This is a genomic window from Chryseobacterium sp. 2VB, from assembly GCF_005503635.1.
Classification (GTDB): Bacteria; Bacteroidota; Bacteroidia; order Flavobacteriales; family Weeksellaceae; genus Chryseobacterium; species Chryseobacterium cupriresistens.
The window spans coordinates 1-53,323 of sequence record NZ_SCNC01000032.1 but is presented as its reverse complement, the minus strand read 5'-3'; the positions used below and the strand labels follow the sequence as shown (position 1 = coordinate 53,323).

The 53,323-nt window shown below is 36.4% G+C and carries 53 protein-coding genes and 1 riboswitch; of the genes, 11 read left to right on the top strand and 42 right to left on the bottom strand.

Features of this window, described 5'->3' with window-relative positions; genetic code table 11:
- Positions 1-121 precede the first annotated feature (121 nt).
- The 6 genes from FFS26_RS20580 to FFS26_RS20555 form a co-directional block, all read right to left on the bottom strand.
- Positions 122-1,903 (bottom strand): GEVED domain-containing protein, encoded by a 1,782-nt coding sequence (locus FFS26_RS20580; protein WP_137906008.1) that lies wholly within the window; start codon positions 1,901-1,903, stop codon positions 122-124.
- 61 nt (positions 1,904-1,964) lie between these two features.
- Positions 1,965-2,576, bottom strand: a complete 612-nt coding sequence (locus FFS26_RS20575) for a class I SAM-dependent methyltransferase (protein WP_110008189.1) — start codon at positions 2,574-2,576, stop codon at positions 1,965-1,967.
- Positions 2,573-3,166: a hypothetical protein gene (locus FFS26_RS20570; protein ID WP_110008188.1), complete on the bottom strand. Its 594-nt coding sequence runs from the start codon at positions 3,164-3,166 to the stop codon at positions 2,573-2,575. The genes FFS26_RS20575 and FFS26_RS20570 overlap by 4 nt, the downstream gene beginning before the upstream one ends.
- Entirely contained in the window at positions 3,156-3,626 is a 471-nt protein-coding gene (locus FFS26_RS20565; RefSeq protein ID WP_137906007.1) for an RNA polymerase sigma factor, read from the bottom strand. The genes FFS26_RS20570 and FFS26_RS20565 overlap by 11 nt, the downstream gene beginning before the upstream one ends.
- Positions 3,626-4,477 carry an alpha/beta fold hydrolase gene (locus tag FFS26_RS20560; RefSeq protein WP_137906006.1) on the bottom strand — a complete coding sequence of 284 codons (852 nt, stop codon included), beginning with the start codon at positions 4,475-4,477 and terminating at the stop codon, positions 3,626-3,628. Before FFS26_RS20560 ends, FFS26_RS20565 begins: the two co-directional genes overlap by 1 nt.
- 200 nt (positions 4,478-4,677) lie before the next feature.
- Entirely contained in the window at positions 4,678-5,352 is a 675-nt protein-coding gene (locus tag FFS26_RS20555; protein WP_137906005.1) for a DUF4919 domain-containing protein, read from the bottom strand.
- A 218-nt stretch (positions 5,353-5,570) separates the two neighbouring features.
- Between FFS26_RS20555 and FFS26_RS20550 the strand changes: the two genes are divergently transcribed.
- Positions 5,571-5,789, top strand: a complete 219-nt coding sequence (locus FFS26_RS20550) for a hypothetical protein (RefSeq protein WP_110008184.1) — start codon at positions 5,571-5,573, stop codon at positions 5,787-5,789.
- A 58-nt stretch (positions 5,790-5,847) separates the two neighbouring features.
- Here FFS26_RS20550 and FFS26_RS20545 read toward each other — a convergent pair whose 3' ends face one another.
- The gene (locus tag FFS26_RS20545) at positions 5,848-7,140 is read right to left on the bottom strand and encodes an MFS transporter (protein ID WP_137906004.1); all 1,293 of its coding nucleotides are present in this window, start codon (positions 7,138-7,140) and stop codon (positions 5,848-5,850) included.
- A 110-nt stretch (positions 7,141-7,250) separates the two neighbouring features.
- A complete protein-coding gene (locus FFS26_RS20540) occupies positions 7,251-8,003 on the bottom strand; it encodes a DUF3575 domain-containing protein (protein ID WP_228449470.1) in 753 nt (250 codons plus the stop codon).
- A 164-nt stretch (positions 8,004-8,167) separates the two neighbouring features.
- Here FFS26_RS20540 and FFS26_RS20535 point away from each other — a divergent pair, with 164 nt between their 5' ends.
- On the top strand, positions 8,168-10,252 hold the full coding sequence (locus FFS26_RS20535; RefSeq protein ID WP_137906002.1) for an outer membrane beta-barrel protein: 2,085 nt from the start codon (positions 8,168-8,170) through the stop codon (positions 10,250-10,252).
- A gap of 62 nt (positions 10,253-10,314) precedes the next feature.
- Here the strand turns inward: FFS26_RS20535 and FFS26_RS20530 are convergent, their stop codons facing one another.
- The 16 genes from FFS26_RS20530 to FFS26_RS20455 form a co-directional block, all read right to left on the bottom strand.
- Complete coding sequence (locus FFS26_RS20530) at positions 10,315-11,313, bottom strand: T9SS type A sorting domain-containing protein (protein ID WP_137906001.1); 999 nt, start codon at positions 11,311-11,313, stop codon at positions 10,315-10,317.
- Between the two features lie 135 nt (positions 11,314-11,448).
- Positions 11,449-12,096 (bottom strand): 3,4-dihydroxy-2-butanone-4-phosphate synthase, encoded by a 648-nt coding sequence (gene ribB / locus FFS26_RS20525; protein ID WP_137906000.1) that lies wholly within the window; start codon positions 12,094-12,096, stop codon positions 11,449-11,451.
- A gap of 92 nt (positions 12,097-12,188) precedes the next feature.
- A riboswitch (FMN riboswitch) is annotated at positions 12,189-12,314 on the bottom strand.
- A 145-nt stretch (positions 12,315-12,459) separates the two neighbouring features.
- Entirely contained in the window at positions 12,460-12,813 is a 354-nt protein-coding gene (locus FFS26_RS20520) for a DUF2200 domain-containing protein (protein ID WP_110008178.1), read from the bottom strand.
- A gap of 9 nt (positions 12,814-12,822) precedes the next feature.
- The gene (locus tag FFS26_RS20515; protein ID WP_137905999.1) at positions 12,823-13,599 is read right to left on the bottom strand and encodes an alpha/beta fold hydrolase; all 777 of its coding nucleotides are present in this window, start codon (positions 13,597-13,599) and stop codon (positions 12,823-12,825) included.
- 110 nt (positions 13,600-13,709) lie between these two features.
- Positions 13,710-14,543, bottom strand: a complete 834-nt coding sequence (locus FFS26_RS20510) for a hypothetical protein (RefSeq protein WP_137905998.1) — start codon at positions 14,541-14,543, stop codon at positions 13,710-13,712.
- A 634-nt stretch (positions 14,544-15,177) separates the two neighbouring features.
- On the bottom strand, positions 15,178-15,681 hold the full coding sequence (locus FFS26_RS20505) for a DinB family protein (protein WP_110008175.1): 504 nt from the start codon (positions 15,679-15,681) through the stop codon (positions 15,178-15,180).
- A gap of 36 nt (positions 15,682-15,717) precedes the next feature.
- The gene (locus FFS26_RS20500) at positions 15,718-16,101 is read right to left on the bottom strand and encodes a 5-carboxymethyl-2-hydroxymuconate Delta-isomerase (RefSeq protein WP_110008174.1); all 384 of its coding nucleotides are present in this window, start codon (positions 16,099-16,101) and stop codon (positions 15,718-15,720) included.
- A gap of 131 nt (positions 16,102-16,232) precedes the next feature.
- Positions 16,233-17,843 carry a serine hydrolase gene (locus FFS26_RS20495; RefSeq protein WP_137905997.1) on the bottom strand — a complete coding sequence of 537 codons (1,611 nt, stop codon included), beginning with the start codon at positions 17,841-17,843 and terminating at the stop codon, positions 16,233-16,235.
- 86 nt (positions 17,844-17,929) lie between these two features.
- Entirely contained in the window at positions 17,930-18,364 is a 435-nt protein-coding gene (locus tag FFS26_RS20490; RefSeq protein ID WP_137905996.1) for a hypothetical protein, read from the bottom strand.
- Positions 18,361-18,870: a hypothetical protein gene (locus tag FFS26_RS20485; RefSeq protein ID WP_137905995.1), complete on the bottom strand. Its 510-nt coding sequence runs from the start codon at positions 18,868-18,870 to the stop codon at positions 18,361-18,363. Before FFS26_RS20485 ends, FFS26_RS20490 begins: the two co-directional genes overlap by 4 nt.
- A complete protein-coding gene (locus tag FFS26_RS20480; protein ID WP_137905994.1) occupies positions 18,871-19,839 on the bottom strand; it encodes a hypothetical protein in 969 nt (322 codons plus the stop codon).
- A gap of 28 nt (positions 19,840-19,867) precedes the next feature.
- Entirely contained in the window at positions 19,868-20,527 is a 660-nt protein-coding gene (locus FFS26_RS20475; protein ID WP_137905993.1) for a DUF2461 domain-containing protein, read from the bottom strand.
- 7 nt (positions 20,528-20,534) lie between these two features.
- Positions 20,535-21,080, bottom strand: coding sequence for a hypothetical protein (locus FFS26_RS20470; protein ID WP_137905992.1), 546 nt, complete (start codon positions 21,078-21,080; stop codon positions 20,535-20,537).
- 105 nt (positions 21,081-21,185) lie between these two features.
- On the bottom strand, positions 21,186-21,695 hold the full coding sequence (locus FFS26_RS20465) for a YegJ family protein (RefSeq protein ID WP_137905991.1): 510 nt from the start codon (positions 21,693-21,695) through the stop codon (positions 21,186-21,188).
- A 37-nt stretch (positions 21,696-21,732) separates the two neighbouring features.
- Positions 21,733-22,428 (bottom strand): hypothetical protein, encoded by a 696-nt coding sequence (locus FFS26_RS20460; protein ID WP_137905990.1) that lies wholly within the window; start codon positions 22,426-22,428, stop codon positions 21,733-21,735.
- A gap of 59 nt (positions 22,429-22,487) precedes the next feature.
- On the bottom strand, positions 22,488-23,672 hold the full coding sequence (locus FFS26_RS20455; RefSeq protein WP_137905989.1) for a T9SS C-terminal target domain-containing protein: 1,185 nt from the start codon (positions 23,670-23,672) through the stop codon (positions 22,488-22,490).
- Between the two features lie 677 nt (positions 23,673-24,349).
- Between FFS26_RS20455 and FFS26_RS20450 the strand changes: the two genes are divergently transcribed.
- On the top strand, positions 24,350-24,778 hold the full coding sequence (locus FFS26_RS20450) for a CBS domain-containing protein (RefSeq protein WP_137905988.1): 429 nt from the start codon (positions 24,350-24,352) through the stop codon (positions 24,776-24,778).
- A 164-nt stretch (positions 24,779-24,942) separates the two neighbouring features.
- On the opposite strand, the gene FFS26_RS20445 is transcribed toward FFS26_RS20450, so the two are convergent.
- Positions 24,943-25,566, bottom strand: coding sequence for a GIY-YIG nuclease family protein (locus tag FFS26_RS20445; protein WP_137905987.1), 624 nt, complete (start codon positions 25,564-25,566; stop codon positions 24,943-24,945).
- A gap of 196 nt (positions 25,567-25,762) precedes the next feature.
- Positions 25,763-26,488 carry a hypothetical protein gene (locus FFS26_RS20440; protein WP_137905986.1) on the bottom strand — a complete coding sequence of 242 codons (726 nt, stop codon included), beginning with the start codon at positions 26,486-26,488 and terminating at the stop codon, positions 25,763-25,765.
- Between the two features lie 309 nt (positions 26,489-26,797).
- Here FFS26_RS20440 and FFS26_RS20435 point away from each other — a divergent pair, with 309 nt between their 5' ends.
- Complete coding sequence (locus FFS26_RS20435; protein WP_137905985.1) at positions 26,798-27,055, top strand: XRE family transcriptional regulator; 258 nt, start codon at positions 26,798-26,800, stop codon at positions 27,053-27,055.
- Between the two features lie 135 nt (positions 27,056-27,190).
- Here FFS26_RS20435 and FFS26_RS20430 read toward each other — a convergent pair whose 3' ends face one another.
- From FFS26_RS20430 to FFS26_RS20390, 9 genes are all read right to left on the bottom strand, one after another.
- Positions 27,191-28,405, bottom strand: a complete 1,215-nt coding sequence (locus tag FFS26_RS20430) for a DNA-methyltransferase (RefSeq protein WP_137905984.1) — start codon at positions 28,403-28,405, stop codon at positions 27,191-27,193.
- Complete coding sequence (locus FFS26_RS20425; protein WP_137905983.1) at positions 28,395-29,030, bottom strand: ApaLI family restriction endonuclease; 636 nt, start codon at positions 29,028-29,030, stop codon at positions 28,395-28,397. The genes FFS26_RS20430 and FFS26_RS20425 overlap by 11 nt, the downstream gene beginning before the upstream one ends.
- Positions 29,031-29,253: 223 nt before the next feature.
- Positions 29,254-30,879: a chaperonin GroEL gene (gene groL / locus FFS26_RS20420; RefSeq protein WP_062675889.1), complete on the bottom strand. Its 1,626-nt coding sequence runs from the start codon at positions 30,877-30,879 to the stop codon at positions 29,254-29,256.
- A gap of 69 nt (positions 30,880-30,948) precedes the next feature.
- A complete protein-coding gene (locus FFS26_RS20415) occupies positions 30,949-31,305 on the bottom strand; it encodes a four helix bundle protein (protein WP_110008151.1) in 357 nt (118 codons plus the stop codon).
- Positions 31,306-31,360: 55 nt separating this feature from the next.
- A complete protein-coding gene (groES, locus tag FFS26_RS20410) occupies positions 31,361-31,639 on the bottom strand; it encodes a co-chaperone GroES (RefSeq protein WP_002976538.1) in 279 nt (92 codons plus the stop codon).
- A gap of 116 nt (positions 31,640-31,755) precedes the next feature.
- Positions 31,756-32,547, bottom strand: coding sequence for a TerC family protein (locus tag FFS26_RS20405; RefSeq protein WP_137905982.1), 792 nt, complete (start codon positions 32,545-32,547; stop codon positions 31,756-31,758).
- On the bottom strand, positions 32,534-33,745 hold the full coding sequence (locus FFS26_RS20400) for a cation:dicarboxylate symporter family transporter (protein WP_228449469.1): 1,212 nt from the start codon (positions 33,743-33,745) through the stop codon (positions 32,534-32,536). The genes FFS26_RS20405 and FFS26_RS20400 overlap by 14 nt, the downstream gene beginning before the upstream one ends.
- A gap of 46 nt (positions 33,746-33,791) precedes the next feature.
- Positions 33,792-35,078, bottom strand: coding sequence for a CitMHS family transporter (locus FFS26_RS20395; RefSeq protein WP_110008149.1), 1,287 nt, complete (start codon positions 35,076-35,078; stop codon positions 33,792-33,794).
- Positions 35,079-35,102: 24 nt separating this feature from the next.
- A complete protein-coding gene (locus FFS26_RS20390; protein ID WP_110008148.1) occupies positions 35,103-35,795 on the bottom strand; it encodes a DUF2490 domain-containing protein in 693 nt (230 codons plus the stop codon).
- Positions 35,796-36,091: 296 nt separating this feature from the next.
- Between FFS26_RS20390 and FFS26_RS20385 the strand changes: the two genes are divergently transcribed.
- Together FFS26_RS20385 and FFS26_RS20380 are read left to right on the top strand one after the other, a co-directional pair.
- Positions 36,092-37,060, top strand: coding sequence for a sensor histidine kinase (locus FFS26_RS20385; RefSeq protein ID WP_228449468.1), 969 nt, complete (start codon positions 36,092-36,094; stop codon positions 37,058-37,060).
- Positions 37,053-37,751, top strand: a complete 699-nt coding sequence (locus FFS26_RS20380) for a LytR/AlgR family response regulator transcription factor (protein WP_137905981.1) — start codon at positions 37,053-37,055, stop codon at positions 37,749-37,751. The genes FFS26_RS20385 and FFS26_RS20380 overlap by 8 nt, the downstream gene beginning before the upstream one ends.
- Before the next feature lie 55 nt (positions 37,752-37,806).
- On the opposite strand, the gene FFS26_RS22915 is transcribed toward FFS26_RS20380, so the two are convergent.
- The 4 genes from FFS26_RS22915 to FFS26_RS20370 form a co-directional block, all read right to left on the bottom strand.
- A complete protein-coding gene (locus FFS26_RS22915; protein WP_262484577.1) occupies positions 37,807-37,941 on the bottom strand; it encodes a hypothetical protein in 135 nt (44 codons plus the stop codon).
- Positions 37,942-38,190: 249 nt separating this feature from the next.
- On the bottom strand, positions 38,191-38,328 hold the full coding sequence (locus FFS26_RS22665; RefSeq protein ID WP_167348788.1) for a hypothetical protein: 138 nt from the start codon (positions 38,326-38,328) through the stop codon (positions 38,191-38,193).
- A 282-nt stretch (positions 38,329-38,610) separates the two neighbouring features.
- Positions 38,611-40,998 carry a M1 family metallopeptidase gene (locus FFS26_RS20375; RefSeq protein WP_137905980.1) on the bottom strand — a complete coding sequence of 796 codons (2,388 nt, stop codon included), beginning with the start codon at positions 40,996-40,998 and terminating at the stop codon, positions 38,611-38,613.
- Between the two features lie 67 nt (positions 40,999-41,065).
- Positions 41,066-41,644, bottom strand: a complete 579-nt coding sequence (locus FFS26_RS20370; RefSeq protein ID WP_137905979.1) for a HupE/UreJ family protein — start codon at positions 41,642-41,644, stop codon at positions 41,066-41,068.
- A gap of 151 nt (positions 41,645-41,795) precedes the next feature.
- Between FFS26_RS20370 and FFS26_RS20365 the strand changes: the two genes are divergently transcribed.
- Positions 41,796-45,014, top strand: a complete 3,219-nt coding sequence (locus FFS26_RS20365; RefSeq protein ID WP_137905978.1) for a S8/S53 family peptidase — start codon at positions 41,796-41,798, stop codon at positions 45,012-45,014.
- A gap of 77 nt (positions 45,015-45,091) precedes the next feature.
- Positions 45,092-45,607, top strand: coding sequence for a DUF6702 family protein (locus FFS26_RS20360; protein ID WP_137905977.1), 516 nt, complete (start codon positions 45,092-45,094; stop codon positions 45,605-45,607).
- Positions 45,608-45,612: 5 nt separating this feature from the next.
- On the opposite strand, the gene FFS26_RS20355 is transcribed toward FFS26_RS20360, so the two are convergent.
- Positions 45,613-46,206 carry an ACP phosphodiesterase gene (locus FFS26_RS20355; RefSeq protein WP_137905976.1) on the bottom strand — a complete coding sequence of 198 codons (594 nt, stop codon included), beginning with the start codon at positions 46,204-46,206 and terminating at the stop codon, positions 45,613-45,615.
- A gap of 122 nt (positions 46,207-46,328) precedes the next feature.
- On the bottom strand, positions 46,329-47,678 hold the full coding sequence (gene radA, locus FFS26_RS20350) for a DNA repair protein RadA (protein WP_110008141.1): 1,350 nt from the start codon (positions 47,676-47,678) through the stop codon (positions 46,329-46,331).
- Between the two features lie 139 nt (positions 47,679-47,817).
- Here radA and FFS26_RS20345 point away from each other — a divergent pair, with 139 nt between their 5' ends.
- The 3 genes from FFS26_RS20345 (at position 47,818) to yidC (ending at position 52,198) form a co-directional block, all read left to right on the top strand.
- Positions 47,818-48,387, top strand: a complete 570-nt coding sequence (locus tag FFS26_RS20345) for a YceI family protein (RefSeq protein ID WP_137905975.1) — start codon at positions 47,818-47,820, stop codon at positions 48,385-48,387.
- 225 nt (positions 48,388-48,612) lie between these two features.
- The gene (locus tag FFS26_RS20340; protein WP_110008139.1) at positions 48,613-50,220 is read left to right on the top strand and encodes a CTP synthase; all 1,608 of its coding nucleotides are present in this window, start codon (positions 48,613-48,615) and stop codon (positions 50,218-50,220) included.
- Between the two features lie 178 nt (positions 50,221-50,398).
- Positions 50,399-52,198 (top strand): membrane protein insertase YidC, encoded by a 1,800-nt coding sequence (gene yidC / locus FFS26_RS20335; RefSeq protein ID WP_137905974.1) that lies wholly within the window; start codon positions 50,399-50,401, stop codon positions 52,196-52,198.
- 133 nt (positions 52,199-52,331) lie between these two features.
- Here the strand turns inward: yidC and FFS26_RS20330 are convergent, their stop codons facing one another.
- Positions 52,332-52,916, bottom strand: coding sequence for a ribonuclease HII (locus FFS26_RS20330; RefSeq protein WP_137905973.1), 585 nt, complete (start codon positions 52,914-52,916; stop codon positions 52,332-52,334).
- Positions 52,917-53,323 lie beyond the last annotated feature (407 nt).

The following is a 53,323-nucleotide window of genomic DNA, read 5'->3' as shown; positions in this document are numbered from 1 at the left end:
CAAATTAAAATGAAAACCTATAAAAACAAAAACCAAAGCAATAGTAAAATTACTCTGGTTTAATTATTTATTTTTGTACTATAATCTGTATCAGTTTTTCAGGACTAGTCAATTGAAATAATTAAAATTTTAATTTCTTCGTAATTACTTTTCCGTCTTCCAGTACTGCTGTAGCCGTGATGATTATATTTTTCTGGTCAACAGGATATTTGAATTCTGAAGATTTAATATCATTTTTTCTCATCAGTAATCTTCCTGCAGCATCATAAATATGTACCGAGGAGATTTTCACATTACTTCTTACAGATACTGAATTTTCATCTTTAAAAATAACAGGTGCATTTTTCAATCCTGCATTTTCTATTGCTAATACATTCTGAGGTTCAATGATGACGGAGTAATCTTCCACCTGTCCGTACTTTGGAGTAAAGCATGCCGTTACTGCTGTTCCGTTGTATTCTCCAATGACCCTCATTCTTAAAGGAGTATTGGTTATTGCACCTGCAGGAGGAGTTACCTGTGCTGTAGCCAATGAACCATTGCTTATTCCACTTTGATTAAGAACCAGCTCTGTAGATTCATCGAATTGACCGTCATTATTATAATCAATATATGCTTTGATAATGTGAGGGTTGTTTGTTCCCGGAGCTACAGTAAGTGTGGTGGCGGCATTTTGTGGAATATTGGTTTTTGAAATCCCCAAACAGTAAGTACCGGTAAAGTTTTCATAAAAATTATTGGTTGCCTGCTTATAATTAGTTGAATAATTATTAATACTTCCAAACTTTACCAAAGTAATTCCTACATTGTAATTACCCGGATTTGTAATGGTTGCGGGAGCACATGCATTGGTTAATGTTACATTGTTATTAATAGTAGTTGGAAATCCAACCGGTGAGTTGATCAGCGATTGTCTGTATTGTAAAAGCTGTGCTGTAGCTCTGTTGGTCTGTCCTTGTGTAAATAAATCTCTGAAACAGTAGGTATAAGCCATCACATTTCTCTCACCACCATTGTATAATTGGGTGGTACAAGGATTGATCTGTCCGGTTTGACATGTGTGAGGAACTGACGAATGATAAAGACTTTTCATAGGCTCAGTATCACAAACAAGATCTCCTTCTAAAGTACAGTCATTGTTGACAGGGCAGTCTCCTGTAGTTTCATTGTATCCCTCATGCGTATGTCGGAGTCCCAAAGCGTGTCCGAATTCATGCCCTAAAGTCTGAGCATTAACAGCGGATGCACTTGCTGCCATAAAAGCATAATCTTTGCTTCCTCCCGGATAATAAGCGAAGCCATTTAATCCTCCGGAGTTGGATGTTAATTTTTTAACAACATAGATATTATAATATTTAGAAGTATCCCACATTCCCATTGCAGTAATCTCAGAAGCAGTTACGGCATTGGTTGTATTGTCATTATTTACACCGCCGCTTACATATTTGGGAAGACCTGAAGCATTGATTCTATTGATCCCGTTAGTTACATTACAGTTTGGATCCTTGGTTGCAAAAACAAATTTGACAGGCAGTATTGCACTTGTTCCTGACATTCCGCTGGTGGAACTTCCTGCAAAAACACCATTGGTATAGTTTATCCATGCAATGATGTCTGCGTCAGACTTATTATTAGCAGTTCCTATAGCACTTCCGTCTCCTACAACGTGTACAACAATAGGGATTTCGTATACCTGATTGTTGAGCTTAGACGTAAATTTGCCACTTTTGATCATTTTTGACAATTCCAGGTTGAAAGCATCGTCACGCGCTTTCTCTTCAGGATACCTTTCATAATATTTTTTCATTAATTCATCGGTTCCGCATTCCTGAAATTCCAAATGTTGTGAATAAAAATTTGAGCAGAATGTGCCTGAAATAAGCAGAAATAATAATTTTTTCATAGTATTTTTATTTAAATGGTTGGGAATTTAAAAATAAATAAAAAATACATACAATTCATTACTACTTTTTAAAACTGCAGAATACAAAATTTTGAATGGTGTCAAAAGGAGTGGTGTGATCTTCAGTAATACAGTCTACTTTTTTAAAACTTTTTTCAAATTTTTCGGATAATGATTCTTCATCATACTGCTGAATATCCAATCCGCTGCATTTCGTAGGACCGTTTTTCGAAAAAGTTCCGACAATCATAAAATGGTTCACCTTCTTTTCTGCAATATCAATATATTTTGAAACCTGTTCCGGGGTGGTCAGGAAATGAAAGGCTGCTCTGTCATGCCAGATATCATAGGTTTCCATAGGTTCGAAAGCCGTAATGTCGCTAGTGATCCATTTTACTTTGTCTGCTGCTGCTCCAAGTCGTTTCTGTGCCTTTTCCAAAGCTTTGGCAGAAATATCAAGAACTGTAATATTTTCATAACCTTCTTCAAGAAGAAAATCAACAAGGTTGCTGTCTCCACCACCAATGTCTATGATGCTGGCCTCTTTTCCCAATCCGGAAGAATGTATAAAATCAAGGGAAGTCTGAGGTTTTTTCTGGGTCCAGCTTACCTGATCCGGATTTTTGGTTTCATATACATTTTCCCAGTGATTTTTGTTGTCAGACGATATCATGATTCTTTTAATTGATTATTGATCTCTTCAAATTTATTAATTAATTCGTCAAGTTTACCTTGCTGTTTTTTTATTGTTCGCGGTCTCAGATAAAACCAGTTGAAAGCAATCCAGACAGATGTTAAAGCATAGGCCAGAATACCTGAGCTAAGGGTCATTCTTGAAGTATATTCGTACATATACAGGCATATTCCCAGAAAGAGCATGACAAAATATAAGTTAAGTATGGTGGTCTGCATAAATTTCTGCTTACTCTTTACTACATATAAACTCTGGAGATACTCGTTGTTTGACTGCGTCTGATCAATCTTGTAAAATATCATAAACATTTTGTTGTAGGCAAGAAGAAAAATAACCATTCCCAGCACGACAAGTACAATCCCGATTTTTGTAGTGATCATTTCAGGCTGGTAACGGTACCAGATAAAAAGAATCAATAAGGAGGTAGCGATTAATCCAATATTAGCAAAGATCAGTCTGCGCAGATTTTGATTTCTGAATTTTTTCAGCTTACCGAGAAGCGCATCCAGATCAGGTTTGCCGGAAGTCTGCTGCTTCCATATATTTTTAAAATCCATATTAGAATCCATTTTCTTTAAACTTTTGTGTTAATTTTTCTTTTATCCTGTGAATCTTTACCCTTATATTGGATTCTGAAAGTCCTACGATATGGGCGATCTCAGCCTGTTTCACTTCCTCCAGTTCCAATGAAATAATAATTCTGTCCGTTTCAGGCAGTTCCGAAATAAACTGGTAGAGCATCTGGATCTGAGGTTCTATAGATTCCTGTTTTTTCTCTTCCAGATTGATGGGGAGATCGGTTTTGCTGAATTTCTTTTCCTTTTCAATCTGCCAGAGGCAGTTATTGGATGCAATTCTGAAAATCCACGTCCCTATACTGGATTCATTCCTGAATTTCGGAAGCTGCTGCCAGACGATGATAAAGGTTTCCTGGGCAAGATCCTGAGCAAGTTCGGCATCATTCACATATCCCATACATAAACGGAATATCCTTTGCCAGTAGAGTTCATATATCTCTTCAAAAACCATTATTTCGCAGATAAAAAGTGAGTAAGCTGATTAAAATACCAATCCTTATCATCGTACATGATAAAATGCAAACCTTTTGAAGCATACTGCATATTGGCATTTTTTAAATTTTTGTACTGGTTTTCAATCGTTGGCTTTAGAGTGACAAAATAAGATTCCAGAAGAATAAGAGAAGGACATTGGATGTTTTTTATTTTCTCTCTGAGATCGGTATTATAAAAATCACAGTATATTTTAGCAAATGTTTTTCGGTCCGATTTCATACTCCAGTTAATTACCGTTTCCTGCATAGAAGCATCTGCCAGAAGACGGGGCATCGCCTGTGCCTGCATTTTCCGGAACTGCTCATCGTTCATAGCTGTCAATTGAGCAATCGCAGGCGAACAGTTATTATTTTCTTTCGATGTAAAATGGGGATCAGATAGTGCTGCCAGGCAGGGAAGCGTGTCTACGATGATAATTTTACCTGCAAGCTCCGGATAATCTGCCGCTATGGCCAAGGCAAGGCCGCCTCCCATACTGTGTCCGATAAGAATGGGCTTCTCAATTTTATTGTCTTTGATATAAGTGGCAATTCCTCTTTCCCAATCTGTAAAACTGGCATCTGTCTGAGGTTTTGTTCCGGCAAAGCCAGCCATTGTTAAAGTATAGCAGGTGAAATCTTTTTCAAACTTTGCGGTGGTTTCATTCCAGACGTCACCTGAAGAGGCAAATCCGGGAATGAAAATTAATGCCTGATCTCCTTTTCCTGTTTTCTGTACTTCAAACGGATAGGCTTTTTGCTGACCGAATATATTGCATACTGCTAAAAAAAATAACATGATAATTAAAAGGAATGTAAATTTTTTCATGATTTCTAAAGTTTTAAAGTGTATTTGTCTTTTAGAGACGAACCTTTAAAAAATGTTACACACTATTTGATTTTTTTTGAAAAAAAATATTTCTCCTCCTTCTCAACCCTTTTGTTCAGGGCAAAATCATATGAAATTTATTTTAGCTATTTTTTGTTAAATGGTTCAAATATTAAATTGATGAGTAGTTCCCGGGATGATTAATCCAATATTTTTCCATAGAACCTGCTGATGTCAAAATAAAATCCGGGAACTTTATATTGGTCCTTTTCAAACTCCTGATAATCGCATTTTCCCTTCAGACTTTGAGATTTTGTTTCCATTTGAAATCTGTTTAAAAGAACATATTCATCTGTTACAGAAATCACATGAAAACCTGTTTCACATGTCAGACCATCACCGGAAGTAAGAATGGCATTTAATAATCCGTGGAAATTTCCTGCAATTTTTTCGGCGGTAGCATCATCTTTATTCAAATGATACAAGTAAGCGAGATAATTCATAGCCCGCAAGTCCAGTGGATTTTCCTCCAACGCACCCAAAAACAACTGGATCCCCTTTGAGAGATCTTTTTGTGAAATCCCTTCGCCTCGGTAATATTTGGCTACTTCCTCAGCTTTCTTTCCTATTTTATAAGGCTGATATTCTTTTTGAAATGTATATCCGAAATAAAGATGGCGGTACTGATTGCTGGTAAGGAGCGTATCATTCTGTTTTAATCTTTTTAAAAGCTTTGGATAATAGAATTCTGAATTTTTATCCTCAATACTTTTTTGAATAGCAGCATAATCCGGTGCTTTGAATTCCATTTTTTGAGCATGCAGAAAAGTCAGCAGTGTTAGAAAGAATAAAGAGAAAAATGCTTTGATACTCATAGTTTGTATAAGGTTGTTACAATTTTTTGTGAGATTAAAAATACGAAATATGCATCAATCGGATAATATCAACTTACTATTTGTAAGAAAAATAATAAAATATTGCCAAACTGCTACTTTGTGTCAATAAATTTAGTAACTTTATTCGGAATTTGAGATGTTACCCCTGACATTTGAAGGGGTAGAAGGAATTTTTAACTAAAAAACTAAAAATATTAATGAGCAGTAGTAGTATACAAGATGAATTTAAAGTCTTCAAAGACGAATTAAGAAAGTTGAATATCGAAGTACAGAAAGTTGTGAAAGTAGGAAACGGCAGCATGGATTTCCATGAAGTTTTCTACAAATCGCCGAGGTATGAAGAGGTAAAAAGTATCTATGTCCAGCGTCATAATCTGGATCATATGATTGAAAAATTTAAACAGGCCTATCATTAAAAATAGAATATGCGCCGCAGATTTTCTGTGGCGCATGTTTTTTGTAAAATTTGTAATATTAATCTTTATCCAGTGTAGAGGTATTTTTGGTGTCTTTCATCCCGATGTAAACGAGCAGGGAAAAAAGAATACAGCCTGTTATATACCAATAAAAATATTCTTCTGACCCTATTTTTTTAAACCAAAGCGCAATATATTCTGCTGTTCCGCCAAATACAGCAACAGTAATAGCATAAGGTAAACCTACACCAAGCGCCCTGATTTCAGAAGGGAAAAGTTCTGCTTTTACTACCGCATTGATCGAAGTGTAGCCGCTTACAATAATTAAAGCTGCCATAATCAGGAAAAATGCACCCCATATTGAAGTGGTAGTACTGAGAGCCGTAAGGAGCGGAACGGTACATAAAGTTCCTAAAATACCAAAACCTAAAAGAAGCGGCCTTCTTCCGATTTTATCTGATAATCCTCCAAATACAGGCTGAAGACAGGCAAATATAAAGAGTGAAACAAAGGAGACTAATGTAGATTCTTCCTTTGTAAGGTGTACGGTATTCACCAGAAATTTTTGCATATAAGTGGTGTAGGTATAAAATGCCAGCGTTCCTCCTAAAGTCAGCCCCACAACGGTAAGTAATGCTTTTGGATGTTTCAGAAGTTCTTTTACGGTTCCTTTTTTCTTTTCGCTGACTTCCTTTTTATTTTCAAAAGCTTCGGTTTCATGAAGATTAGCCCTAAGATATAAGGCAATAATAGAAAGCATAGCTCCGATCACAAAAGGAATTCTCCATCCCCATTCTTCAAGCTGTGCCTCAGTGAGTAATAATTTTTGTAAAATAAGCTGGATACCTAAAGCTATAAGCTGTCCGCCAATCAAAGTGACATATTGAAAACTTGAATAAAATCCTCTTCTGTCCTGGGTGGCCATTTCGCTGAGGTAAGTGGCGGAAACTCCATATTCACCACCCACACTTAGCCCCTGAAGCAATCTTGCCAGTAAAAGTAATAAAGGAGCCAGAATACCAATAGACTGATAAGTGGGAGTAAGGGCAATCAGCAGAGATCCAAAAGACATCAGCAGGACGGAGAGCGTCATTGCTTTTTTCCTTCCGATCTTATCTGCAATGCTTCCGAACATCCAGCCGCCGATAGGGCGCATGAGAAAACCTACGGCAAAGATCCCTGCAGTATTCATCAATTGGGCATTCAGATCAGAATCAGGAAAAAATGAATGGGAGAAATAAATGGCGAAGGCAGCGTAAGCATACCAGTCATACCATTCGACGAGATTACCGATAGATCCGCCAATGATGGCTTTGATTCTTTGACCTGTGGTGATTGAGGATGAGTCCATAGATGTTGTTTCCAGAAAGTTTTTTTATAATGACATCCAAGATACAAAATTCAGAAAAAAATAAACCGTTCCTAAAAAGAACGGTTGAATACTATATTAAGAATGATTTCTTAAAACCGATATCCAATGGAAAGCCCGCTTCTGAAGCCTGCCCACGGCCCGTCTACTTTTATTCTGGCACCATTGGCATTGGTTTCTACGGTATACTTAACAAATGGAATGTCCAGATTTTCAATTTCCTTTTTAAGCTGAGCCTGCATATCAGGCGTCAGTACATAATCCGAGGTCATGGTAAAATCACCTTTTCCGCTTCCGTAATGGGCTCCAGCGATCCAGAAATCAAGGACAAGATTCTGGCTTCTGGTCAAAAAGAATTGTACACCAACCATTAACCCACTGCTGTTTCCATTGGTGTCCCCCTGTCCTTTGAGTGGAATTGGATAGGTAACTCCATTCGGACCCTTATAATCATAATAAAAATCAAAAGTATTGGAAGTAACACTTGAGTACCGGTAATAAGGAGCAAAATAAAATCCTTTTCCATAGCCTTTACCGATATAAAATCTTGGTTCAATGGTGAAATTGGTTGCTTTTACTCTAAGATTCTGGAATCTTTTTTCATCTTCATCTTTCAGAAAAGCATTAATGAAAGGTACTTTTCCTTCGGGCATTGTTCCGAAACCGATATTCACAGAAAGCCATTGGCTGATAGCTCTTTCATAAGACAGATTGATATTTCTGAACGCATAAGCCGTGACATTGGTCTTGATGATATTCATTTTCTCTGCCGGGCTGTTCTGAATTTCCTGAGCTCCCAGGGCAGAAAACAGGAAGCACGGAATTACTATGAATGCTTTTTTCATGACTCTATATTTTGTGATGTAAAAAAATACCAGCAAAAAACGGGCTGAATTTAACATAATAAATGGAAATTAAAAAAAACATGTTGATTTTTTAATTGTTTGCTATTATTAATGTAATAGTCATCAGCCATTGATTGTCCTACTAGTATAATTCATCTTCAGACATGAAAAAAACTATATATACCATCTTCTTTCTTTGCAGTGCTTTTATGTTTTCACAGGAGAAGAAAAATGATACGGCTGATGTAGGGACAACCAAAGAAATTCAGGAAGTTATTTTAAAATCACAGCGTAAAAAACAGTTTGCAGACAAAGCTGTTTATACTTTTGATAAAGAAGCGCTTGCCAGAGCACGGTATGCAAAAGATTTACTCAGCACACTTCCGGAGTTACAACTGAATCCCGTAGAAAATACCATTACCAGTACGAAAGGTGGAACCACACTATTTCTTATCAACGGGATTGAAGCTACAGATATGCAGATCCGAAGTGTTGCGCCCGGTGAAGTGGTGAAAGTAGAATATTATGATATTCCGCCAGCAAGATGGGCTACGAGAGCAGATACGGTAGTTAATATTCTGACAAGATCCATAGAAACAGGGTATGTTTTCGGGGCTGATGTATCTACGGCTTTGAATACCGGATTTGTGAACGGTTCTGCCTACGCCAATTATACTAAAGGGAAAAATAATTTCGGACTGGAATATTCCCTGAATCTTAGGGATTATAATGACAGAAGAGTAAACAGCATCTATGATTATCAGCTGAACGGGAAGCATTACCGGTCTGATGAAAACCGCAAAGATCATTTTGGATATACCTTCCAGAGTATAGCTTTGCGCTATACGAGACTTGTTCCCGACGACTATGCTTTTCAGGCTAAACTGAATATGGATATTTTCAGCAGGTTTTCGAAAGGAACAGGACAGAGCGTCTTTACCGAAGATCATCTGAAAGAAGAACACAATATGTTTAAAAATAATGGCTCGGATTATGTGATTCCTAAGCTGGATCTCTATTATTCTAAAAAGATCGGTGAAAAAGATGAGTTGAGTATTAATGTAGTAGGTTCTCATTACACCACCAATACAACAGAAACGGCCAAAGAATGGATTGTTGGTTCGGGATTGTCTGTATATGACAATGATATGGTATTGAAAGCAAAGCAAACGAGTTTCGTTGGGGAACTTGCGCATATACATGATTTCAAGTCAGGAAAACTTTCGTCCGGATACCGGATTTCAAGGTCTTCTATTTCCAATGATCTGAATAATCTTGCCGGATACTCTCAATATAATGTTACTTATCTGGAACAGTATTTTTACAGTGAATTTGCAGGAAAAGCAGATCAATTCAGTTATCGTATCGGAGCAGGGCTTACCAATATTCACAATAATAGTGCAGAAAATACTTTTGATGAATGGACTTTTACTCCAAAGGTTATTTTAGCTTATCAGCTTAAAGGAAATCAGAACCTACGTTTTACAGCAAGTTATAATCCGGTAAGTCCATGGAGTAATGCTTTGAGTAGCAATGTCGTGCAGCTGGCTCCTAATATTGTTCAGAGGGGAAATCCTTTTTTACAATCTCAGCAGGTTTTTTCTAATAACCTGACTTATTCTTTTAATAATAAGTATTTTGATTTTAATGCAGGCTTATTTTACCGGTATACCAACAGAGTAATCAATCAGTACTACGTTCACGATGATGTATTGAATGGGTATGCCCTGACTTATGAAAATGGGAAGAATGCTCAGAGATATGGAGTTCAGTTAACAGGATCTTATAAACCTTTCGGGAATACTCTTTTGGTTATAAAAGCTGTAATCACACCAACTTCTGAAACAGTAAGAACTAGTAAAGGTGCTCTGATAAAAAATGATTATTTAGGAAATTACTTTTCGCTTTCTTCAGAATATAAATCTTTCTCCGTTCAGTACCAGTTCAATATTCCGGTATACAGCCTTAATGGAGCATTTCTTAATACGAATGAAAACCAGAATAATATTTTCGCGAGCTATAAACATAAGAACTGGACATTTTCTACAGGAATGTACTGGATAGGAATGCCTTCGGAATATAAAACGAAAAGCTTACCGGAAAGTCTCGTAGATTATAAAGTTCATACACAGATTATGAACAACAAATCCATGTTTGTATTAGGACTGAGCTATGATTTCTCGAAAGGGAAAAAGACAGAAATTCAGCGAAAGCTTAATAATGATACTGCACCTGCAGCTACCTTTTAGATGCTAATTTGAATGTTAATAAGAAATCCCCGCTCATTTGTAGGAGCGGGGATTTTGTTTTATTATTTCTTAATGAATTTTGTGTTCTTTGTATCTGCAGCATTTTTTCCGCTGATCTGAATAAAATAAGATGCAGGAGGAAGATCTGAAATCTGGATGTTTCCGGACTTTACATCTGAAGTTTTAACCAGTTTACCATCCAGACTGTAAATATCTGCTTTGGAATAGTTATCCGTATTTCCTTTGAAACCGATAAAATCCTGTGCAGGATTAGGATAAACCACTAAGTTCTCTTTTTTTACTGCACTGTTTACGCCCAGGAATGTTTCACTTAATGCAAATGTAGTTTTTACATTCTGGTTGATGCTCAACAGTGGAATACTGATATTTCCGCTTGTAGAATTAAGCAGGGCATATCTGTGAGAAGCATCGTAATAAGAATAGGCTGTATTGGTTATTGCTCCGATAGGGTTAGAATAAGTAACATCCAGAGATGAATACAGATTGAAATTCTGTGTGAATTTTACTCTAAGAACATTACTATATGTTTGATTGCCTATAATTAAAGTTCCATATGCATCAGCAATGGCAGTCATTGTACCACTGAATAATCCGCTGGCAGAAGATGAGGAAAAAGTACCTTTGGCGGTGTCGTTCTGTGTCGGTCCGTACGTTGTTGGATAATTAATATGAGTACCGTTATCCACACTAAAGTTTAAAGTGGCCTGTGTATTTACAATTCCTGTAATTTCCAGTTTAGAAGTTGAAGCTTTGTAATAAACGGTTGTTGCTCCGTCTACCATTTTAAGAGTAGAACCCGGGAAAGTTGCTATTTCAGTAGAACTAGGAGTTGAATACGTTGTTTGTGATGCTGCTCCCATCGTAAGCCCGCCATTGGAAAATGTTGCGTTAGGACCTGTTGCAGAGTTGTTTACGGTGCCGGCTGTGTTGTTGTAATTAACAATATTTCCGGAAATAGGGTCATTGGCTGCTTTTGTAAGCGTGATCTGCGCAGACATCATGGCAGATGCTCCTAGTAAAAGGAGTAGAGATTTTTTCATAGTCAGAATTTTTTTGTTAAAAATAATTAAAAAATAGTATTCAAATGTTAATTTTTTTTCTTTTTAATTATATTTTTAATAAAAATGCCTGCTGATCGGATCAACAGGCGGTCTGTGCGTTAAAAATGCTTGGGTTTAATTGCTTATTACCATTTTACGGTAAGCATAAATATCTTCAATGGTTACGACACTCATATCTTTTTTGATGGCAAAGTCTACAATTTCAGGGAGCCTTGCCATGGAACCGTCTTCATTCGTCAGTTCACAAAGTACGGCATCTTCACCAAGATTGGCCATTTTTACAAGATCTACACTGCCTTCGGTATGTCCGCGTCTTTCAAATACACCATCTTTTCTTGCAATCAGAGGAAAAACATGACCCGGACTTGCAATATGTTCTGCCTGGGCATTTGCTGCTACAGCAGTTCTGATTGTTGTCACGCGGTCTTTGGCAGAAACTCCCGATTCCACCCCTTCTCTTGCCTCAATGGAAATCGTAAATGCGGTCTGGTTTTTTGAATTGTTGTTTTCCACCATCGGACGAAGATTAAGATGGCGGCTTTTTTCCTCGGAAATACAAAGGCAGACGATACCGCTGCATTCGCGGATCAGAAGTGCCATATCCTGTTCTGTAATAGTGGAGGCGGGAAAGATGATATCGCCCTCATTTTCGCGGTTTTCATCATCTACCAGTAGAATACCTTTTCCCTGTTGTAATGTCTGAAGTGCTTTTTCTACACGTTCTTTGGAGTTTGCTCCGAATTGTTCTAATAATTTTTCCATGTTATTTTACTTTTAAAAGTTAAAATACACTTCGGCACATGGAAATGAAATACAACGCAACAAGAGTCCATAAGGAATCTTATTGGTCATCTCATTTTCTTCTCCCATCCAGACTTTAACTGTCGGTTCCGGAATTTCACCAGATCAGTCCCTTCCGAAGAAAGGAGTCGCGGACTGTAACCGCCGGTAGGGAATTTCACCCTGCCCCGAAGAAAACTTATACTAAGTTTTGCTGTATGTTGTAATTAAATTTTTATTTCATTAATAGTATTTAACGCACAGACCGCTAATTTCGTGAAGTTTTTTGAATTGGAGAAGCTTTTTAATCATATTTAAGCAGTGAATCTTTTTGAAATTAAATTTTCAGGCTGTTCTTAGAATTTTTTCCATCTTCTTTCCTTTGGCCAGTTCATCAATCAATTTGTCCAGGTACCGGATGTTTCTCATCAGTTCATCTTCAATTTCTTCCACACGATATCCGCAGATGACTCCTTTGATCAATGAAACATTTGGATTGAGTTGAGGTGCCTGTTCAAAGAAAGTTTTAAAGTCGGTTTTGTTGTTAAGGATGTTCTGCAGATCACTTTCATCATATCCCGTCAGCCAGAATATGATTTCATGCACTTCTTCTCTGCTGCGTCCCTTTTTCTCAGCTTTTTGAATGTAATGTGGATAAACACTGGCAAAAGCAGTTGTGAAAATTCTGGTATTCTGCATGGGAATATATTAGATTAATTTTTTGATGACTCCATCCAAAAGGGTATTAAATTCTTCAGGTTTCTCCAGCATAGGATAATGTCCGACACCTTCAATGGTTACATAATCATAATTTTTCAAATATTTTCTGTTGTTTTCCGGATGTGTAGGAGAAGCATCGGAATTAATGGCTATAACGGGAACTTGAATCTGTTTTGCAACCGTTTTGAAATCTGTTGCATACAGAGGCCGGAGAGCATTGATTGCCAGTTCGGATTCATGTTGAAGGAATTCATGCTGTACTCTTTCTCTTACAGAAGGAGGTGTTCCTTCTGCAAATAAAAATTGCGGCAGAAAGTTTTCTACAGTGTGTTTGAAATCCTTTCTGTACTGAGAAAGCACTTGTTCAGTTTGTTCCCTGGTAAAAGATTCGTCCAGATTTTTTAGAGTGTCTATCAGAATGATGGCTTTTACCTCAGGAATTTTTAAAGAAGCTTCCAGGACATAAGCCCCGGACATCGAATGTCCTACAAGAATTATTTCCTGCGTGTTAACAGCATCAGCCACTGATTTAATATCATCAGCATATCTTTCGCTTGTCCATTCCTGCCTTGAAGCATCTGATTTTCCATGTCCGGCAAGATCCATCAAAACAATATGATATTGGTCTTTGAAATATTCTTTCTGGCTTTCCCACCATTCGGTATTGCCAAGCCATCCATGGACGAAGATCAGCGCAGGATTTCCATTTCCGGATTCTTTATAATGAATTTTCTGACCGTCTGATGATATTGCGTATTTTTCCATTTCAATAAGAGTAATTAAGTATATTATATTTAAACCAAATTTACAAAAGACTGCCGGAAATCTGATGATCAGAATGTAAAAAGGCCAGCATTAAATGATAACTCCGGAATTTATTTTTTATCTTTTGATCTCAGGTTGACGATAATGATCGCATACAGTGTTCCCAGGAGATCTTTTATTTCACATTTGAAAAAGATGAGGTCTTTTAAAAACTTCTGATGGGATATTTCAATCCGGTATTTTATTCCTGTAGGCATTGCTTTGCTAGCAAAACCCTCCAGGTTGTCTACCTCATAAGTATTTGTACTGCCCATGAAGTTGAAAATTTCTCTTAATGTACAATTCATAATGAAAACGGAAGGAACAATAGGATAATTTTCAAAATGACCTTTGCATTGATTGGGAGTAAAAGGGTTAAGCAAAACTGTAAACCGATGCGCATCTTCTATAGTTATGTCGCCTTCAGGAAGATTTTCGTCATGATATTCTACCGCAGCATCATTGAAATAATCTTTGTAAAACAACTTAAAGGTATCTTTAGCAATAATGTGATAATCAAGCTCGAAAGAATAGAGCGCTTCTCCTGAATGGTTGTCTCTCATAAGAAGTGACGATTTTCCTTTTCTTTTGGATTCTAAAAAACTTTCACAGGTAATAGAAGCTGAATCTGATTTTTTATAAGAAAGCTGTCTTATTCTCACCTTTTCACCCATAAAATAAATCTGCTCTGTGGATTTGGTGTTTAAAAGTCTGTATAAATTACAGCTTCCCAGGGAAGATAATACCTTGATGAGTTTCGAAAAATTTTCTTTGGTGAAGTTATAATTGGAAATTTCAGCTTCCATTCTGTTTCCGTTGAAAATAGTGTTTTCAGGAATAGAAATATAAGGAGCTGTTTCTCCAAGGTAAGGAATGATGTTTTTTTTGATGTCGGTTGTTGTCATCTGGATGAGGGATTATTGGGTTATTAAACTTTTTCGGTTGTGGATAACTTTTCATCATTGTGTAAAACATCATCTGTGCTGATTATGGTTTATATTCTTAAACCGCTTTATTCAGGAATCAGAAAAAACAATTGTTAATCATTGTTATTCTGATAGTATTTTTTTATAAATATATTTTTAATTAATTGAATATAAATATTTTGTGGTATGTATTTCTTTACTTGGTGATTTGTTTTTAATGCAATTTATAAAAAATATTCATAAAGATTTATGAATAAATAGATTAAATTTAAATTATTACTTTGAATAAATAAAAGAGTAAAGCTGAAAAAGTGGGGATAATTTTATCCACAAAAATTATCCACATGATTTTTCATTGTGGAAAATCCATAAAAAAATGTATCCATTATAAAATAATGATTTATAGATATTTGTAAGGGATGTTTTAAATGACTTAAAAACTTATCCATAGTTTATCCACAATGGTAAAAAGAGATCATAGAAAGTTATCCACAAATAGTTGAAAATGTGGATAACTGCCTGTTTTGATTTAAAATATTTAAAATCAATATTTTAATTGGATTCGATCGGTGTCCGGAAATTCTATTTCAGACTTATCCACAAAATTGGGCTTTTATTGCTGATCTTTATAAATATTCCAGAAATTAAAATCGGTCATAGGAGCATCAGTAATTCCGATGTTTCTTCCCATCGTTACGATTTGTCCTCTGTGATACGTGCTGTGAAGAATAGCATGCTGGATGTATTCGTATTTGGAAAAATCACACTGAAACCATTGAGATTCTATCTTTACATTCTTTGAAAGATCTTCTTCAGATAAACTTTCCACATAATCTACCAGTTTCTGCGAGTTGTTTTTTATGGCATTGAAAACATCTTCTTTGCTGGTAGTCTCTGCTGTTTTTACAAAATCAAAATCATCCTTTTCAGAAATATGACTCCACCAATATTCCTGGGTTTGCCAGATATGGTGTAATGTCTTTAAAATAGTCGGAAAACTCGAAATGGTTTCCTGATTCAGCTGTTCGTCAGACTTTGTGGATAGCCAGTCGATGTATTTATTGACCACCCAGTTGTTGTACTGTGCACTTTTGCTGACTAATGTTTTTAAGCTCATATTATTAATGTTTAGTTGTGTGTGTAAAGTTGAATGTTATAAACCAAAATGCCTGTCCTGGTCAGAATTTTCAGGATTGATGAGCGCTTTGTTGCTGTAGGTCGCTGCTTCAAAATCACTGATGTTTACAGAAAGAAAAGAAATATCCGGCAGCAATTTTGAAAGCCTGATGCTGATCTGTTTTGAAAGACCGGCTTTTTGATCTGTCGTACGGCCCTGCATGATATAACCGAATACGTGTAAAAAGTATTTCTTACCTGTACCTAGCCTGTAATACTGATAAGGCTGAAGTCTTACTTTGATGTCATTGGGAGCAAACAGTCCTGTTCCGTCTGCCGCTTCATAAACTGCATCCATCAATTCATCGGGTGTTCTCTGCTGAAGAATATCCTGTGAACAATCTATTATAAAATGGGGCATAGATTCTATTTTGTGTTTGATTTTGTGTGAGATAAAAATAATAAAAAATAGTAATGGAAATTAAAAATAAAAACCGTTTTGAAAACAAAACGGCTTTAAAATATGTATTTTTTACTTTGTGAATACTGGTTTTATAGATTTGATTTTTTAATGCTGTATTGTGGTTGTACAGCGTTGGTCATGTCGAGGACAATATCATAAATTCCATCTTCAGAGATGGGAAAGTCATAGGCATCAAAGGCAATACTTTGATTATCATTATTCAGTCCAAGGCTGTACCCCCAGTCATTATTAACCCTGAATTTTAGATTACCTTTTTTTAACGTATAATTTTTCAGAAAATAGATATTCGGATTTTTAGGATCTGTTTGTAGTGGTATATCTTTTCCTTCCCAACCGTTCGGCGTTGCGTTTCCGATAATTCCCCACGTAAGAGTATTGGCCTTTCTTTTTGCTGTTTTTACAGTTCCATCCCAGAAATGAATGACCAGAGTATTTATTTTTCCGTCTTGATCCCGTTGGAATGTACAGGTGAATTTTTCATCCAGCTGAAATGATGTTTTGCTTTTCGGTAATAAAGCGTTTCTTGGATAGCTGCCTTCTTTGAAAACAAGGTGTCCATCGTTACTGGTGATGTAAAAATTTGAATCTTCTGTGGAATAAACACCTTCCAGCTTTTTTAAATCCTCGGCACTCACTTTTGCAATGGCCGGAATGCTATATGGTTTATTGTACAGTATTTTTTCTACTTGAGGAAAGATAAAATCCGTGTGTGAAAGTTCTGAATTTGATATGACAATCACACAAATATCATCCTCCGGAATTCTGTAATATCTGCTTCTGTAACCTGGTCCGCCGCCATCATGCCCCACCTGTTTTTTGTCAAAAACAGTCGAAATCTGGAAGCCTAATCCATAATGATCCTTGAGATAGGGAGTAAAAGCTTTATCTGTGGTTTCCTTTTTCAGAAGGGTGTGATTCTTTAATGCTTCGTTAAACTTGAAAAGATCTTCTACCGTAGAATACATGGCTCCGGCCCCAAAAGGATGGTCGGTTTTGAAACGTAATGCTTCATTAGACTTATTGTTGGATAGAAATTCATAACCTAATGCTTTATTCTCCTCCGTAACATTGTTGAAGTTGAATCCGCTATGGTTCATTTTAAGGGGCTTCAGGATATTATTCTCTATCACTTTATCATAATCTGAACCTGTTATTTTTTTAATAATGTAACCCAGAATATAATATCCGGAATTGGAGTAATCCCAATCTTTGCCCGGGGGAAAATTCAAGGGTTTTGCAGAAATATATTTTAAAAATGTTTCTTCATCTACAGTATCCTCAGAGTTGGTATGATTTTGAATTCCTGATGTATGGGAAAGCAGATGAGCTAAAGTAATGCTGTCACCCTTCGGAAAATCAGGATAATATTTGGAGAGTTTGTCATCCAGAGATAATTTTCCCTGTTCTTCCAACTGAAAAATAACGGTTGCTGTGAACATTTTTGTGGTGGAGAAAACTCTATAAAGACTGTTATTGGTATTTTTTTCTTTTTTAGGAGCATTTCTGTAGCCGTAGCTATTTTCAAAAATAATTTTTCCTTTTTCGGCAATCAAAACAGAACCACTGAACAATCCTGCTTTTTCATACGTTGAAAATAACTGTTCCAGTTTTTGGGATTTCTGCGAAAGAAGAGGATGCATCGCAAACATTAAAACGATACAGGTGAGAATAGATTTCATGTAATTTTTTTTTAAATAAGACACTTTTGAGTGTGATAATATTACATGGAGTTATAAAAATGTTTTTATTGAAGAAGAGTAGAGGATTATTTAATTTGAATTAAAGTTTTAACACCATTGACCATAACCATTGACGCTTTTCCAGTTTCAATAAAATATTTTAAGATTTTTCCATTTTCCAGAATGATTTTTCCAAAAGTAAACTTCTCATTTCCATGTCCTTTAAAATTTCCATACAATCCATTTTCTGCATGTATAATGAGCCCGGATTCTAAAACTCCTTTTTCTGATGTGATCAATTTCTGAGTCGTCAGAATACTGTAATTATCTAAGTCAATAATAGTAGAACAGATCAGAAGTTCTTCTGCATTTAATTGGATTGAGATGCCAGGATATGCATCATAAAAAGAATAATTGTCTTCATAAAATTTTGTCCATTGAAAAGCATCGTAAGGTTTAATAGTAGTTCTTTTTATCTTTGAAATACAGATACGGTGTTTTGATTGATCGTTTTTTTTCATTTTAATACCACTTGTTTTTTTATTTCATTCACTATTTCACAGGCTTTGGTTTCTGTAATCCAGTCTATAAGTCTTATTTCATTGCCATTATGTACAAAAACAACAGAGTAGGTTGAGCCATTCAGAGAAAAGTGATAACGAACACCCAACTTATATCTTTCTACCTGAAAATCTTTTATTTCAATCTGATTAATATCTTTTTTCAGGTAAGTTTTAGGGCTGGCAAACAATTTATTTTTATACTCAATTTTTATGGTTTCGGGATCAATGGTCAGAACCGTTTTTCCAAAGGTATTCCATAGCCAGATATACAGGAATAGTATAAAAAAAACTGTAAATGGAGCGGTAAATGAAATATAATGTAAAATAAAAAAGGAACTTTCCTCCTGAAGGCTTGAAAGAGGAATAATAATGAGAATAATAAAAGAGAGTATGAGTAACCCTAACCCTAATATAATGGTCAATAGCCAATTGGTCTTGTTTTTTATTTTAATGATGGTGGACATTTATTCAATATCGTTGTAAGAATTAACCTTATAAAGCAGTTGAAACTTAACGGTATTTTTTTTAGAATTAGGATATGTTTCTTTATTCACCTGTTTTTCAAATTCTTTCATTATTTCCAGATCCGGATTATCTTTAACTGCAAACTGAATGTCGTTTTTCTTTTTTCCTAATTCAAATTGAATCATTATTTTTCCTTCACTTTTAGAATCTTTAAACAAATTCTCAAAAATTCTGTTGGTTTTTTCAATAACTGATTTAATATCTTCAAAAGAAGAATTGGCCTTTAATTCTGAATCACCGGACAAGAATATGACCTTTTCAAGTTTAGTTTCTTTGTTGCCTTTATCGGTAGCATATACCTCATTGCCATTTTTATACGTTTTAATGGTTCCATCCGTTCTATAGATTCCGTTGTCAATAGGATTGCTGTAAGAATTTTTATATGGGAACTCATCCAGCCAGAATAATTTTAGCTTTTCCTTCAGAAAGTTGACAATATAATAGTGGTTCTCGGTCTGAATGATGAACAAGGGTTCCTGAATATCAAATGAGATGGTAGACCAGTAATATTTTAATTCATCTTCATTGGCTTTTCTTATCTGGTAATTCCCGGAAACTTCTTTTTTAAATTCATTCCATATTTTTTTGGAGTCATCCAGTTTTTTGGCCATTTTCCCTTCAATTTCCACATCATCGATATGGAAAATCAAACTATCAGGAATACTTTTTAAGCTTTCAATATTTTTAAACCTTTTCCAGAGTGTTGGTCCGATAATTAAATTTTTTCCCAACAGATCATCATTGGCTGTATTCGTAAGGCTCTCCGTTAGCAGTTTTTTTGCTTTTTCGTTGATTTTATCATCTGCATAATGATAAACTACGCCATTGGGAATGGTTATTTTCTCGGTGATTTGTGCTTTGACAGCATTGACGATGAATAAAAGAAGAAGAAGAATTTTTATTTTCATGGGTTGTTTTACTTTGTAAAGTATAAATTTAGTACAAAAGCTCTCCATTGAGATCCGTTGTCAGCACTTCACTCATATAATCAAAAAAAGGACGCATTGCCAGCAAGGTCTGGATGGCTTCCTTCTGAAAGCTGTCTGACAGAACCTCCTTATCTGTAAATTTCCGCATCACCAGGAATTGTTTTTTCCTGATCAGATCAATAGCCGGATGATTTTTATCAAAACCCCGCGGTGCTGTTTTTACAGCGTCTCCTTTAAGTTCTCCGAAATATTGTATAAAAGTTTTATCAGCGATAATTTTTTCAATTTCTTTGCTGCTGATTTCAAATTCTTTACGGATGCGAAGTAAATCTTTGGCTTCAGGCCCCCAGAATCCACCACCTACAAAACTGTTGCCCGGTTCCAGCTGAATATAATATCCACCTCTCAGCATGGGCTTCGAACGGGAATATCCCACTCCAAAATTGGTTTTATAGGGTGTTTTGTTTTTGGAAAAACGGACGTCATTATAAATCCTGAAAATATGCATTCCTTTAAGCTGATCATGCTCCTGAAGTTCATTGTAGATCTGGGTAAATACAACTTTATTTTCCTTCACAATGGTATCATATTCAGATTTATGCTTTGCGAACCATTCCCGGTTGTTATTTTCTTTTAAATGGGTGAGAAACTCAAATGCTTTTTTCATATTCAGATCAGGATTTTCCTTCGTTGATATATTCTTGATAATCTTCTTCTAATTTGTTAATTTCCTCTATCAGGAAATCATAAATATTTCCTTCAAATACTTCGTAATCTTCCTCGTCATATTTGTCATATTCAATTTTTATGATTCCATTGTCGGTATAAGCTCTGTACAGATTTCCGCTGCGTTTGAAAAATAATTGGCCCAGAGGCTTTTCTTTATATTCAAGAGCTTCGGCATGTTTCTCTTCAAAACCCATCCATGAAGGCATTTCTTTATCCTGTGAAAGGCCATATACAAAAAAGCCGTACCCGAATTTCCAGGCTGGAAGAACATCAAATTCTTCGGGCCGCTTCCATACTTCTTCTCTAACTTCAAGAAGCAAGGATCCAAATGTTGTCAGGAAATCCTTAACATCTTCACTGAATGTAAAACCTGTACTTTCTTCATACTTTGTAATCTGTTCTTCGGTGGCCGGATTTGCCAGGGAACTCATTACGAAAAAATCATCATTTAATTTCTTTTTCCTGTCCCAGAAGTCTTCTTTTGTTGTCATATTTTTTGTTTGGTTTGTGCCGTCATCATTGATCAGACCGTTATTGAAACAAATATAAGGGAAAGTTGGAGGGATAAAAAATGAAGGAAGGGAAAATGATGAGGCTTACTCATTTTCAAATGTAAAACCATTTTCTTTGTCCATTTGTTCACGTTCTTTTTGTGACATTCTTTTTCTTAAAACTCTGGTAGTATAACCTCCTTTCACAATATTTTTATCGATATACATCCAATCTGTAATATTGTGTGGATTAATTTCAATAGTATCTCCCAGTTTTACTTCTGTTGTTGATATGGGATCTCCATCTACAATTCCATAGAATTTATCATCAGAATATTGAACTTCACTTATCCAGATATGCTCGCCTCCGGAACCTGCGGTGTTAAATCTTTCTTTCAGTGCAAAATTGTAGTAATCCGGATTGCGGCTTTCTATTGCTTCTTTGAACTTATATAATGATTTTTGGGCATTTTCTATCGCAGTATTCATTTCGGTGTCTTCTCCCTGCAGAATATGAATATCGGGCTCATGATCTCTTTTTACAACTTGATCTTTTCTTTGGCAGCTTAATACGATAAGGCTTAGAAGTAGATAGATTGGATATTTGCAGCGCATAATTTAATCTGATGATATTAATTCAAGTTTCTAATTGTCACTTATTAATCTTATAATCTTCTAATTTCTGCTTCAGTTCTTCAGAAACCAGGTTATTTTCTATCAGGTAGCGGCTCATTATTTTCAGGAAATACCTGCATTCCTTTAAGTAATCTTTATCAGGTAAAGAATGATCTTTTAAATAAGTGCTTGCTCGGTCGACAAATACTCCGGAGCCTTCAAAATCTTTGCTTATGAATAGAGTTCCGATTAAAGATAGATAAGAAAGAAATTCATATTCATCATGATTTCCTTTTAAATAGTGAGAAGGCGTCTTTTTGTTCATCTCCTGAAAATAGGATATGATTCCGATGTCTTTCAGGTATTTCTCCTTTTCGATAACAAACCAGTCGTCCACTATTTCGCCATCAAAATCCATTTCAAGATCATAATACCCGATGGGTTCCAGGTTTTTAAGATAGATTTCGTTTTCCACACAAAGACTTATTCTTGCCCGGATAACAGGTTCCCGGTATTGCTGTTCAATCAGATATTGGTATCCCTCAAATACAAAAGTAATTTCGTGGCGGGCAAAGCCTCCTATCAATTCTTCAGGATTTTCCGAGAGTATTTTGTGGAGCGTGTGAAATGCTTCATTTTTGAGATGAAATTTTTCAGCTCTTTCGGTGAGTAATGTTTGAAGTTCCTGAGCAGTCATAGTATGGTTATTGGTTTTCAAATCCTGTAAATCCATCAAAGCTGTTTTAATGGATTATGGTGCTAATGCAAATATCTAATAAATAACACTTACTATCATCTTACAATTTTAATCTTCTGTAAAACCCCTTTCTCATCTTTAAAACTAAAGATATAAGTTCCTCTTTGTACTTTGGATAAATCTATATTTCTGTTATAGTAGGCAAAGCCCCTGTTGATCACTTCTCCATCTAAAGAGTAGACGGTAAATTCAAACTGATTGCTGTTATTTTTATTGCTGATGATAAAACCGTCTCTGGATGCATTGGTATAGACTCTTGTTTTGGTCTCACGGTCTTCATTGGCTGTATTGGAAGAGAGGGCACTTTCAGAAATATCAGCCGCCTGTGTACTTTTAATAGCTGATTTGGTTACAGACGTAGTACTTCCGCCGATGATGTATAATTTATCATTGTATACTTCTGCTGCAGCGTGTCTTCTGGGAATCATATTGGATGACAGCTGATGGAATTTATGGGTTGCGGTATCGAAATAGGCCAGAAACGTCTGATTATTATAACCTCCTGCAATGAAAATCTTATCACCGGATACCGCTAATGAATGTCCTGATATCCCGGCTGGCATCGTAATCTGATCGGTCCAGCGATTGGTATTGATGTCATAGATATTGATCAGGCGGGATGAGGTACCGTTGAAACCGCCAATGACATACAATTTATCATTTACAATTTTGCCCTTTGCTTCTCTGGCGGTGGGCATATCCGGTAATGGATGCCATGTGTTGGAAGCAATATCATAGTATTGGAACCTGTTGGAAAAGGCAGTGGTTGCAGCGCCGTTGAGTCCGCTGCCGCCGAACACATATATTTTTCCGTTATGGATGGCAGAACCAGCATTTCCTGTATAGGAGCGGTTAACAGCTCCCTTTGTTACTTTCAGGGTTGCAAGATCTACAATTTCAAGATGGCTGTTTCCCCAACCGTTAAAAATATACATTTTATTATTATACGTCTCCGCATTAGCAAATTTTTTAGGGCTGATAGTTGCATTGAGAACACTCCATTTGTTGTCTGTAATATTGTATTTTTCAATATAATTGGCCATACCTCCGCTTTCCTGATATCCGTTGCTCACATAGATATTATCATCTACGATGACACTGGATAGGGCTCCTCTGCCTGCAGACATATTGGCGAGCGTTTTAAATTGAAGTGTTTGTGCATGGGCGAGCAGTGGGCCCAAAAATGAAAGGAATAATAATTTTGTTTTCAATGGTATCATGGTTTAAAGATAGGAAAAAGTTGAAGAGAATTTTAAAATTACTTTATTCAGACAAGCATGAGGTTATTTTTTAAAAAATGGTCGATTTCAATCACACTTTATATTTCATCAGGTATCGCTACCCCCTTACCGAAGGGGATAGAGGGGGTTCATGAAGGGGGTATAGCCCCTTATCCAAGAGGGTAAAGGGGCTTATGGAAGGGGATAGAGGGGCTTTATGAAGTGGTTATAGGGGGTTGCATAAGGGGGTAGAGGCCGTTCCGAAGGGGAGATACTTCCTTACCCAAGGGGCTGTAAGGACTTATGGAAGGGGCTGGAGATACTTCATGAAGTGGCTGGAGGAACCTATACCAGAGGCTGAAGGATTTATAGAAGAGGGTAGAGGTGCTTTATTTTTTACGCAAAGTCGGGAGACTTTGCGGAGCGGGATACGAAGAACCGATTGTTTTTTTTGGGGGTAAAGTCCTGAAAATTATGTATTAAATTTAAAAAAATCTTTAAAAATTTCCCAAAATGAACCCATGATATTTTATATATCATACAGCGGGAAAAATTGATAAATATCAGCTGCAATGGTATGATGAGGCAGATGTTTCTTCGCTAACTTTGAGTATGAAAAAGGGATTTAAGGTTCGTTTTTCATTGTAAATTTTCACAATAATCTAAACAAAAATGCTATGAAACAAAGAGTTCCAATTTCCCAAATTATGACTAAAGACCTGATTACACTCAATCTTACACAATCATTGTATGAGGCTGAAAATTTATTTAAAAAAAATAAAATCAGGCATATTCCGGTTGTGGAAAATCAAAAGTTATTAGGTGTATTAAGTTATAGTGATTTATTAAAAATCAGCTATGCAGATGTAGAACAATCGGATGATGCGGAAGATGTTCCTGTATCAGCAGTGGTATACGACGTATTTACTATTTCGCAGGTGATGACAAAAGCTCCTCTCACTGTAAATCCTGATACTACCATAAAGGAAGTGGCAGAGATTTTATCCGAACACAGTTTTCATTCTGTTCCGGTGGTAGAAAATGGTGACCTAAAAGGTATTGTAACTACTACAGATATTTTAAAGTATTTATTGCAGCAGTATTAAACGGCCCAGTATTCACTTTAAATGCCCATTTATACTGAATACCTTACATTTTCCAAATTCAGAGTCATTGGAGATTATATACGTATAAGAAATCCGAAGTCCAGACTTCGGGTTTCTTTATTTTTTTGTGCAGAGTTGGAGACTTTGCGGAGCGGGATTTGTTATTATTTTTTTATTAAATTTCTAAACTCAAATCTATTTGATTTTGAATCCTCAATAATTTCGTATGTGAATTTATTATTGTTGCAAATAGTTAATATAAGTTCTCTTCCTTTAGAATACGAACAGTGGAATGTTTCGTATGCTTCTTGACAGTGGTTGTCATGATCATATCTTCTAGAAATGAAATGTTTTTGTAATTCAGTATTTGCTATGTTTTCAATTCTCCCGGCATGATTACTTTTAATTGCGAATAATATTTTCCAATCTATCAAATTAGCATATTTGGTTCTATTTAGAGACTCAGATCTTACTTCTATAGCTTTTGTAAATCCGACTTTAATAATTTCTCCATGCAGAGATGCTGCCAAATAGGTTACTCCACTCGAGTCAGCTCTTTTTTGAAATTCAATTTTAGAAGTATCACATTGACAACAATGCCCGCTTCTTGTTCTTAATGTATGACCTTTTGCTTTACATGCTGTAACATTGAAAGCTATAAACTTATTTAAATCTTTCATTATTTTTCTATATTCATCTTTTTTTAATCCTTCAGCATTGAATATATATTTTAGATCAATTTTCTGGTCGTTTAGAAAATTAATTTGTTCTTGACTTAATTTATTCATGGGTTAATAGTTATTAGATAATAAATACAATTTTGTAATTACCTATTCTTTATTTGAATACTGTTTTACTAAGTTAAAAAACAAATGGTATTATTCCTTACGGAAAACCATAAAAAACCATCCTACAAAAGTAGAACGGTTAGTATATTAATTTCTGAATACAGACAAAACCACTTTCAATTTAATTTTTAAAGCTTTATTGTTTTCCTCTTCTTTCAAGAATGAGGTATGCTGCATCCAGCATTTTGATCAGATGGAGGTATGGACTTATGATATTCCTTTCCGGCAGGTTGTGGTAAACTCTGAGGGATAAATAGACCATCCCGGACAAAAAATAATTAAATTCCTGTACGCTGTATTCTTTGAATGCTTTTTTGAAGACCAACAGAGGATTTCGGTATTCTTTCTCAGACAGTAAGCCAAGAAAAGGAGGAGAGACCTCTTCTGCCTCAGTATTGAAGACCTGTTTCTTTTCCTTCAGTGCCATGAGATAGCCTGCCTGTACAAACGACTGCATACACTGGTGAAAATGATAGATAACGGACGGATCTTCTTTGATCCAGCTATTTCTTTTTATGGCATGATTCATAATGCTGTTGAGTTTCTTTTTGGAGGTTTCCAGATCATTGAACCGGAAGAAGGTTTCTATCCGCTGTAAGCCGCCGTTCTTTTTTCGGCTTTTCCCGGGCTGGGGTTGAATATCTGCTTTGGTTTTTGTCATGTTTTTGTGTTTTTTTACTGGTTGTAAAGGAGGAAGCCCCGGCAATGCCTGAACTTCCTGCCCATACGAACCAAGGGTAATATGATAGAATTTGTGTTTTTCTGAAAGCCCGAAAGCCGCAATGGATTGTACACTCCATTGTACCGTATCATGATACTTTATATGGAAAAGCAGGCTTAGAAAAACATTGTAGAAAAGCAAAACAGCATGGAAATAAAAACGGCATGAGACTCTACAATATCTGTAATAGGGGCACTGGTATACCTTGAGACAGATAAGGAGAGCCCACGCCTAGGTCGTGAGCTTCCTGCTTATCTTCTTGTCTCTTAAAAATTACCAGTTTTCTATTACAAGATTCTAAGCAATAGCTTCTATATTTCGTTGAAGTATCGCAAAATTACATCTTCAAATGTAATCTATAGACAAATATAATAAAAATATCTTTATATTACCGAATTCGGTAATGAAAATTTTTACCAATAATTCCAATTTGCACCAAACAGTGCGATTATGAACGAGTTTAAGACTGATGAAATCAAAAAAATAGTTTCAGAAAAAATAAAAGAAATAAAAGGAGAAACTCCTTATTCTAAGGTTTCTGAAAGATGTAATGTTACTGCTGCAAGAATTAGTGATGTTGCTAATAACAAGATCGATTGTCAACTCAGTACTTTCATTGAAATTGCAACCGGGTTGAGAATACATCCCAAAGAATTATTTGATATTGTTTTTGATTTTGAAGAGTATTATTCTGAATTAGATAAATAAAACAAGCTCCGAAGTATGAAGACTTCGGAGCTTGTTTTTTAATAGATTGGCTTTATTTTATTGGCTTGAAATCAGGAGACTCTGTGATGGTGGAACAATCGAAGAACTACTGTTGAACTTTGCATTTTCGTCTTACTATCGTAAAACTTTTGTTATGCGTTCGCTGTTTTTATTAGTAAGTTCTTTTGCTTGTAATTCAAGAGATTTCAATATTGTTACGTTCGTTTCAAATCCGAAAAGTCTGCTTATTCCAGCTTCTCTTGTCTGGATTAAAATTTTCATTTTATAATCTTTTCCATAAGTAGCTTTTTCTAATTTTTCAATTGCATCTTCTATGCTTTCATATTCTGTTTGAATTTTCACTGGTACCGGCATTCCGTCATAATGTTCTTTTAAAAAACCGTCAATTCCTGAATTTCGTTGAACAGGAAAAGCATTAATATTTTGAAGAATTGCAAGTTCTTTATCTGTCTTTTCAAAATATTCATTTGTTCCTTTATTCAATAAGTTCGAAGAGGAAATAATCATTTCTTCCAACCGAGCATTAGCTAACTCCACAGCATCAGAGGAAATATCTATTCCAATAAAATTTCTCTTTAATGACTTTGCAGAAACACAGGTAGTTCCACTTCCACAAAATGGGTCGAGAACTAAATCGCCTTCTTCTGTTACTATATTTAGTATTTGATTTAATAATAAAACAGGTTTTTGAGTTGGATAGCCAGTTCTTTCTTTTGCTTTTGGATTTAGATATGGTATTTCCCAAACGTCTGAAAGAGGTACCCCTTTTTTTTCTTTTCCTAAAATTGGATTTCCATTTTCATCTCTTTTATAAACCGATTTTCCTTTTTCATTTCTTTCTCTGTCTTGTAAAATTTGATCAAGATTTGTGGTAGCAGAATAGTCAGTATAAAGTGTATTAAATTTGAAATTTTGTGTTTTTGAATAAAAAAATATTACTTGATGAGCATTTAAAAGCCCTTTTTTTGCATTTGACCAACGCTTGTAACACCAAATAATCTCACTTTGAAAATTATTACGTCCAAAAATTTTGTCCATAATAATTCTTATGTAGTGTGATGCGTTTTTGTCACAATGTAGGAATACACTGCCAGTGTCTTTTAAGACTCTTTTTGATTGCTTTAAGACATTTTCTATTACTGCTAAATATTCTTCAATAGAATTATATTTATCATCAAATTCATAAGTTTTAGAATTGTCTCTATTTGTTAAAGAGTGTTTTCTTTGAGTGAAAAATGGTGGGTCAAAATAAATCAAATCAACTTTGTTGACCTCAATCTCTTTGAGTTTTTCAACACAATTTCCGTGAATTATTCTATTAATTTCCATCTTGTGGTGTTCTTTCGTTAGCAATTTCAGTTAAAATAGCTTTTAGATCAACTCCAGAATATGCTTTTAAAAAATCCCAAGCTTCATCTCCTCCATAATATTCTCCATCAACACCAGCATAAAGTGTTTTCAATGTTTGTTGAATTCTTATTGCCTGTGCTCTTTGTGGATAAAAAAACATAATCCGAATAGGTTTGTATCCGTGGTTTTTAATGACTTGGACTCTTGTATGTTCTTTTGTTATGTGATCTCCATCAGTTGTTGCATCTTTCCATTTTACTTCGATGGCATCATTGTCATTTAAAAAATCAATTTCAAAAGTTTTAGGTCTTTGACCGATAGTATTTTCTACTTTTGTCTTAATGCCTTCTGGAAATTTATAATTTAGGCACAAAGTTGCAGATGCTTCAAGAAAAGAACCTGCGTATTTATATAAAAAACGTCCTGTATTTTGATAACTGTCTATAAGTTGCCCTTGTTCTAATGAAATCCCCAATACACGATAGATAAGATAGTGAGCATTGTCATCAGCTTTCATTTCTTCTGCTCTCGCTTCAATTTTACCTTTCAAGTTTGTTGAATAAATCTCTGCTAAACTCTTTATGCTTTGTATTAATTCTTCCATTTTAAATTTGTCTATATAATTGGTTGCAAGTTACAAAATTTTGATCGATTTCGGTTCTAGTACAGCTCGTACAGTGGGCTAAAACCCTTTTTTATGAATTACATCAGTATATATAATTGCGAATAGATTTTCAAGTAAAAAAGCATAGTTTTTTTTATGAAATAAAAACCGCCCTACAAAAGCAGAGCGGTTTATATATTAAATTTGTCTCAGCGACACGCTATTACATCATTCCTGGCATCCCACCACCCATTGGCATAGCTGGTTCAGCGCTCTTCACTTCAGTGATCACACATTCAGTGGTAAGAAGCATTCCAGATACAGAAGCTGCGTTTTCAAGGGCAACTCTTGTTACTTTAGTTGGGTCAATGATTCCTGCTTCAAGCATGTGAACGTACTCATCAGTTTTCGCGTTGTATCCGAAGTCTCCTGAACCTTCTGCTACTTTAGCAACGATTACAGAACCTTCACCACCTGCGTTGGCAACGATTTGTCTTAATGGCTCTTCGATCGCTCTTTTCACGATTTTGATCCCTGTAGTTTCGTCAGCGTTAGATCCTGAAAGATTGTCAAGTGCAGAGATGGCTCTTACTAAAGCAACACCACCACCGGCAACGATACCTTCTTCAACAGCAGCTCTTGTAGCGTGTAGGGCATCATCTACTCTGTCTTTTTTCTCTTTCATTTCTACTTCAGAAGCAGCTCCTACGTAAAGAACAGCAACACCACCAGCTAACTTAGCTAATCTTTCCTGAAGTTTTTCTCTGTCGTAGTCAGAAGTTGTAGTTTCCATCTGAGCTTTGATCTGAGCTACTCTTCCTTTGATTTTCGCTTCGTCACCACCACCGTTTACAACTGTAGTGTTGTCTTTGTCGATCGTTACTTTCTCAGCAGTTCCAAGCATATCCAAAGAGATGTTTTCCATTGTGAAACCTTGCTCTTCAGAGATCACCTGTCCACCTGTAAGGATCGCGATATCTTCTAACATTGCTTTTCTTCTGTCCCCGAATCCCGGAGCTTTTACAGCAGCAATTTTAAGAGAACCTCTTAGTTTGTTTACCACCAAAGTAGCTAAAGCTTCCCCTTCAACTTCTTCAGAGATGATTAATAAAGACTTACCACCTTGTGCAATTGGCTCAAGAACCGGTAGCAATTCTTTCATTGAAGAAATTTTCTTCTCTACTAAAAGGATATATGGGTTTTCAAGTTCAGCTAACATTTTCTCAGGATTCGTCACGAAGTAAGGTGACTGGTATCCTCTGTCGAACTGCATACCTTCTACAACGTCTACGGTTGTATCAGTACCTTTAGCTTCCTCTACAGTGATTACTCCTTCTTTACCTACTTTTCCGAACGCTTCAGCGATTAAAGAACCGATGGTATCATCGTTGTTGGCAGAGATAGAAGCAACCTGCTTGATTTTTTCTGAAGAATCTCCAACCTCCTGAGATTGAGATTTAAGGTTTTCCACAACAGCAGTTACCGCTTTGTCGATCCCTCTTTTAAGATCCATTGGGTTAGCACCGGCAGCTACGTTCTTAAGACCTTCTCTTACGATAGCCTGTGCCAATACAGTAGCGGTAGTAGTACCGTCTCCTGCGATATCGTTGGTTTTGGAAGCTACTTCTTTTACCATCTGAGCTCCCATGTTTTCTACCTTATCTTCAAGTTCGATTTCTTTTGCTACAGAAACACCATCCTTAGTTACGTGTGGAGCACCGAAAGATTTTTCGATTACTACGTTTCTCCCTTTAGGACCTAAAGTTACTTTTACTGCATTTGCTAATGCATCAACCCCTCTTTTTAGAGCGTCTCTTGATTCAATATCGAATTTTATTTCTTTTGCCATGTTTGTTTAGCTTTTGGCGACTTGCTTTTTGCTTTTAGCTTTTGCAATTCGCGTGTTTAACTTTAATTTTTAATTTCCATTGAGCCTGTTCCACAAAGTGACAAGCTTTTTCTTTAATGTTGTCAACTCTTCCAAAAGATTGTGATAATCATTTTCATGAATGTATCCTAAATCTTTGGCGAGAATTAATTGGTTTTCGGCTTCATTGGATGATCCCAGAGCAATATTAATGAAATTGGCAAATTCTTTATCTGAATTTCTGCCGCTTCCTTCTGAGATATTATATCCAATAGATGCAAATGATCTTCTGATTTGAGAGGTGAGTCCAAAAATTTCCTCTTTTGGAAAACTTCTGGTTGAAGTATAAATTTTCAATGTCAACTGATGACTTAATTGCCATACTTCAAACTTTTTAAAATCTCTCATACATTAATTTTCATGTAGAAAAAAAGCCATTTGCCAGAAGCCAATAGCCAGAAGCTTACCCGATGATTCCCAATAAATCAGCTTCTCTTACGATCAAATAATCTTTACCTTCCAACTTCAATTCAGAACCTGAATATTTACCATAAAGTACTTTGTCACCTACCTGAACCGTTGTAGGCTCGTCTTTTTTACCAGGACCTACTGCTACTACAGTACCTTCTTGCGGCTTTTCCTTTGCAGTGTCCGGGATAATGATTCCTGAAGCTGTTTTAGTTTCTGCTGCGATTGGCTCTACCAGAACTCTGTCTGCCAATGGTTTAAAGTTTACTGACATAATATATTTAATTTTTTAATTATTTCTGTGTTGTAATTCTCTAAATGTATGCCATGAGACGCTGATGGCTGAAATGGCAGATTTTTATTTCCGAATGTGAAAATTTGGCAGAAAAATTATTTTTTGCGGGCCGGAAATCCCAAAAGATAACTGGTTGCTACCGGTACTACAAACAACAGAACGGTAATGGCGGAAACTAAAATTTCCATGGTATGGCTGCCTAAGAAATGAGCGAATGCCGTAGCAGGGTAGAAGTGCTCGTATAAGGACAGACTTAATTTAATTCCTAAAATGGCAATGACAATAAAAGCCGCTGTTTCCAGAAAAGGAAATACCTGCATCAAACGGACAAAACACTGCGCAATAAATCTCATCGCTAAAATTCCAATAAAAACACCCAGTGTGATTAAAAGTAAATTATCTGAAAAAGCCACTGCTGCAAAGACATTATCGATAGAAAAAGCAAGATCCATCACTTCCACAATAGCAACCGTTGCCCAGAACTGGCCCAGCAATCCAATTGAATTTTTATACAGCCAGCTGGATTCTTTGTCGGGGTTTTCCTCCGGATTTTCTTCATCATTTGTGTTTTTTATTTTTTTGACAAACCAGTCAAAGGAAATATAGATCAGGTATAATCCTCCCAGTGGTTTCAGCCACCAGACGGAAATGAGTACGGAGGCGAAAATAAGAGCAAGCCCGCGAAATACATAAGCTCCAAGAATTCCATATTTCAGGGCTTTTTTTCTTTGATGTTCGGGCAGGTCCATGACGATGGTTGCCAATACGGCGGCATTGTCTACGGAGAGAAGGCTTTCAATAAGGATCAGATTGCCGATAATGGCAGCCGATTTTGCAGGGTTTTGTAATATGTCATTGAAAAGGTGGGTAAAATCAGGAAACATCATTTTTTAAAGGAATAGAATTTTGATTAAGTTTTGAAATAATGGCAGCGGAAACTGAAATGCCGATGAAATTGGTGACAGATCTGGCTTCATTCATAAAGCGGTCTACACTGTACAGCAATGCAAGATCTGTAGTGGGAATTTTTCCAAACCTGCTTAGGGTAAACATCAGCGCAAGAAAACCTGATCCCGGTACTCCCGAAGCTGTTTTGGAAGCAATGGAAATGGTGATAAAAAGCCAGAAATAATCTTGTAACGTAAGAGGGATATTATATAACTGGACCAGGAAAATACACGATATTGAAAGATAAATGCAGGCGCCCGCCAGATTAAAATTGTATCCGAGAGGAATTATAAGACGAAGAATTTTCCGGTCATAACCCTGAGATTCCATTTTATCAAAAATCATAGGGAACGCCATCTTGGAAGAAGAAGTGGCTACTACAAGAATGATTTCTTCTTTGATGCTGATTAAAAAATCCCAGAGATTGATTTTAAAGTAAGCCGTTACAATCCCTAATATTCCGAAAATAAAAAATACACTGGTAAGATATACAGTGGCCACAATTTTACTTAAAGGCAGCAAAGTATTGATTCCATATACCGAAATGCCATAAGCGATGTTACAGAAAATGACTATCGGCAGAAACAGATACACATATTTGATGAGCCTGAAAAACAGATTTCTTCCTGCGTCTAAAGCTTTAAAGATGTTATTTCTCTTCTTCGAAACACCAATCACAACTCCCGCAGATATGGATATGAACAGAAAAAGTACATAGTTGCTGATATGCAGTGGGTTGCTGGCCGTTGTTAAAAATCTTTCCGGAAGTGCCTTGTGCGAAGAAATAATAATTCCCGTGTTGGCTCCCGGTTTTAAAAGAAGACCGGACCCGATTCCCAATACAATGCTTATGGAAGTGATGATTAAAAAATACAGAACCATCTGGATTACAATTTTAAAAGCATTTTTAGTGCTGAAAATATAGCTTACGCCATAAGTCACCGCAATAAAAATAACAGGAATGATCAACACTTCAAGAAGCACAAAAAAGTAACTGCTTACCTTTTCCAGCTGTTTACCGACTTCCGGAAAATAATAACCCGTTAATGCGCCACAGATAATAGCCGTGAAAACATACAGGGTAAGGTTTCTTAAATAGGAGTCTGTAAATGTTTTTTGCTTAACAGTTTTCATCATTCACTTTTTTATAGATAATAAGATTACGAAATTCAAAGATATAACCTTATATAATACCAAGAATCAATGCACTCAGCAACATGATAACTGATGATCCTAAGGCCCACTTTAATGTATATTTCAAATGATCTGAAAATTCCACACCCGCCAGCGATACCAACAGATAAGTAGACGGAACCAATGGACTGAGAAGGTGAGAACCCTGCCCGATAAGACTTGCTCTTCCCAATATTTCCGGTGAAATTCCCAATTGATGACCGGTAGCAACGATAATGGGCAATATTCCAAAGTAGTAGGCATCATTGGATAGGAAAAAAGTAAACGGGATACTGAATAAGGCTGTCACAATATTCATATAGCCGCCCCAGCTCTTAGGAACTATTTCTATCATACTGTTTCCCATTGCCTGCATAATACCCGATCCGTTCAGGATTCCCGTAAAAATTCCCGCTCCAAAGATCATTCCGGCCACTGATAGGGCATTTCCTGCATGTTTGGAAATGATTTTCTGCTGGTCTTTTAATTTGGGATAATTGATGATGGAAGCGATACAGAAAGCAATCATAAAGGCAATCCCTAAAGGAACAATATCAAGAATCATGACTACCAAAAGGGTAATGGTAAGAGCAAGATTGATCAGAATCAGTTTCGGGCGGCGAAGTGCAGGATCTGCTTCGCCAATAATATCATTGCTGTTGTAGCGTGTAAACCTACCATGTTTTGCGATTCGTATTTTTTCCCTTCTGCCCAAAATATAGGCAACAAATATAACCCACAGGATACCTATTGCCATAATAGGAATCATAGGCACAAATATTTCAGTGTGGCCAAGCTTCAGGGAACTCATTACCCTTGCTGTTGGTCCTCCCCAGGGAAGAATATTCATAATCTGCCCGGCAAGCATAATAATACAGGTAAGAATCAGCGGATTCATCCCTTGTTTTTTATATAACGGAAGCATAGCAGCCACGACAATTAAATAGGTAGATGAACCATCACCATCCAATGAAACCAATGCTGTAAGAACAGCAGTTCCTATTGTTGTTTTGATGGGATTGTCTCCAACTGCTTTTAAAATTATATTCACTAACGGTTCAAAAAGTCCCGTATCTATCATTAAACTGAAATAAAGGATCGCAAAGATCAGCATAACACCGGTCAGAGCTATTTCTTTGACACCGTTTTTCATCATGTCCCCCAACTGAGGACCAAAGCCTGCAAAAAGGGCTATAGTTACCGGCACAATGACCAAAGCCGTAAGCGGGGTCATCTTTTTGTTCATGATCAGGATCATGAAGATGAAAATCATTAAAAAACCAAGAAATGTAAGCATAGTTATCTATAAATATTAATGAGGTTATTGTTGTTTCTTTTTTCTCCAGTCAAAACTGTTTCTGAAGCCTATAAATCCGTAATTGCTTGTTTTTCCGGTTTCCATCTGATTGATAAAGGCTAGTTCCAGAGCAGAATTTTTTCCCACTTTTATTCCCAGGCCTGCCGTAATACGATTGCTGTCGAAAGGTTCTGCTTTATCCATATTCATTCTTATTTCATTTTTAAGAATACCGTAGAGTTTTTCTTTTTCTCCTTTTTTGTTGAAGGGAATACGTACAGAGATCAGATACCGGAGTCTTACCTCAAATTCATTGGGGTTGCTGAGAAAACGCTCTTCCACCCTAAGACGGTTGGAAACTGATGTCCTTCCGATATAATAATCAGCAGTTACCTGCTGGAATGGTCTTTTTTCATATCTTATCTTTTTAGAATCGTCGGCATTATAAGATTCGAGGATCAGAAACATAGCTCCTGCGGCAGGTCTAATATTTTCAGCTACTTCATAATCTACATAGGCATTTACCAGAAAAAGTCTTGTGTCATAAGCCAGATCGAAGGAACGGTACTGGGTAAGTGCCGTTAAAGTACTTTTATCGGTAAGTTTTGCTGACATCAGGTACTGAAACCACATATTGTAATTATCTTTACTCTGGCTATAAAGTCCGTTGAATAAACATAATGATAAAATAAGGGTTAATTTTATATTGATTTTCATATAATATTGGGTTAATATTGTACTTTTTCAAATATATTTATTAGAAAGAGCGGCTCTGGAATTTTTCAATCAATGACAGTTTTTCTCAACGAACTGCATTTTGAGACAAAAAGATATTTATATTTGAGGCGTTTCAAAATAAGGTATGGACTATGTTTTTAATCATTAATTTTATTTTTATATTATTGATTATCAGAATTTTATTTAGTGGTAAAATTCTGGAAAGTCTTATGAAGTACCGTTGGAATTTTTTGTTGAGGTTTCAGCATGTTTTTTTCCTTTTTATCTTCATTTTGATGACTTATTTCACCGAAAACTACTTCCTGAACTCAACTCAGTTGGTAATAAGCATTATTTTGAACACCATTTTCAATGTGGGAATTTACTATCTGGTGTACTATTATCTGGTTCCCCGGTTCTATTTGTCCAATAAATACCCGGAGTTTATCCTCTATGCTCTGATCCTTTTTCTGGGGTCCAGTCTTTTCAGAATTCTTTGGGAACCTGCCGTTTTTCAGATGGATTTCAGTGGTAAAGGCTACCACGTCGGATTCTTGTATAACGTGTATGTCTCACAGGGAATCATCATTCTGGTAGGCTCTTTTTTGGGAATTACCAAAGACAAATTTTTAATAGAACAGGATGTGATCAGCCTTGGAGAAGAAAAAGATCAGCTTTATCTTGATTTGCTGAAGTCTAAACTGAACCCTCATTTTTTGCTGAATACCCTTAATAATATCTATGCCAACAGTGTGACCCATTCGGAGAAGACATCGGATTCTATTTTGCAGTTGAGCAAGCTTTTGAAATATATTATTTATGACAGCGGGAAAGAAAAAGTAACCGTTTCTCAGGAATTTTCTTCCCTGAAGGCACTTGCCGCTTTGTATCAGCTTAAATATAATAATCAGCTGGATATTGTCATGGATATTGAAGATCAGGAAGAATTTGAAATTGCTGAAATACCGTCCGCTATACTCCTTACATTATTTGAAAATGCTTTAAAACATTCGGCAATAGGAGAAGATGCTCACGCTTTTATAAAATTATTCTGTCATATTGAGCGCTCCGAACTGTATTTTGAAATTATAAATTCTGTCGGGAAAGATGGAACTCTTGTCGCTGAATCTGATTATCACGGGTTGGGAAATGAAGCCATAATTCATATATTGGAAAAATTTTATCCTGATCAGTATGAATTTTATTCCGGCCCGAAAGAAAATGATCAATATAAAATTGCTTTAACAATTATTATCAATGGCTAACCTGACTATCGTTAATGTAGATGATGAATATCCTGCATTACAGCTTGTAAAACAATATTGTGATCAGCTTGAAGGAGTTGATCTGCTGGCTTCATTTCAGAAACCGGAGGAAGCGCTTGCATTTCTGAAGACCCATAAAGTAGATCTGGTTGTTTTTGATATCAATATGCCCGGCATCAATGGAGTAGAGCTTTTGCAGCAGCTTCCTGATCCGCCGTTGTGTATTTTTCTTACCCTGGAAACAAAATATGCAGTGAAAGCCTTTGAGCTGGATGTCGTTCATTATCTTATCAAGCCTGTGGATTTTGATACCTTTAAAAAAGCAGTCCATAAAGCAAGGGATTTTGTTCAGTTTAAAAGTTCGGCCGGCAGCCGGCAGCAGGAAGATTTTATTATGTTCAAATCCAATTATGTGATGAACAAGGTTTTCCTTAAAGATATTCTGTGGATACAGGGATTCGGTGAATATATTGTTTTGATGACGCCTTTGAAAAAATATATGATTCTGGAGAGAATGTCCAATTTTGAAGAGAAATTTCAGCATTTGGGATTTATCCGGATCCATAAGTCTTATATTGTATTATCAGAACATATTAATTCGTATAATTCCAGCCATGTTTTTTTGAAAAACGGTGATGAACTTCCATTGGGGAGAACCTATAAAAAGAATGTAAAAGAACATTTAAGTTAAAAAAGTAAAGCCGGAAATTTCCGGCTTTATCTTCAATTGTTATCAGGTAACGGGTTTACGGGCAATACTGCCCCGGTCCGATCCACAGGATACATTGTCCTTTGTAATTGTACTCGCAGCAAAAACGTCCTGCTGCTCCGCCATTGATAGATTTCTGAGCATCTCTGCTTAATACTTTGGCATTTTTCATAGTTAATAATATTTTGTTTTGTATATCCCTGAACATTTAAAGTCAATCAGGATTTTGACATTTGGTGTAAAAGAAGTGAATCAAAGATACTGTTTTTCCTTATAATGTGATATATTTTTGTTCATAATTTTTATAATAAAATTTTGATTATCAGTTATTAATGGTTTTTATCCGAAATCCGGAGCTTGAGAATATAAAAAGGAAAGCCGGAAAACTCCGGCTTTATTTTAATTGTTATCAGTTTACAGATTAAGGACAATTTTGTCCCGGTCCGATCCATAAAGTACATTTTCCGTTGTCGTCGCGTTCGCAGCATACGAGTCTGGCAGCAAGTCCGCCATTGATCGTTTTCTGAGCATCTCTGCTTAGTAATTTGGCATTTTTCATAAGTAATATTTTGTTTTTTTAATCCTGAACATTTATTGTCAATCAGGTTTTTGACATTGATGTTGATGTTTATTCAAATATAAAACTTTTTAAGTCAGGTTGTTATATTTTTTATAGACGAAAGAAAGGTGTTGGTATTGTATAGAAGTTCAATTGATTCCTGAACTTTTGGTTAGGCAGATTTAAGCAAAAAAAAACACTACCTCATATTAAAAACAATAAATCTTATCATCTTTAATACGAAGTAGTGTTGTATTTGTTAAAGTTTACAACTTCTTGGTTTTAACTTTTTCCTGCAGCCTGCATTGGATTAACCTTTCCGGTTGAGCCTCCTCTTACATTCCCGCCTTCCTGTTTTTGTTTGAAAAGCTGGAATTTTGAAGTTTCAGTACCTGTTCCGGTGCTGCTCCAGAAATTATTGGTGGTATCAATATCAGCAGTTTCTCTCATGGGATCAAGCTGAATAGATTTCACTTTCTTATCAAAATAATAGGTCTTGGAAACTTTTTGTTCATTCAGCCTCCAGATCTGTGCGGCAGATTTATCATATACTTTTGAACCGTCTTCAAACGTGAACTCAAGAATGATAGGCATTACCAATCCGCCCTTGTTGACAAAATCGATCTGATATCCTGTAATATTTTTGAATTTCTCTTTATCCTTAGCATCTAAAGGAAGACCAGCTTCGGTTTTGATGCTATATTGCTTATTATTATCTACCTTTTCCTGGCCTCTGTCATATTTGTAATAGAAATCCTGAACATCCTTATCGCCGTCTGCATAGAATTTAATATTCTTATCTTCTCTGTTTCTGATTTTTGAAAGATCTTCAAAATTGTTGACCAATGGTTTTTCTACCTGATATTTCACTTCAGCAGCAGCTTTTGGATCACTCTCAAGATTAGGAACAGCAACCGTTACTTTATCAATAGCAATATCTACAGGATCTGTACCGTAGAACCAGCCTCTCCAGAACCAGTCAAGGTCTTCACCGCTGGCATCTTCCATGGTACGGAATAAATCTGCAGGTTCAGGGTGTTTGAAAGCCCATCTTTTGGCATACGTTTTAAAAGCTTTGTCGAAAAGCTCTCTTCCCATAATTGTTTCACGAAGAATATTCAATCCGGTTGCAGGTTTTGAGTACGCGTTCGGCCCATACTGAACAATATTTTCAGAATTGCTCATGATAGGCTCCAGCTGATCTTTCGGCAGTTTCATATAATCTACGATGGTCCATGCCGGTCCTCTTTTGGAAGGGAACTTATTATCCCATTTTTCTTCTGTAAGGTATTCTGTAAAGGTATTCAGGCCTTCGTCCATCCATGCCCACTGTCTTTCATCAGAATTGATGATCATTGGGAAGAAGTTGTGTCCAACTTCATGAATAATCACTCCAAGCATTCCGTTTTTGGTTCCTTCAGAATAGGTTCCGTCCTTTTCGGTTCTTCCGAAGTTGAAACAGATCATCGGATATTCCATTCCGTTGGCCGCTTCTACAGATTGGGCTACAGGGTATGGATAAGGAATTGTAAATTCCGAATAGGTTTTAATAGTATGAGCAACCGCTTTTGTGGAAAACTTTCTGTAAAGACCATAAGATTCCTTTGGATAAAAGCTCATTGCCATTACTTTATTATTGTTTTCAGGGATTGTTACACGCATTCCGTCCCAGACAAATTTTCGGGAGGAAGTCCAGGCAAAATCACGAACATCCTTCGCTTCAAAAACCCATGTTTTTCTTTGTTTTGAATGATTTTTTTCTGCTTTTTTAGCTTCATCCAAAGTTACAATTTCAATAGGTTCAGAAGCATTTTCAGCTTTTTTGTATCTTGACAGTTGATCAGACGTTAATACCTGATCATAATTTTTACACTCTCCGGTTCCGCCAACAATATGATCGGAAGGAACATTCATTGAAACTTTAAAGTCTCCGAAAACCAGCGCAAATTCACCTCTTCCGGTAAACTGGTGGTTCTGCCAGCCCTGGAAATCACTATACACACACATTCTCGGATACCATTGTGCCATGGTATACAGATCGTTGCCGTCTTCAGGGAAATTTTCATAACCGCCGCGGCCGCCCATTTTGATTCTATTGGGAATATTGTAGTTCCAGTCTACTTTGAAAACGAATTTCTCACCCTTTTTCAAAACCTTGGGAAGATCAATACGCATCATAGTCTTGTTGACTGTATATTTCAAAGGACTACCTGAAACATCAGTCACTTTCTCAAGACTTACACCATACCCGTTATCCTTAACAGGAAGTTCTGTTACTTTAAGCTGCTGGTCTGTTGTTGAAGGGTGAAGAACAGATGACGTATCATATCCTGCATTTCTAATGCTGGAATGTTCATTTTCATCAAGCTGAAGCCAGATATAATCCAGATCATCAGGCGAATTGTTGTAATAAGTTACCGTTTCTGAACCTTTCAGGTTTCTTTTATCCTCATCCAGATAAGCGGTGATGTTGTAGTCGGCCCTGTTCTGCCAGTATCCGTGACCGGGAGCTCCTGATGCCGTTCTGTAAATGTTGGGTGTTGGCAGAATAGTGCCCAGCTGCTCAAACTTGTTGCCATGATTGCTGCCAGGGTTATTCTGAATATTTTGTGCGGTGAAACCTGTATATGCAAATACAGAAAGTGAAAGTATAACAACTTTTAGTTTCATAACCGAAATGATTTTTTAATGATCAAAGATAGTAATTACCTGTTGAATTAATATGAATATTTAAATTTTAAAAAGGAATTCTTTCCAAAGTCATTTTTAGGGATAAAGCAAATACACCTGAAGAGACAAATAAAACCCAGTCTTTTTTATTCACTTTAAAAAGATTGAGCAGAATGAAAAGGACGATCAAAATAGCAAAAACAATTACAATCTGGCCAAGCTCCAGCCCGATATTGAAGCCAAGCAGAGGTAAGGCTATACTCTGGCTTTTGGCAATCATTACTCTTGCGGTGTTGGCAAATCCCATCCCATGAACAAGGCCGAAGATCAATGCAAGATAATAATTGGCCCGCATCAGAGTTTGTTTCTGGTTTTTCATGATAATATTATCCAGAGAGGTCAGAACAATGGTTAAAGGAATTAAAAATTCCACCCAGTCGGAAGGAACTCTGAAAATATCAAGAATACTTAGTGCTAATGTAATGGAATGTCCAATGGTGAATGCCGTAACAAGAATCAGAATTTTTTTCCAGTCACTGTAAGAATAAACAGCAATTAAAGCCAGAACAAAAAGCTGATGATCAAGGGCATCCAGTGAAATAATGTGTTCCCATCCAAGGTGTAAATAAAAAAGAAAATCCTGCATTTTGGTTAAAAAATTTTATATTTTGAATATATTGTTAAAATATGATTGATTTTATTATTTGGTTTAATTTTTAAGCTTGATTGTTGTTAATATCTTGGCTTATTGATATGTTGAATAAAAATTGTATAATTGTATTGCTTAAAAATGAATTATGGATATTAAAAAATTATTTTCTACAAATGTAAACATTTCACCCGGAGGAGCGAAGCTTCTCAGAAATGCTGCAGCAGCGTTTTTAGGATTATATTCCTATGCATTTTACGGACAGGTACAAAAACTTGACTCCCGGTTTGATATTTTATTGAAAAATAAGGAAAATATTGCCAATGGAAGATCTGTTAAAGATTTGGAACGTCCTGATATGAAACTTGATAAGCATCTGGTAGTGACTTCAAAGGGAGCACAAACCATGTATTCATGTATTATTTATACCAAAGAACCGGAAAAACTGAAAGCTGACGGTTTTATTATTCAGAGCCAGCTGCCGGCTTTCTCCACAGCTTTGGTTACCATTGAAGATATTGAAAGACTGATGCAGCTTCCTTATGTAACCTCTGTAATGGCGCCGGAATTTGATGAACTTCATAATGATGTGAGCAGAGCTCAGTCCGGAGCAAGTCTTTTGCAGGATGGAGTTTTCAATAACACCGCTTATAACGGTACAGGTGTTCTGGTAGGAATTTATGACAGCGGAATAGACTGGAAACACCCGGATTTCAGAAAAGCCAATGATCAGACCAAAAGCAGAATTGTTTCCATTTGGGATCAGACCTTAACTGCACAGGCGGGAGAAACGGCTCCGGTAGGGTTTTCTACTGGTGTAGAATATACCCGAGCACAGATTGAAGATGAACTGGACGGAACACCCACAGGTTTTGTTCGTGAAAATGATATTAATGGTCACGGAACCCACGTTTCAGGTACAGCAGCCGGGAATGGTGCAGCCTTTGCCGATAAAAGACATAAGGGATTCTCATCTGATGCAGATATTGTTTTTGTAAAAGGTGGCAACGGGTCTTTCCCCACAACCAATACCATTAATGCTTTAACGTATTTCAAGAATGTAGCAACGGCTCTTAATAAGCCCATTGTCGTTAATATGAGTATCGGTGGTCAGAGCAGTGCCCACGACGGAACCTCCAGCCATGAAGTAGCAGTGAATAGTTTTACCACTTCAGGAGCGGGAAGAGTTGTTGTGATTTCTGCAGGAAATGATTATGGAGCTAATCTTCACAGAAAAGTAGATATTGCAGCCGGTGCGGCACAAACATATAACTTTACCGTAGCAAGCAACACTTCCGCAGCTTCAGTATTCTCATTCATTATGTATGCCAATGACAATACTCCCGTTACTGCAAAATTAACCACTCCGGACGGACAGCAGTATACGCAGAATATCAGTACAAATACTGCTCATACTATATTAGGAGGAGGTCTTACCGCAACCATGTACAACTATTGGAGTAACGACAACAATAAAAGATATGTACAGTTGGTAGTGACCAGAACCTCCGGAACCACCAATGTTCAGGGGAATTATTCATTGGAAATTACCAACAACGGAACTCAGCAGATCACAGCCCACGGCTGGCTGTATAGTCAGGGAGTGCAAACCACCTTACAAAATGGGGATAATGAATATATTGTAGGATCACCGGGGAATGCTTCCAACGCCATAACGGTAGCTTCTTATATGGGAAGAGCTAGCTGGTATAGTGGAGCAAGCGGCTACTTTACACTTACTCCGCAAGAATCCATCTCTTCATTCAGTGCCCAGGGACCAAGAGTAGATGGTGTCCAGAAACCGGATATTGCAGGCTCAGGACAGAACGTGATTTCTTCCCGATCAGCCGATTCTGCTCCTGGCTCAACAGATATCATTGCCGGAACCAATTATTATGTAAAAAACCAGGGAACAAGTATGTCTTCACCGGGGGTAGCAGGAGCTGTCGGCTTACTGCTTCAGGCTAATCCTTCATTAACGGCAGCTCAGGTGAAAGCACGTCTTACTTCAAATGCAAGAATGGATGGGGCAACAGGAACTGTTCCCAATATGAGATGGGGATATGGGAAATTAGATATCTACAAAGCTGTCACAGATGAATTAGGTTGTGTAAAATCTAATTTTGAAACTGTAGGATACGATGAACCTTATATTATCGCCAATACAGAATCTAATTATTACTTTGATAATATTGCCCTGGCAGTAAGATATACGCCGACATTGACAGGAAAACTGGGCGGTTTTTCATTCTTAACAGGTACTTCTCTTCCTTCGGATATTCCGGTTGACATCCAAATCAGAAAAGTGGATGCCAATGGAAACCCCGGAGATATTATAGCGACTAAAACCATTACTTCATGGCTTAATAACGTTCAGAGATTTACCTGGAATTATGTGAACCTTTCAGATCTGAATATTCAAATGGTAACCGGAAAAGAATTTTATATTGTCGTAAACGGATTAGGAGGAAGGATTGCCATGAAAGCTGAAAATGCAGTAGTGAATAACAGGTCTAAGACTTCTACAGACGGTACTACCTGGACTTCAAGAACATTTGATCTTAAAATGAGAGCCGTGGTCTACGAAAATGTTGCTGAAGTAAAGAATTTAGCAACATCCAACCAGACGAAAGCCAGTACGGTGACAAATGGTTACAATTATTTTACAAATTCCTGCCAGCTTATCTCAAGAATAGAAAAAGAAACAGCCAGTACCGTAACAGGAAATGTAACATCCAAAGTGTGGGTTGATAATGTACAGCCCAACTATGTGGCAAGAAGATATGAAATCAATTCGGATGCAAACACTACCACAGCTACCGGTAAAGTAACCTTATATTTCAAACAGAGTGATTTCGATGCCTATAATCTGACCAATGCAGTGAAATTACCTACTTCACCTACTGATGTTGCAAATAAAGCGAATCTTCTTATCGAAAAATATACAGGAACAAGTACTACAGGTACCGTAGCTTCTTTTGGAGGAACTGCCACAATAATTACCCCAAATATTGCTGATATTATCTGGAATGATACTTACCAATATTGGGAAGTGAGCTTCCAGACGACAGGCTTTGGCGGATATTTTGTAAAAACAGGAACAACATTGGGAACAGCAGAGGTTAAAATAAATTCAGAAGTGAACATCACCCCGAATCCTGCAAAAGATTTTGTAAATGTATCGTTAGGCAGATATTCTAAAGGGACAGTAACTATTTATGATGCTTCAGGAAAATTGATTAAAACGGTCAATGTAGATAAAAATTCCGGTAAAATTGATGTTTCAGAACTGGTAAGAGGAATGTATCTGTTTACCATTGCATTGGATGATAACACAAAAATTACGAAAAAAGTAATGAAGCAATAAATTCATCAATCCATTATAATCAAAAGCAGCGGTTGTATAACTGCTGCTTTTTTTATATTTGCTGTAAAATAAAATTCATGTCGGGTAAGTTTTTTTGGGGATTTCTTTTTTTGATGACGATTATTTCTCAGAGCTTTATGAGCAGTGATGCGGTTCATCCATACCATGTAGGATCTGTTGAAATTAATTATAATTCAAAATCCAGAACCTTTGAAGTGACTGGAAGATTCTTTCTTGATGACATGGAAAATGGCCTGGGGAAAAAATATGGAGGTGCTTTTCATTTTAATGACGAAAAATATAAGGCGAAACTGAATGATGCCCTGCAAAAATATTGTTCAGAATATTTCAGGTTAAAGGCTGATAACAAATTTTTAAAAGTAAATTATATTGGTTATGAAGAAGATCAGGAATCTGTAGATATCTTTCTTGAGTCAGAACCGGTGGCCACTCCGAAAAAAGTAGAAGCAGCTGTCAGTTTTTTGTATAACCTTTTTGATGATCAGATCAATATTGTTCATATCATTGTAAACGGGCAAAGAAACAGTGAAAAACTTACCTATCCCAACCGTTATCTCTATAAACAGTTTTAAGAATATCAGCTTTCCAGCTGGAGTAATGTGCTGATCCCTTTTGCATGAGCAAGAAGATCAGGAAAAAAATCGTCATAACACTGCTGAAGATAATCTTTATTCTTTAAAAAAGCTTCAAAAACAGGAATATCTTTATCCAGATATTTCGCTTTATTCAGTACATTCTGAATACTGAATTTAATTCCCCAGTCTTCACGGTAATTATAAAGCCAGTCATCCTGTTCCATTTTAACCAGCATCTTTTTAAAATTTTCAGGGAGCCACTGTTCGTGGGCATTCAAAACACTGTAAACATGAAGAGAATGTGCTTTCCATTCTGCCAGGGAATTCAGGGAAAGATCTCTGGCTACAAAATGGTCCATTGATACATCCACAAATGCACCGGCATACAGTCTTACCAAAGGAGCAAATACTTTTTTGGCTTCGTGAATAGCAGGATGAGAATCTGTAAATGTATCAATCGCTCTGTGCAGGGTAATTCCGTCCTGAATTTCCTTCGGGAAAGAAAAACGATCTCTGTTGCGGATGAAATCTTCGAGAAATTGCCCCACGATCTGCCCGTCGGTAAAAGAAAGAAAAGAATGAGCCAGATAATTCATAATTTAAAGGTATGAATTAAATGTGGATAGTGAAAGGTGATAAGTGAATTCGCTTCGCTTGTGAATTTTTTATCCACACTCCAATTGACGATTGACTTGCGAAGCAGAATTGACCATTCACCCTAAAAAAGCCTCTCGTGAAAATCCTCAATTTTACTCACTTCTTCAATCTTGATTCCAAATTTTCTTTTCGGGATTTTATTAAGGTTGGAAACAAATATTTTTTCATAACCCAATTTTTCCGCTTCAGTAATTCTCTGCTCAATCTGGGCTACCGGACGTATTTCTCCACTCAGACCAATTTCTCCGGCAAAACAGTAATGTTCAGAAATAGCAATATCTTCATTGGAAGAAAGAACAGAAGCGATTACCGCCAGATCCAGTGCCGGATCATCTGTTTTTATTCCTCCGGTAATATTAAGGAAGACGTCTTTTGCTCCCAATTGAAAACCAGCTCTTTTTTCCAATACGGCCAAAAGCATATTCAGCCTTTTGGAATCAAAACCGGTGCTACTTCTTTGAGGAGTACCATAAACGGCGGTACTTACCAATGCCTGTATTTCAAGAAGCATCGGTCGGTTTCCTTCCAGAGTTACTGCAACGGAGTTTCCTGAAAGTTCCTCAAACTTCTTGGTGATCAGTATTTCCGAAGGGTTTTTAATCTCTTTTAATCCCTGTGAGATCATTTCATAAATTCCAATTTCTGAAGTGGAGCCGAAACGGTTTTTATTGGCTCTCAATAATCTGAAAAGATGATTTCGGTCTCCGTCAAAATTCAGCACGACATCCACCATGTGTTCAAGAACCTTTGGCCCGGCAATCTGTCCGTCTTTGGTGATATGGCCGACAAGAAATACCGGAGTATTGTTTTCTTTGGCATATTTGATGATCTCATTGGAGCATTCCCGGATTTGGGATACTGTTCCCGGAGAACTTTCTATCAATTGAGACTGCAGGGTCTGGATAGAATCGATAATCATGAAATCCGGCTCCAGTTTTTTGGCCTCATGAAGGATTTTTTCCAGTGAAGTTTCCGTAAAAAGAAAACAGTTCGGATTCTGAATATCCGTAAGCCTGTCTGCTCTCATTTTGATCTGAGAAGCACTTTCTTCCCCGGAAACATAGAAGATTTTTTTCTTCATTTTTAAAGCAAGCTGAAGCAGAAGGGTAGATTTCCCGATTCCCGGTTCACCACCAATCAGGGTCACAGAACCCAAAACGATGCCGCCTCCTAAAACACGGTTCAGCTCTTCGGAAGGTGTTTTTATTCTCGGCTCTTCGCTCGTTTCCACTTCAACAATATTGATAACATGTTGTTTGGTTTTCGAAAAGGGAGGTGTTTTGTGAGAAGGTTTTTCCACAACCTCTTCCACTAATGTATTCCACTCTCCACAGTTTTTACATTGCCCCAGCCATTGAGGGTACTGGGTTCCACAGTTTTGACAGAAATATGCTGTTTTCAGTTTTGCCATACTGCGAAGTTATAAAAAAGCATTTTTTTTTCAGAATGTAAATGGGTTTAATATAAAAAAACTAATACGTCTGTGATAGGAATATCTTTCATATCTTAGCTTTATTCAATTAAAATATATAATGTAAAATATCATTACAATGAAAAAAGTATTTTTATCTTTCGTATTTACGCTTGTAAGTATTGTTGCTTTTGCACAGGGAAGCTGGCAGGTAGACCAGATGCATTCATCAATCAATTTTAATATCAAGCATATGGGAATCAGTTTTGTGCAGGGAAGGTTTGATAAATTTGACGGAAAAGCAGCCACTGGTGGTGCTAATCTGGATAATGCCGATTTGAACTTTTCTATCAGTGTTCCTTCCATTAATACAGGAGTGGACATGAGAGACAGACATCTTATCAGCGAAGAGTTTTTCGATGTTGCCAAATATCCTACGATTGAATTTAAGAGTTCTTCCGTTACAAAAGATAAGAACAATAATTACATCGTAAAAGGGAAACTGACGATGAAGGGCGTGGAAAAAGAAATTACTGCTCCGGTTACGTTTGGAGGAATTACAAAAAATAAGGACGGAAAAGAAATTATGGGAATTCAGACCAAATTTACCGTGAATCGTCTGGATTATGGAATCAAATATGACCCGTCAGGAGCCGGAATCGCGAAAGATGTTGAAGTAACAGCTTACTTTGAACTGACTAAGCAATAATATTCAGAATATAAAATATAAAAAGGTTTTCCGCTCAAATGGAAAACCTTTTTTGCTGATAGGCGAAAATCCTTTGGGTTGTAGCTTTGTTTCATTTGTTTAGATCAATATTAATAAAAATTTTTATCTGGTTTTATAGTTGTTTGAGGGGTGTTTTATCATTTTCAAAATGTAAAAGATTGCTTTGTATTTCTTTTTCCCCTAACTTTGCACAAACCTAATCTAATGAGTAAAAAGAATACAAAGTACATCTTTGTGACAGGAGGTGTAACTTCATCTTTGGGAAAGGGAATCGTTTCTGCTTCTCTGGGACTTCTACTAAAATCACGCGGCTTTAATGTAACGATCCAAAAATTAGATCCTTATATCAATATCGACCCAGGAACTTTGAATCCTTATGAGCACGGAGAGTGTTATGTGACTGAAGATGGTGCAGAGACGGATCTGGATTTAGGCCACTACGAGCGTTACCTTGATGCTCCTACATCCCAAAACAACAACGTTACTACAGGAAAAATCTACCAGACTGTAATTGAAAAAGAAAGAAAAGGAGACTTCCTTGGAAAAACAGTTCAGGTAATTCCTCATATTACTAACGAAATCAAACGTAGAATTAAAATTCTTTCAAAACAGAACTACGATATTATCATTACTGAGATCGGAGGAACTGTAGGGGATATTGAATCTTTACCCTACATTGAAACTGTTCGCCAGTTGAAATGGGAATTAGGAGAGAGCAATTCTATGGTGATTCACCTTACTTTACTGCCTTATCTTGCTTCAAGTGGAGAATTGAAAACAAAACCATCCCAGCACTCCGTTCGTCAGTTGATGGAAAGCGGAATTATGGCAGATGTTTTGGTGTGCAGAACAGAACATAAGATTCCTAAAGATCAGAGAGCAAAATTAGCTCAGTTCTGTAATGTTCCTTTGGATAATGTTATCGAATGTAAAGATCTTGAAACGATCTATGAAGTTCCAATGTACCTTCAGAAGCAGAACTTTGATGATGTAGTTTTGAAAGAACTGGATCTGAAAAGCGATAAAGATGCTGATCTTAAAGACTGGAAGAGTTTCCTTAAAAAATTTCAGAATCCTAAGAAGACTGTTGAAATTGCATTGGTTGGAAAATATGTTTCCCTTCAGGATTCTTATATCTCTATTGCTGAAGCATTCAAACATGCAGGTGCAGACCTTGAAACTGAAGTAAAAGTAAGATGGGTATACAGTGGAGATATTACGGAAGAAAATATCAAAGATACACTGAAAGGTGTGAATGGTATCCTTGTAGCACCAGGTTTTGGAGACAGAGGAATTGAAGGAAAAGTTCTTACCGCAAAATATGCAAGAGAAAATAAAATTCCAATGTTGGGAATCTGTTTAGGAATGCAGATTATGACGATTGAATTTGCAAGAAATGTTTTAGGACATACCAAAGCAAACTCCATGGAATTTGATACCGCTACTCCTGATCCTGTAATTTCTTTGATGGAAGAACAGAAAAATGTAGTAGATAAAGGAGGAACAATGCGTCTTGGAGCATGGAAGTGCTCATTGAAAAACGGTTCTAAATTATACGATATCTACGGAAACAAAAATATCTCTGAAAGACATCGTCACCGTTATGAATTCAACAGTGATTATCTTCAGGAATTTGAAAAGAATGGTTTCCTTGCTACAGGTACCAACCCTGAAACAGGTTTGGTAGAAGCCCTGGAACTTCCTGATCACCCGTTCTATGTAGGGGTACAGTATCACCCGGAATATAAAAGTACGGTAGCAACACCGCATCCGCTATTCAGAGCTTTCATCAAAGCTTGCGAAAAGAAATAAGGTAAAATTTTAGCATAAACGTCTACCCATAAACTCAGGCTGATTATTCTCAGCTTGAGTTTATTATATAGTAACAACGTAAAGCATAGAGTTTTGATAAAAAAACAGTATTTTTGTCAGCTCAAATTATGTACACCCGTACGTACATTTTAAATTTAAAATTTTAATATAAAATAAAATGCAACAAAACAACGGAATCGATAAGAAGCAAATGATTAGTTTCGCGGTTTTATGCCTTGTTCTCTTCGGTTTTATGTTCTATTTCCAGAACAAACAAACGAAAGAAGCGGAGTTGAAAGCTCAGGAGCAGAAAACGGAACAGGCAAAAAATGCCGTAAAGCAAACTCAGGCAAGCAATATCAATCCAAATGTAACTCCTAATGCCATTCAGACAGCAAGTCTTGGGAATAATGAACTGAAACTTGAATTTTCAAGCTTAGGAGGACAGGTTTCCAAAGTAGAACTTTTAAAATATAAAGCCTACAACCACAAAACAGATAATGCAGATCAGCCTCTTTATCTTATCACAAAGAATAATTCAAACTACGGTTTTCAGTTTAAAGATAAAACAGGGAAAATCGTTAATACTAAAGATTTAGTTTTCTCACCAGCTGTTAATGGAAATGCTGTAACCTTAACTGCAGATTACAATGGTGCTGTCATTCAATTCATTTACACACTATTACCAAAATATACCCTTGATTTTAAAGTAAGAACTCAGGGACTTTCTAAAATTACTTCTGATAACAAAGCAGATTTTATCTGGGATTATAATGTAAGAAACCTTGAAAAAGGTAGAGCTCAGGAACAGTCTCACTCAGAATTTTCTTATGCCTTCAATAATTATAAAGACTATGATTATGATGGAAGAACCACAATGGAAGAGGAAAAAGAAACTCTTAACTGGATTGGTGTAAAGCAGCAGTTTTTCTCTTCAGTGATTGAAGCTAAAAACGGATTTACACAAAGTAAAGGTAATCAGGAGAATGTTGAAGAAGGAGAGTATCTGAAGAAATTCAACTACGAAGGTTTTGTTCAGATGACAGGAAGCGAGCTGAACCAGGATTTCACATGGTATTTTATGCCATTGGATTTGCCATTGCTTAAATCTTACGATAAGAATTTTGATGAAATCCTTCCGTTAGGCTGGTCATTCATCGGGGCAATGAACCGTTATTTCTTCATGTGGTTATACAGTATTATCGCTGCGTGGGGCTTATCAGCAGGTTGGGTGATTTTTGTAATGACGATCATCGTAAAGCTGATCCTGTCGCCAATTATGTATAAGCAGCACAAACTAAGTGCTATGATGAAGGTGATCCGTCCTGAAATTGATGAGGTGAACGCGAAGTTCAAGGATGCAGATCCGATGAAGAAGCAGCAGGCAACGATGGAAGTGTATAGAAAAGCTGGAGTGAATCAGATGGCGGGATGTTTACCGGCATTAGTTCAGATTCCTATCTTCTATGCTTTGTTCCGTTTCTTCCCGAACTTTATTGATCTTAGAGGTCAAGGGTTCTGGTTTGCCAAAGATTTGACAGCGTATGATGATTTGATCAAGCTTCCGTTTAAAATTCCTTTCCTTGGAGACCATTTAAGTATTTTCGCTTTAGCCTGTACAGTTGTTATTTTAATCTATACTGTTATGACTTCAGGAAATATGCAGCAGCCTCAGCAGGAAGGAATGCCAAATATGAAGGTGTTAATGTATATCTTCCCGATTACATTCCTGTTCTTCCTTAATACTTCGGCTTCAGGTCTTTCATGGTATTATTTTGTATCGAATGCGATTAACATCCTGATTATCCTTGTTATTAAGTACTTGATCCTGGATGAAAAGAAAATCCATGCCCAGATTCAGTCTAATAAGGAAAAACCGAAAGCGGAAGGTAAATTCCAGAAGAGAATGAGAGAAATGATGGAGAAGGCTCAGGAGCAGCAAAAAGCTCAGGAACAACAAAGAAATAAAAAGAAATAAATTCTTAATAATACGTTAAAAAAGAGAAGCAATTGAACAATTGCTTCTCTTTTTTTATCTGTAATTTATTTAGAATGATTTTAAATTTTCAATCAGTGGATGAAAAATTTAATAATTGAAAAATCAGTTACTTTTAATCATATTTCAATCTGAAAGACTGTCTGTGATATCGGGTCGGTCCATGTTTAATAAGCGCATCCTGATGTTTTTTAGTAGCATAGCCAAAATTGGTATCCCACCCATATTCAGGATGTTCTTCATGAAGCTGAATCATTAACTTGTCTCTATAATTTTTGGCAAGAATAGACGCTGCAGCAATCGACAATACTTTAGAATCTCCCTTAATAATGCATTGGTGCGGAATGTAGTTGTAGGGATGGAATTTATTTCCGTCCACCAGAATAAGTTCAGGAGTAATCGTTAATTTATCCAGCGCACGATGCATTGCATGGATGCTTGCATTAAGAATATTATGCTCATCAATAAAGGAGGGAGGTAGTTCTGCGATGGCGTAGTTTTTCACATTATCTTTAATGTAGCTATCAAGTTCCATACGTGTTTTAAACGTTAGCTTTTTTGAATCATTAACCAGATTTTGTTCAAAATCATCATCCAAAATTACCGCTGCCGCTACCACCGGCCCACTTAAGCACCCTCTTCCTACTTCATCACATCCTGCTTCGATGTAAAGGTTTGACCAGTTTTTTATTAGCTCCATGAATTGTATCTATACTGCAAAAATATAAAATTTTACAGGAAAGTATTTTATAGGATTTATTATTGTCATTATTTCAGTTATTATTTATTTCTATTCGGATTCTGGTAATTTAAATATATTTTTTTCACTATTTGTGGGTAATTGATTCCTTTTTCAGGGTGAAAATATTATATGCATTGCATTGTATTTTGATTTTTATAGAGTTTTTTATCTTTTATAAGTGACTTATTTTATTGTTAATCAGTTGGTTTGATGTACTTTTTGTGCATTTTTTCTATAGATAATATAAATATTTATTATTGTTAATATTTCTTAAAAAAATATAATGTCTTAATGGTTTATTTTTGTTAAATATGTGTTTTTTAACAAAAAATAGTATACTTTCATTAGTTTTTTTTATGTAATGT

Bases quoted from the DNA above. Each gene is read 5' to 3' on its own strand.
- FFS26_RS20580 (WP_137906008.1), bottom strand. From the start codon at position 1,903: ATGAAAAAATTATTATTTCTGCTTATTTCAGGCACATTCTGCTCAAAT.
- FFS26_RS20575 (WP_110008189.1), bottom strand. From the start codon at position 2,576: ATGATATCGTCTGACAACAAAAATCACTGGGAAAATGTATATGAAACC.
- FFS26_RS20570 (WP_110008188.1), bottom strand. From the start codon at position 3,166: ATGGATTCTAATATGGATTTTAAAAATATATGGAAGCAGCAGACTTCC.
- FFS26_RS20565 (WP_137906007.1), bottom strand. From the start codon at position 3,626: ATGGTTTTTGAAGAGATATATGAACTCTACTGGCAAAGGATATTCCGT.
- FFS26_RS20560 (WP_137906006.1), bottom strand. From the start codon at position 4,477: ATGAAAAAATTTACATTCCTTTTAATTATCATGTTATTTTTTTTAGCA.
- FFS26_RS20555 (WP_137906005.1), bottom strand. From the start codon at position 5,352: ATGAGTATCAAAGCATTTTTCTCTTTATTCTTTCTAACACTGCTGACT.
- FFS26_RS20550 (WP_110008184.1), top strand. From the start codon at position 5,571: ATGAGCAGTAGTAGTATACAAGATGAATTTAAAGTCTTCAAAGACGAA.
- FFS26_RS20545 (WP_137906004.1), bottom strand. From the start codon at position 7,140: ATGGACTCATCCTCAATCACCACAGGTCAAAGAATCAAAGCCATCATT.
- FFS26_RS20540 (WP_228449470.1), bottom strand. From the start codon at position 8,003: ATGAAAAAAGCATTCATAGTAATTCCGTGCTTCCTGTTTTCTGCCCTG.
- FFS26_RS20535 (WP_137906002.1), top strand. From the start codon at position 8,168: ATGAAAAAAACTATATATACCATCTTCTTTCTTTGCAGTGCTTTTATG.
- FFS26_RS20530 (WP_137906001.1), bottom strand. From the start codon at position 11,313: ATGAAAAAATCTCTACTCCTTTTACTAGGAGCATCTGCCATGATGTCT.
- ribB (WP_137906000.1), bottom strand. From the start codon at position 12,096: ATGGAAAAATTATTAGAACAATTCGGAGCAAACTCCAAAGAACGTGTA.
- FFS26_RS20520 (WP_110008178.1), bottom strand. From the start codon at position 12,813: ATGCAGAATACCAGAATTTTCACAACTGCTTTTGCCAGTGTTTATCCA.
- FFS26_RS20515 (WP_137905999.1), bottom strand. From the start codon at position 13,599: ATGGAAAAATACGCAATATCATCAGACGGTCAGAAAATTCATTATAAA.
- FFS26_RS20510 (WP_137905998.1), bottom strand. From the start codon at position 14,543: ATGACAACAACCGACATCAAAAAAAACATCATTCCTTACCTTGGAGAA.
- FFS26_RS20505 (WP_110008175.1), bottom strand. From the start codon at position 15,681: ATGAGCTTAAAAACATTAGTCAGCAAAAGTGCACAGTACAACAACTGG.
- FFS26_RS20500 (WP_110008174.1), bottom strand. From the start codon at position 16,101: ATGCCCCATTTTATAATAGATTGTTCACAGGATATTCTTCAGCAGAGA.
- FFS26_RS20495 (WP_137905997.1), bottom strand. From the start codon at position 17,843: ATGAAATCTATTCTCACCTGTATCGTTTTAATGTTTGCGATGCATCCT.
- FFS26_RS20490 (WP_137905996.1), bottom strand. From the start codon at position 18,364: ATGAAAAAAAACGATCAATCAAAACACCGTATCTGTATTTCAAAGATA.
- FFS26_RS20485 (WP_137905995.1), bottom strand. From the start codon at position 18,870: ATGTCCACCATCATTAAAATAAAAAACAAGACCAATTGGCTATTGACC.
- FFS26_RS20480 (WP_137905994.1), bottom strand. From the start codon at position 19,839: ATGAAAATAAAAATTCTTCTTCTTCTTTTATTCATCGTCAATGCTGTC.
- FFS26_RS20475 (WP_137905993.1), bottom strand. From the start codon at position 20,527: ATGAAAAAAGCATTTGAGTTTCTCACCCATTTAAAAGAAAATAACAAC.
- FFS26_RS20470 (WP_137905992.1), bottom strand. From the start codon at position 21,080: ATGACAACAAAAGAAGACTTCTGGGACAGGAAAAAGAAATTAAATGAT.
- FFS26_RS20465 (WP_137905991.1), bottom strand. From the start codon at position 21,695: ATGCGCTGCAAATATCCAATCTATCTACTTCTAAGCCTTATCGTATTA.
- FFS26_RS20460 (WP_137905990.1), bottom strand. From the start codon at position 22,428: ATGGATTTACAGGATTTGAAAACCAATAACCATACTATGACTGCTCAG.
- FFS26_RS20455 (WP_137905989.1), bottom strand. From the start codon at position 23,672: ATGATACCATTGAAAACAAAATTATTATTCCTTTCATTTTTGGGCCCA.
- FFS26_RS20450 (WP_137905988.1), top strand. From the start codon at position 24,350: ATGAAACAAAGAGTTCCAATTTCCCAAATTATGACTAAAGACCTGATT.
- FFS26_RS20445 (WP_137905987.1), bottom strand. From the start codon at position 25,566: ATGAATAAATTAAGTCAAGAACAAATTAATTTTCTAAACGACCAGAAA.
- FFS26_RS20435 (WP_137905985.1), top strand. From the start codon at position 26,798: ATGAACGAGTTTAAGACTGATGAAATCAAAAAAATAGTTTCAGAAAAA.
- FFS26_RS20430 (WP_137905984.1), bottom strand. From the start codon at position 28,405: ATGGAAATTAATAGAATAATTCACGGAAATTGTGTTGAAAAACTCAAA.
- FFS26_RS20425 (WP_137905983.1), bottom strand. From the start codon at position 29,030: ATGGAAGAATTAATACAAAGCATAAAGAGTTTAGCAGAGATTTATTCA.
- groL (WP_062675889.1), bottom strand. From the start codon at position 30,879: ATGGCAAAAGAAATAAAATTCGATATTGAATCAAGAGACGCTCTAAAA.
- FFS26_RS20415 (WP_110008151.1), bottom strand. From the start codon at position 31,305: ATGAGAGATTTTAAAAAGTTTGAAGTATGGCAATTAAGTCATCAGTTG.
- groES (WP_002976538.1), bottom strand. From the start codon at position 31,639: ATGTCAGTAAACTTTAAACCATTGGCAGACAGAGTTCTGGTAGAGCCA.
- FFS26_RS20405 (WP_137905982.1), bottom strand. From the start codon at position 32,547: ATGATGTTTCCTGATTTTACCCACCTTTTCAATGACATATTACAAAAC.
- FFS26_RS20400 (WP_228449469.1), bottom strand. From the start codon at position 33,745: ATGATGAAAACTGTTAAGCAAAAAACATTTACAGACTCCTATTTAAGA.
- FFS26_RS20395 (WP_110008149.1), bottom strand. From the start codon at position 35,078: ATGCTTACATTTCTTGGTTTTTTAATGATTTTCATCTTCATGATCCTG.
- FFS26_RS20390 (WP_110008148.1), bottom strand. From the start codon at position 35,795: ATGAAAATCAATATAAAATTAACCCTTATTTTATCATTATGTTTATTC.
- FFS26_RS20385 (WP_228449468.1), top strand. From the start codon at position 36,092: ATGACTTATTTCACCGAAAACTACTTCCTGAACTCAACTCAGTTGGTA.
- FFS26_RS20380 (WP_137905981.1), top strand. From the start codon at position 37,053: ATGGCTAACCTGACTATCGTTAATGTAGATGATGAATATCCTGCATTA.
- FFS26_RS22915 (WP_262484577.1), bottom strand. From the start codon at position 37,941: ATGAAAAATGCCAAAGTATTAAGCAGAGATGCTCAGAAATCTATCAAT.
- FFS26_RS22665 (WP_167348788.1), bottom strand. From the start codon at position 38,328: ATGAAAAATGCCAAATTACTAAGCAGAGATGCTCAGAAAACGATCAAT.
- FFS26_RS20375 (WP_137905980.1), bottom strand. From the start codon at position 40,998: ATGAAACTAAAAGTTGTTATACTTTCACTTTCTGTATTTGCATATACA.
- FFS26_RS20370 (WP_137905979.1), bottom strand. From the start codon at position 41,644: ATGCAGGATTTTCTTTTTTATTTACACCTTGGATGGGAACACATTATT.
- FFS26_RS20365 (WP_137905978.1), top strand. From the start codon at position 41,796: ATGGATATTAAAAAATTATTTTCTACAAATGTAAACATTTCACCCGGA.
- FFS26_RS20360 (WP_137905977.1), top strand. From the start codon at position 45,092: ATGTCGGGTAAGTTTTTTTGGGGATTTCTTTTTTTGATGACGATTATT.
- FFS26_RS20355 (WP_137905976.1), bottom strand. From the start codon at position 46,206: ATGAATTATCTGGCTCATTCTTTTCTTTCTTTTACCGACGGGCAGATC.
- radA (WP_110008141.1), bottom strand. From the start codon at position 47,678: ATGGCAAAACTGAAAACAGCATATTTCTGTCAAAACTGTGGAACCCAG.
- FFS26_RS20345 (WP_137905975.1), top strand. From the start codon at position 47,818: ATGAAAAAAGTATTTTTATCTTTCGTATTTACGCTTGTAAGTATTGTT.
- FFS26_RS20340 (WP_110008139.1), top strand. From the start codon at position 48,613: ATGAGTAAAAAGAATACAAAGTACATCTTTGTGACAGGAGGTGTAACT.
- yidC (WP_137905974.1), top strand. From the start codon at position 50,399: ATGCAACAAAACAACGGAATCGATAAGAAGCAAATGATTAGTTTCGCG.
- FFS26_RS20330 (WP_137905973.1), bottom strand. From the start codon at position 52,916: ATGGAGCTAATAAAAAACTGGTCAAACCTTTACATCGAAGCAGGATGT.